We start from the raw sequence: 52,852 nt of genomic DNA, 5'->3' as shown, positions 1-52,852 counted from the left end.
CGACGACACTGGTGAAGCCGGAGGTGCCGGAGGTGCCGGAGACGCCGGTAGGGCGTGGTCGCGACCGCCGTACCGCGTCCGTCCTGGCCCTCGCGGCCTTCGAGACCCGCCAACTGGCGCTGCAGATACCCGTGCTGTTGTTCTTTCTCCTCTATCTCGCCTACACCGGGTACGAGTTGTTCGGCCGGGACGAGGGCATGGACGCGTATCCCGTCCTCCACGACGTCGACCGGGCCACCCAGGGCGCCCCGGTGCCGCTCTGCATCGCCCTGCTGGTGTGCGTGAACCGGGCCACCCTGCTTAACCGGCGGCGCGGTCTTGAGGAGCAGTTCTCGGTGCTGGTCATGTCGCCGCCGCGCCGCACGCTGGCGCACGCCCTGTCGGTGGTGCCGTTCGCCGCCGGCGTGGCTCTGGTGGTGGGCGCCCAGTTCACCTGGGCGGCGCTGCGGCCCGGCGCGGTAGGCCACGGCTCGCTCGCCGAACTGGCCGTCGCCCCGCTGACGGTGCTGCTTTCCGGGGCGGTCGGCGTCCTGCTGGCCCGCGTCCTGCCGTACCCGGCGACCCCGCTGCTGTTCGTGATCGCCCTGGCGGTCGTCTTCAGCCTCCTCGGCGGCATCACCAGCGGCGCGCACGGCGTCCAGTGGCTCTGGCCGACGGTGCCGGAGAACGGCGGCACCCCGGTCCCGGGCGAGTTGCTGGGCCGCCCGGCGGGCTGGCACGCGCTGTACCTGACCGGTCTGACGGCGCTGGTGGCGGGCGCCGCGGTGCTGGTGGCGGGCGGCCGGACGCGCGCGCTGAAGGCGGTGACCGCCCTGGCCCTGGCGGCGACGGTGGCAGGCGCGGCCGGGCAGACGCCGGGCGGGTCCGCCGCGTTGCGGGCCGCGCGCAAGGCGGAGGCGGACAGCCCGCAGAGGTTCCAGGTGTGCGTCGAGCGCGACGGCTCCCGGTACTGCGCGTACCCCGACTGGCAGGGCTGGACGGTCGACTGGGCGGGAGTGGTCCACCGGGTGCGGTCCGAGGCGGGCGGCGAGGCGGCGACAACCCGTCTCACCATCCGCCAGCGCATCGAGGAGATCTCCGACCTGACCACGGACGCCACCCTCCCCGACAGCCGCACCCGGGGCACGGTCACGGTCGGCACCCAGTGGGGTGGCAACCGGGTCCCCGAGTTCGCGGTCGGGGTCGCCAGGGTCCTGGTGGCGGGCAACGAGCAGGCCTCGGTGGAGATGTGCGACGCCCGGGTGGTGACGACGATGTGGCTGGCCCTGGCCACCGACCCCACCCCGGAGGCCACCTTCCGTCACCTCCGCATCGACGACAGCCTCACAGGTCCGGCCGCAGTCCTCACCCCGGACGGCGGCAGCCTCGGGGTCACGGCCCAGCAGACGGAGGTCGTACGAGAACTGCTCCGCGCACCGCACGACACGGTCGCGGCCCGGGTGAAGTCCCACTGGGCGGAACTGACATCGGCGCGGACGACGACCGGGGAGGCGGCGCGGCTGCTGGGGGTGACGGTTCCGAAGGGGGCGGACGACTGCGGGGAGGGCTGACGCGGGCAGGACGGAGGCGACACGTGCCGAGGCGAACGAGGAGCCGGACATGGACAACCCCTTCCGCGACGGAGGGCCGGCCGACCGGGCGACGCCCTGGCTCTCGGCGGCCTTCGTCGTCCTGGTCCTCGTCGCCGCGCTGGTCCGCGATGCCCCGTCCGTCCTCGGGGTGCCCTACCTCGTGCTCGGCGCCATCCTCGTCGGCAGGATCTCCTACGCCGTCATCCGCAGACAGCGCGTCAGACGCCGGGACCGCCTCGGGCGCTGACGGGACGGCGGGACGCGTTCCGCCGCTCGCTCACGTCTCCGTCCGGTACATCAGGTCCGTCTCGTGGGTCACGAAGCCCAGCCGCTCGTACACCGCCACCGCCGCCGTGTTGTCGGCGTCGACGTAGAGCATCGCCGTCGGCAGGCCCCGGTCGGACAGGTGGCGCAGGCCGATGGTGGTGAGGGACTTGCCGAGGCCGCCGCCCTGGGCGGCGGGGGAGACGCCGAGGACGTAGACCTCGCCGAGGCGTTCCTGGTCGTGGACCTTCGTCCAGTGGAAGCCGAGCAGGTCACCGGCTCGCTCCGCCAGGAAGAAGCCGGCCGGGTCGAACCAGGGCTGGGACTTGCGGTCGTCCAGGTCGCGCTGGGTGAGGGAGCCCTGTTCGGGGTGGTGGGCGAAGGCGGCCGCGTTCACGGCGAGCCAGGCCGTGTCGTCCTGGCCGGGGACGAAGGTGCGGACCGTCACCCCCTCGGGGAGTTTCGGGTCGGGCAGGTCCAGGTCCGTCAACGGGCGGCGCATCTGCCTGAGTTCGCGGAACAGGGTGAGGCCGAGGACCTGGGCGAGATGACGGGCCGCCGGGTGGCCGCCGTGGGCCCAGACGCGCAGCCGCTTGCCGGAGGCCGCGAGGAGGGCGGAGCCGAGGGCGCGGCCGTGGCCGTGGCCCCGGTGGGCGGGGTGGACGACGAGTTCGGCGGCCGGCGCCTCCACCGGGTCGGTGTCCTCCAGCTGGGCGTAGCCGACGAGTTCGGCGCCGACGCTGAGCAGCAGATGGGAGACGCCCTCGCGGGCGCCGCCGCGGATCTGGATACGGCCTTGCTCTGACACCGGTTGCTGGCCGTCGGCCCGGGCCGCCTCCGCCAGCAGCCCCAGCACGGCCTCGGCCTGGTCCGGGGTGAGCGCGAAGTAGGTGTCGATGGAGCGGGAGTACATGGGTGGCCGTGCGGTGTCGTCGCTGGTCATGCGTACGAGGGTACGGGGCCGGGCGGACAAAGTGGGCGACTTCTCGACAGGCCCGTCGGGGTTCCATGCGAGCGGAGTCCGGACCTTTTATAAAACCTGTGTGAGGTGCCGTTTGGTTCCCCGTTGCTCCTGAGAATTACTCTCAGCCGCAATTCATCGAGGTCTAAGTGAAAATGGCTTTCTTCGGCTCGCGGATCACGTAATGTTTTCCATGTCGAAAGCGAACGGCGCGGACGACAGAACGAAGGAGAAGAAGATGAGCTTCCACAAGATCGTTCCGGTGAAGAAGGCGGAGAAGCCCGCCCCGAAGCCGGCGCCGAAGAAGAAGACGCCGAAGAAGCCCCAGCCCAAGCGCCCCGTGGGCCACCGGTAAACCGTCAGCGTCAAGGAGAGGAATAACCATGAGCTTCCACAAGATCGCCCCGGTCAGGAAGAACCACAAGCCCGCTCCGGCCCCGAAGAAGCCCGCGCCGAAGAAGCCGGCGCCGAAGCGCCGCCCGGTCGGCGACCAGCACTGACAAAGAATTCACAGAAGTAATTCAAATCAATTCACAGGTCGTTGCAGCAGAGCGGTAGAGGAACTGTTGCAGAACCACGACAGAGGCCACGACAGAGGCCCCGACAGAGAGGTACAGCACCATGAGCTTCCACAAGATCGCCCCGGTCAGGAAGAACCACAAGCCCGCTCCGGCCCCGAAGAAGCCCGCGCCGAAGAAGCCGGCCCCGAAGCGCCGCCCCATCGACAAGGGCTGAGCCACGTGGCGAGGCGGGGTCACCGGTTGAGCGTGGTCGCACCGGTGGCCCCGCCTCGGCATGTCCAGACAGATGAAAGAAGGGAGTTGTCGACCATGAGAGAAGCCCGGGTGGCCTTCCGCCGCTTCTGGCCGCTGACCCGCGGCGACCGCAGGTGGCTCGGCGCGATCATCGCCTGCGTGGTGGTGTCCGCGCTCGCCGAGACCGCCGCGATCCTGCTCTTCGCCAACCTCACCGACAACGCCCTGGCGGCCGGTTCGCTCTCCGCCTTCTGGGGCCCGGCCGCCGCCTGGCTGGGCGTGGCCGCACTCGGCGCGTTCGTCGGCTACTGCGGCAACTCACTGGCCACCTGGACCGCCGAGCGATTCGTGCTGCGGCTGCGCGCCAAGGTCTTCCGGCACGTCCAGGACCTGCCCCCGCACTTCTTCCAGCGGCACCGCCAGGGCGACCTGGTGGAGCGCCTCACCGGTGACGTCGAGGCCATCGAGCAGATGGTCGTCTCGGGTGTCGTCGGCACCGTCGCCGCCGCGTTCTCCGCCGTCTTCTACGCGGCCGCCGCCTTCTGGCTGCGCTGGGACCTGGCGCTGGCCACCTTCGTCCTCGCGCCCCTGTTCCTGCTCGCCGCCCGCCGCTTCTCCGGCCGGATCAAGACGGCCTCCCAGGACGAACGGGTCGCCGACGGCGCGATCACCTCCGTGGTCGAGGAGTCCCTCGGCAACGTCGTCCTCACCCAGGCGTACAACCGCCGCCGGGACGAGGAGAAGCGCCTCGACGTCGAGGCCCGCGCCTGGATGCGGGCGAGCGTGCGCGGGGCACGGCTCAGCGAGATGTACGCGCAGTTCGTCGAGGTCGTCGAAACCCTCTGTGTGCTGTCCGTGATCGGCCTGGGCGTCTGGGAGATCTCCGCCGGCCGGATGACCCTCGGCCAGCTGCTCGCCTTCGCCGCCTTCCTCGGCTACCTCTACCCGCCGATCCGCAACCTCGGCCAGCTCGGCCTCACCCTCACCGCGGCCACCGCGGGCGCGGAGCGCATCGGCGAGATCCTGGACGCCGAGCCCGCCGTCACCGACCCCGACCGGCCGGTCGGCCCCTGGCCGGTGCGCGGCTGGGTCAGCTTCCACAACGTCTCCTTCCGCTACCCCGAGTCCCGCCGGGCCTCCCTGAGAGACGTCGACTTCGCGGCCGGCCCCGGCGAACTGGTCCTGGTCACGGGCAGGAGCGGCGCCGGCAAGTCCACCCTCTCCAAGCTCCTCACCCGCTTCTACGACCCCTCGGCCGGCGTGATCTGCCTGGACGGCGTCCCGCTCACGGACGTACCCCTTGAGTTCCTCCGGGAGAACGTGGCCCTGCTCCCACAGCAGACGCTGATCCTCAACGGCACGGTCCGCGAGAACATCGGGTGCGGACGGCCGGGCGCGACGGACACCGAGATCGAGCAGGCGGCCCGGGACGCCGCCGCCCACGACTTCATCGCCGCCCTCCCCGAGGGCTACGACACCCACATCGCCCCCGGCACGGCAGCCCTCTCCGGCGGTCAGCTCCAGCGGATCGCCATCGCCCGCGCGATGCTGCGTGCCGCCCCGGTCCTCGTCCTCGACGAGCCGACGGCGGGCCTCGACGCGATCGCCGCCCGCCAGGTGGTGGCCCCGCTGCGCAGGCTGATGGCGGGCCGTACGACCATCATGATCACGCACGACCTCACCCTCGCCCCCGACGCCGACCGCATCCTGGTCGTCGACCGCGGCCGCCTGGTCGAGTCCGGCACGCACGCGGAACTGCTCGCCCGCAACGGCGCGTACGCCGGCCTCGCCCACCCCCTCCCGGAGGCGATCGCGGCGGAACCGGCGCCGGTTCCGGACGAGACGATGATCCTCAGGTGGTAGGGGCGCTATGAGCGTGTACCCCGTCCCGCGCACGGTGTGGATGAGCCGCGGTTCGCCGCGGCTCTCCAGTTTCCGCCGCAGGTACATGATGACTGCCCGACTGTTGTCCCGGCTGCTGGTGGTGCGCGGCCCGAACGGGGCAAGGCCGAGTCGTCTTTCGAGCTCCTCCAGCGATCCACCGCAGAGCGCTTTGGGCGTCGATTGCGTCGATTTCCGGAGGACGGGGCCGGTCGCGGGGTGACGCCGATGGTCACAGTTCGCTCCCCGGGATGCGCTCGCCACGGCTGACGGCGACACGGATCGCGTCTCCCAGGGATTCCGTCGCCCGGGTGAGCGCGAAGCGCACGGCCACCTCACCCGCCTTGGGGTCGGCCAGCACGGCCCTCGCTCCCACCAGGACCTGCTCCCCGGAGGAGAGCTGGGCCGCCTCGACGTCGTCGGCGAGTCGGGCGAGCATGCTGTGGTCGCTGTCGGTGCTCAGGTAGCAGGGTTTGCCTTCAGGCGTGGTCCAGGGCAACAGACGGAGGTTGCCGGTCGTCGGCGGCTCGGTCGCGGTCACGCTGAGACCTCCACTCCGTGGAGCCGGCGCAGGTCGGCATCGATGCCGTACACAGCGAGCCGCGGGTCCCGTCGCTGCTGGTGTTGCAGCCTCCGCTCGCGGAGTTCTTCCGGGGTGAGGAGGTACGGACGCACGAGGTGGGTGCGGGGTTCGAAGGGCCATACGTCGACGGGGCGGCCAGGGGATACGGCCGACGAGCTGGCGGAGGAGTGGAGTTGGGAGGGGGCGGTGCCGCCGCGGCCCCGTGAGGGCGACAACGCCCGCGAGACTGCCAGCAGTAGCAACTCGCAGAATCTGGCGATACGTTCGCGCACGTCGGCGCTCCTTCGCAGCGTCGGCCACGCCCCCCGACCGAGCAGCATCGGTCGCGGGGGTCTATCGGGGCAGGGGTCTGACGAGCGGTGATTACCGTTCGTGCCTCGATCGTCACAGGCTCGGCGTACGCTGCGGAAGAGGTTCGGTGTTGTCTGGGGTGCCAGACAACGGGGAGGGGTGACGTGGGCGAACGGGTTGACGCGGAGCCGGTTTCCGGGCGGGCGATGCTGGGGCAGACGCTGAGGGTTCTGCGGGAGAAGGCCGGGAAGTCACTGGGGCAGTTGGCCGAGGACACCGGGTACGAGAAGAGCTATCTGAGCCGGTTGGAGTCCGGGGAGCGGCTGTCCAAGGTGACGGTCATGGAGGACCTGGACGGGTATTACGGCACCGGTGACCTGCTGTTGAGTCACTGGAAGGCGGCGCGGCTGGATGCGTTCAAGGACCAGTACAAGGAGTTCATGGCGCTGGAGGCGACGGCGCGGATCATGTGGCTGTTCTCGCCGGGGATTCCAGGGCTTCTGCAGACCGAGGACTTCGCCCGAGGGGTGTTGTCTGGGGCGCAGACAACGGCTGACGGCGACGAGGCGGTCGAGGAGCAGGTGGCGGCTCGTCTCGGGCGGCAGTACCTCCTGAAGCAGAAGCCCGAGCCCGAAGTCCGGATCATCATGGACGAGTTCGCACTCCGGCGGCCCGCCGCCAGGGGCAAGGCATGGCAGGACCAGTTGCTGCATCTACAGACCGCCGCGCAGTGGCCCAACGTGACGCTCCAGGTGCTGCCGTTCTCGGCGGGAGCGCACCACCATATGACCGGGTCGCTGACGCTGCTCTGGCAGCGGGACGGAAGCGCCGTTGCCTACAAGGAGGGCAATGGTTGCAGCCGTCTGATCGAAGATCCGGACGAGGTCCTGCGGCAACGACTGTCCTACGATCGGCTCCGCGACCTGGCGCTGTCCCCGTCGGACTCGCTCACGTTCACCAGGGACGTACTGGAGGAGCAGAGATCATGACACGAACCCCCGACCTCCGCACCGCAGTCTGGCGCAAGTCGAGCTACAGCGAAGGGGGAGCCAACGACTGCGTCGAGGTCGCCGACGGCCACCCCGGCATAGTCCCCGTCCGGGACAGCAAGAGCCCGGCGGGCCGCCCGTTGCTCATCTCGGCCGCGTCCTGGTCGGTGTTCGTGGAGCAGGTCAAAGGGGAGGCGGGCCTCACGCCCTCGCGTGAGGCCTGAAACCGAACCTCCCGAACTTCCTACACCGCCTCGGGAGGAGCCGTCGGCGCCCCCGGCAGTCGTACCGTCGCCACGGTCCCGCCGCCGTTCGCGCGGGCCAGAGTGACCTCGCCGCCCGCCTGCTGGACCGTGCGGGCCACGATGGACAGGCCCAGCCCCGAGCCCGGCAGGGCCCGCGCGCTCGGGGAGCGCCAGAAGCGGTCGAAGACGTGCGGGAGTTCGTGCTCGGCGATGCCGGGTCCGTGGTCGCGGACCGTCAGGACGCCGCGGTCCAGGGCGACGTCGATCGTGCCGCTCTCCGGGCTGAACTTCACCGCGTTGTCGAGGATGTTGACGATCGCCCGCTCCAGGGCGGAGGGCTCCGCCCGGACGAACCACGGCTGGACGTCCGCCGTGATCGTCAGCTCCGGGCCGCGCAGGCGGGCGCGGCGCAGGGCCGCCTCGACCGTGTCCTGAAGGGCCACCACCTGTACGCGTTCACCGCGCTGGCCCTCCGAGCGGGACAGCTCCTGGAGGTCACCGATCAGCGCCGCCAGCTCCGTCATCTGCGCCTTCACCGAGTCGAGCAGCGCCTTGCGGTCCGCCGGGGGGATCGGTCGGCCCGTCTCTTCACTCCGGGTGAGGAGTTCGACGTTCGTGCGGAGGGAGGTGAGCGGAGTGCGGAGTTCGTGACCGGCGTCGGCGATGAGCTGCTGTTGGAGCTCCCGGGAGTTGGCCAGGGACGTGGTCATGCTGTTGAAGGAGCGGGACAGGCGGGCGATCTCGTCGTCGGCCTCCTCCTCCACCGGGATGCGGATGCTCAGGTCCTCGGTGCGGGCGACATGTTCGACGGCCTCGGTCAGTTCGTCGACGGGGCGCAGGCCGGCCCGGGCGACCGCGAGGCCCGCGACTCCGGCGCCGAGGACTCCGACGCCGGACACGAGGAGGAGGAGCAGGGCCAGTTCGTTGAGGGTCGACTCGGTGCCTTTGAGAGGTATGGCGATCATCAGGGCGGTGTCCTGGACCATTCCCTTGGAGTCGAAGTCACCGGTGTTGATGATGACGGCAGTCGTGAGGATGCGTACGGAGTTGCCGTCTTTGTCGGTGCCGTTGCGCAGAATCGCCTTGTTGGGATCCGGATTCGCCGCGAACGACTTGTCGCTTCCGCTGACCTTCACCAGGGTCGTAGAACCATCCAGCAGACAGGCACTGCCGTCGGACTTGACCAGCTGGGTGTAACCCTTGAAACGCCCGCCGAAGCCGAGGCCTCCGGTCGGAGTCTGGGAGCAACTCGTCAGCGCAGTCTGGACCTGCGCGGCCGGCATCGCCCGGGGGATGCTCGACTTCAGGTCGGCGTTGATCTCGTCGTACAGCTTCCCCTGCACGATGAACCAGCACGTCACCGACACCGCCGCCACCGCGAACGCCACCGCCGCCGCGACCAGCATCGACAGGCGGGCGCGGATCGGGAGGTTGCGGAAGCGGCGGGCGAGCCTGTTCACTCCGCGCCGCCCTGGCGCAGGACGTACCCGACGCCGCGCACGGTGTGGACGAGGCGGGGCTCGCCGCCGGCCTCGGTCTTGCGGCGGAGGTACATGACGTAGACGTCGAGGGAGTTCGAGGAGGGCTCGAAGTCGAAGCCCCAGACCGCCTTGAGGATCTGCTCGCGGGTGAGGACCTGGCGCGGGTGGGCCAGGAACATCTCCAGGAGCGTGAACTCCGTGCGGGTCAGCTCCACCTGCCGGCCGGCCCGGGTGACCTCGCGGGTCGCCAGGTCCATGCGCAGGTCGGCGAAGGTGAGTGCCTCGTCGTCCTGGCCCCCGTCGCCCACCGTGCCCGTGTAGGAGCTGCGGCGCAGCAGGGCACGGATGCGGGCGAAGAGTTCGTCGAGTTCGAAGGGCTTGACCAGGTAGTCGTCCGCCCCGGCGTCGAGGCCGGTGACGCGGTCGCCGACCGTGTCGCGGGCCGTCAGCATCAGGATCGGGGTCGTGTCGCCCGCCCCGCGGATCCGGCGGGCGGCGGTCATGCCGTCCATCCGCGGCATCTGGATGTCGAGGACGATCAGGTCCGGCTTGTAGGCCGTGGCCTTCTCCAGCGCGTCCGCCCCGTCGACGGCGACCTCGGTCTCGTACCCGTCGAAGGCCAGGCTGCGCTGGAGGGCTTCGCGTACGGCCGGCTCGTCGTCGACGATCAGAATGCGCTGGGGGTCACGGTCGCCTTCGGCGGGGCTCATCGCTCGCGGTTCCTCGGGGTGTGATGGATCGGGGTGCGGTGGTTCGTGGATAGGACGCCTCTCAGCCTCGCATGTTTCCGGGCTGTCGGGTATGCACGCCGGTGGGGTGGTAAGCCCCTAGCCGCGCACCAGGGTCATCCGGCTCAGGGGCACCTTGCGCTGGTGCGGGCGGGCCGCGGACATGCGCAGTCCCATCAGCTCCGGGGCCGGCACGATCTCCGGGGCGCGCACGGCCGGGGCCACCGCCGCCTCGGTCGGCGCGTGGAGCTCGTACGCCACGGCAAGGGCCAGGGTGAGGCCGGCCGGACCGTCGGCGGCCGTCGCGTGCGAGACCTTCGAGACCTGCGGGACCTGCTTCATGACCTTGTTCATGACCTTGTTCATGACGTACTCCCTTGCTCTTGGTACCGGTGGTTCAGCTGGTGGAGCCCGCCCGCAGCTTGGCCAGGTCGGACTTGACGGTGTTGATCGGGATGGCGAAGCCGAGGCCGACGCTGCCCGCGTCCGAGGAGGACGACGAGGAGGCCGAACTGGCCGAGTACATCGCCGAGTTGATACCGACGATGTTGCCGCCGGCGTCGATCAGCGCGCCGCCGGAGTTGCCGGGGTTCAGCGAGGCGTCGGTCTGGATCGCCTTGTAGGTCGTGGTCGACGAGCCCGTGTCGCCGTTGAACTGCTGACCGCCGAAGGAGAACGGCCACCGGCCGTTGCCGCCGCCGCCCTGCTGTTGCTGCTGCTGGCCCTCGTCGGTGGAGACGGTGACGTCCCGGTTGAGCGCGGAGACGATGCCGCTGGTGACGGTGCCGGTCAGGCCCTCGGGGGAGCCGATCGCCACGACCGAGTCACCGACCTGGACGCCGTCGGAGTTGCCGAGGGTCGCGGGCTTGAGGCCGGAGGCGTTCTGAAGTTTGAGAAGGGCGAGGTCCTTGGAGCTGTCGGTGCCGACGACCTTCGCGGTGTACGACTTGCCGTTGCTGGTCGTGACCTTGATCGACTGGGCGCCGGAGATCACGTGGTTGTTGGTGACGATCTCGCCGTCGCTGGTGATGACCACACCGGAGCCGGTGGAGGTGCCGCTGCTGAGGGTCGCGTTGACCTCTACGACGCTCGGGCTGACGGCGGCGGCGATCGCGGCGACGTTGCCCTTCTTGCTGGAGGGCACCACGTTGGTGGTGGTGCTGCTGGAGACGACGTCGTACTTGCTGGTCAGCTCCTGGAAGGCGTACGCGGTGCCGCCGCCGACGGCCGCCGCCACGATCGCGACCGCGGCGAGGAGGGCTATCGGGCCCCGGGTGCGCTTCTGCTTCGCGTGGGCCGAGTGCTCCGGGTGCTCCGCCGTGTGCTGCGGCGGCGCCGCCGCGTACTCCGGGAGCAGCGCGGTCTGCGGCTCCACGGTGACCGGCTGAGCGGCCTGCCGCGTCGGCTGGTGGGCCGGCGGGGGCGGCCACTCCGGGTTCACGGGGGCGGAGGCGTGCTGCTGCTGGGGGTACGCGCCCTGGTAGGCGTCACCCTGGGGACCCTGGGGGTTCTCGTACTCGCCGCTGCGGCGGAGGCTCTCGGTCATGACAAGTAGCTTGTCCCGTGACCATGAGAGCTTCCTGAGGGCCCGCTGAGAACGCCGCGAGAAGCGTGTTTGCCCGATATAAGGAACCTTCTCGCAGGCTGAGCGGGGTTCTCAGAAACCGTTCATGAAGGGTTTCCTGTGGGGCCTGTGGGGCCTGTGGGTGCGGCTGCGGGCCGCTGGGGGCTGGTCGCGCAGTTCCCCGCGCCCCTAGAAGCAGGGCGCCACGGCGAGCGCCCTTTCAGGGGCGCAGCCCGCACCCGCGCTCGCAGAGCTACCCGCACCCGCAGGAGCCCCGGACCACCAACCGCGAGGGAAACGTCTTCAACCGCTCCCGCCGCGACCCCGCCACCCGCAGCCCGTCGTCCAGCACCAGGTCCACCGCCGCTCGCGCCATCGCCGGCCGGTCCGATGCGATCGTTGTCAGCGGCGGGTCCGCCAGTGCCGCTTCCTTGATGTCGTCGAAGCCGGCCACCGCCAGCTCCCCCGGCACGTCGATGCGCAGCTCGCGGGCCGCCCGCAGCAGGCCGATCGCCTGGTCGTCGGTGGAGCAGAAGAACGCCGGCGGCCGGTCGGGGCCGGCCAGCACCTCCAGGGCCACCCGGTACGCGTCGTACCGGTTGTACGGCGCCTCGAACAACCGGCCCTCCGTGGTCAGGCCCGCCTCCTCCATGGCCCGCTTCCAGCCCTCGACGTGGTCGGAGACCGGGTCGCCGACGGCCGGGGTGTCCGCCGTACCGCCCATACAGGCCACGTACTCGTAGCCGTGCTCCAGCAGGTGCCGGACGGCGAGCTGGGCGCCGCCCAGGTCGTCCGTCACCACCGCCACGTCGTCGATCGCCTCCGGCCGCTCGTGCAGCAGCACCACCCGGGCGTCCCAGGCGTCGATCTCGGCGGCGGCCAGGTCGTTCAGCGCGTGCGAGACGAGGATGAGGCCCGAGACCCGCATCCCCAGGAACGCGCGCAGGTAGTGGACCTCGCGCTCGCCGACGTAGTCGGTGTTGCCGACCAGCACCATCTTTCCGCGCTCGGACGCGGCCTGTTCCACCGCGTGCGCCATCTCGCCGAAGAAGGGCTGACGGGCGTCCGGGATGATCAGGCCTACGAGGTCCGTGCGCCGGGATGCCATCGCCTGGGCGACCCGGTCGGGCCGGTACCCCAGTTCCTTGATCGCGGCGAGGACACGCTCGCGCGTGGCCGGTGCGACCGGCCGGGGTCCGTTGTTGATGACATAACTGACCACGGCGGTCGAAGTTCCCGCCAGCCGCGCCACATCATCCCGAGTCACCTTGGCCACGCGCGGAGTCTACGCGGATGGACCCGCTCTGGGCAGGGCGTTTCGAAGCTTCGCTTGCGTAAGCAATGCCCTGTCCGGGCGACGGTCATGCCGCGCCCGGACCACCACTACGCCTCCGTCGGTACCTCGACCGCGTCCAGGGCCGCCGAAGCGTCCGCATCCTCCGGCTTTGGACCCTCCGCACGCGCCCTGGCCTCGTCGCTGACCCGCTCGCCCCGCTCGCCCTTCTCAGGGGTAACGAATCGATAACCGACGTTCCGGACGGTCCCGATCAAGGACTCGTGTTCCACGCCGAGCTTGGCGCGCAGCCGCCGTACGTGTACGTCGACGGTCCGGGTGCCGCCGAAGTAGTCGTACCCCCAGACCTCCTGGAGCAGCTGTGCACGAGTGAACACCCGGCCGGGGTGCTGGGCCAGGTACTTGAGGAGCTCGAACTCCTTGAAGGTGAGGTCGAGGACCCGTCCCTTGAGTTTCGCGCTGTACGTCGCCTCGTCGACAGAGAGGTCGCCGTTGCGGATCTCCATGGGGGAGTCGTCGTTGACGATCTGCTGGCGGCCCATGGCGAGCCGCAGCCGTGCCTCGACCTCCGCCGGGCCGGCGGTGTCGAGGAGTACGTCGTCGATGCCCCAGTCGGCGGTGACGGCGGCGAGCCCGCCCTCGGTGACGACCAGGATCAGCGGGCAGCCGGGGCCGGTCGACCGCAGCAGCTGGCAGAGGCTGCGGACCTGCGGGAGGTCGCGGCGGCCGTCGATCAGGATGATGTCGGCACCCGGGGTGTCGACGAGGGCGGGGCCTTCGGCCGGGGCGACCCGCACGTTGTGCAGGAGCAGGCCGAGGGCCGGCAGCACCTCCGTCGACGGCTGGAGGGCGTTGGTCAGGAGCAGCAGAGAACTCATACGTCTGGTTCCTCCTCGGTCCCTGCGAGGACTGTGTGCAATGACACTGCGCTGCGCTCCCGATGCTCCATACACCCGCGGTCACTTGGAGTTTCCCGCTTCGTATACAACGCTTCCGAAAGCACAAAAGGACCCGGTGGCGGCGCTGCCCGAGTCCTCTGCCCAGCAGAATAGCCCACATGAGCATCGGTCCGGCAGGTCATGTGGCACGTTCCGCCGTTCGTCCGACATATGAGACGACCAGAAACGCCTCTATGCGGACGTTTCTGCGCACGGACGACGGGGTTTCCATCGATTCCGTATACGATCCCGCCTCCGTTGTATACGACGGCTCCCGTCCACCCTCCCGTGATCTGGTGTTCGTCATGGCCCACGGTTTCACGGGCGACGTGGACCGGCCACACGTACGACGGGTGGTGACCGCCCTGCGGCGTTACGCGCCGGTGGTCAGCTTCTCCTTCCGGGGCCACGGCCGCTCCGGCGGCCGCACCACCGTCGGCGACCGCGAGGTCCTCGACCTGGTGGCGGCGGTGCGCTGGGCGCGCCACCTCGGGCACTCCCGCGTGGTGACCGTCGGCTTCTCGATGGGCGGCTCGGTGGTGCTGCGGCACGCGGCGCTGAACGCCGGGGTGGACGCGGTGGTCTCCGTGTCGTCCCCCGCCCGCTGGTACTACCGGGGCACCGCACCCATGCGCCGGGTCCACTGGCTGGTCACCAGACCCGAGGGGCGTCTGGTCGGCCGCTACGGCTTCCGCACCCGAATCCACCACCGCGACTGGGACCCGGTGCCGCTGTCCCCGGTGGAGGCGGTGCCGAAGATCGCCCCCACTCCGCTGCTGATCGTGCACGGCGACAGCGACGGCTACTTCCCGGTCGACCACCCCCGGATGCTGGCGGCCGCCGCCGGTGACGCCGCCGAGGTCTGGCTGGAGCCCGGCATGGGCCACGCCGAACACGCGGCGGACGACCGGCTGCTGGCCAGGATCGGCGACTGGGCGGCCTCCCGGGCGGGCTAGCCTGAGCCTGTACAACAGCCACACAGTTACCCAGCCGACCGATTGTTCTTTCTTACTGAGTCTCTTGAGGAACCTGATGCCCAAGGTCACGGTGCGCTACTGGGCCGCCGCGAAGGCCGCGGCCGGGATCGCCGAGGAGCCGTACGACGCGGACACCCTCGCCGAGGCGCTGGACGCGGCACGCATGCGACACCCCGGGGAACTCGCGCGCGTCCTGCGGCGATGCTCCTTCCTCATCGACGGTGACCCCGTGGGGACGCGCGAGCATGAGACGGTACGGCTGGCCGAGGGCGGCACGGTCGAGGTGCTCCCGCCGTTCGCAGGAGGGTGAGCGAGACCTATGACCAACCAGCCGTACGAGGGCTACGACCCGTACCAGCAGCCCCCCGCCCAGCCGCAGTGGGGCTACGAGGAGCAGCAGTACGCCACGCAGCAGTGGCAGGGGCAGACCTGGGAGACGCAGACGCAAGCGCCCGTGCAGGCGGCGCAGCCGCAGGCGCCGGCCGGGGAGACGGCGTACATGCCCCAGCAGCCCCAGCAGCCCCAGCAGCCGCAGCCCCCGCAGCCGTACGCATCGTCACAGCAGCAGCCGATGTACGGACAGCAGCCGCAGCAGGCACCGCAGCCGACGCACACCCCGCCCCCGGCCCCCGCGCCTGCCCCCGGCCCCGCTGAGCCCGGCACCGGCTACGGTCCCGCCACCCTCGCAGGCAACGCGCGCATCACCGACGCGCAGCGGGCCCGCCTCGAAGGCCGCTCGCCGATCATCGAGCCGGGGATGCAGCCGGCCCTGCTGACCGGCCTGCTGGGTCTGCTGCTGGCGGTGGCGGCCCCGGTGTCGTCGTACGCCCTGGTGGTCCCCCTGGTGATCCTCCAGGCGGTGACGGCGGCGGGCTGGTTCCGGCTGAACGGCATGTGGCCCGCCCGGCAGGGCATCGCCCTCGCCTTCCTGGGCGCGCTGGCGGCGGACGCGGCGGTACTGGTGGCGGGCCGCGACCAGGCCCCGGCGGCGATCCTCGGCCCGCTGGGCATCTGGGTCCTGCTGTCCCTGGTCCTCCAGCTCCGCTCGCACGCGGACCCCGACACCCGTATGTACGGCCTGATGGCAACGGTCGCCTCCTCCGCACTGGCGATCATCGCGACGGGCTTCCTGGGCGCGGACCCGGACGCGGCGTCGGTGGGCGCGGCGGCGGTCGCGGTGGCGGTGGTGGCACGGGCGCTGCCCCTGCCGACGGTGGCGTCGGTGATCGTGTCGGTGCTGGCCGCGGCCGGGGCGGGCATCGCGGTGGGCGGTATGACCGGGGTGGGCGCCAAGGGCGCGCTGATCGGAGCGGGGGCCGCGGTGTGCGCGCTGGCCGGGCACCGGGCGGCGAGCTACGACTACCCGTCGAAGTTCGTCCACTTCACGGCGGGCGTGGCGCTGCCGCTGGCCGCGGCGGCACCGGCGGTGTGGATCCTGGGGCGCTGATGCCGGCGCCCCGTCAAGGGCGTGGGCCCGCCACCACTGTCACAGGTGGTCGACAATCCCGGGTGGGACCGCTCCCTCGGGGCTAGCGTGAGATCACCGACGTGCACAGCGTCCACAGCATGCACAGCCGAATCGCCGACCCGTCGACCCGGGGGAACCCATCACATGCGCGCCCTGCGAATATTCCTGATCGTCGTCGTCATCCTCGGCGTGCTCTTCGTGGTCGTCGACCGCGTCGCCGTGCACTTCGCCGAGGGCCAGGCCGCCGACAAGCTGAAGACGACGGAAGACCTCGCGAGCACCCCTGACGTCTCCATCAAGGGCTTCCCGTTCCTCACCCAGGTCGCCGGCGGCACGCTGGACGACGTGGTGGTCGGCGTCAAGGAGTACGACGCCACCACCGGCACCGCCGGCAAGACGATCCGTATCGAGGACCTGAAGGCCGACATGAAGGGCGTCACCTTCACCGGCGGCTACAGCTCCGCCGCCACCGCGCAGACAGCCACCGGCACCGCGCTCGTCTCCTACAGCGAGTTGCTGAAGAACGTGAACGCCCAGCCCACCGACCTCGGCCTCGGCTTCACCGGCAAGGTCGTCGGTCTCGCCGACGGCGGCAACGGCAAGATCAAGGTCACCGTCGACGTCACCGTCCCCGGCGTCAACGCCCACCAGAAGGTCCCCGTTCTCAGCACGGTCACCGTCAAGGACAACACCGTGCAGGTCCACGCCGACAACCTCCCCAAGCTCGCCGGGGTCAACCTCGTCGAGGACCGGTTCCGGGAGGCCGCCGACTTCCAGCAGGCGATCAGCCGGCTCCCCGGCGGTATCCAGCTGGACAAGGTGCAGGCGGCGGCGGACGGTGTGGAGATCGGGGTGAAGGGTTCGAACGTCAGGCTGGCGGGGTAGAAGGCGCCACGGCGGCGGCCGAGGGGACCCGGTCCATCGGGCGAGACGGCCGAGAGGGCCGGTTCCGGCGGCCGGGACGGCCGACGGGCTCCGTCCAGTAGTCGAGACGGCGCCGTCCGTACCGTAGATGCGCCGACGGCCGCAGCGGGGCGGCCGCGGCCCGATCACGCCTCGCGCCCTCACCTCATCCCATAATCCGGACGATCGCGTCTCATCATGCGACATGCCGGTGACATGCCCGGTCATCCGTCCCTACGATCGAGCCCATGAAGCGTCAGGCGGATCTCACGAAGCGGCGGGCAGTCGACCTGTGCCGCGTGGCCGCCATGCTCTGTCGCCCCTTCTGACGGCGGAGGCCCCTGCCTCCGCATCCCCCCTGCCCTCCCACGCCGAGGGCCTCCGTGCGCGCCTGCGCGCACCCATCCGCACTCGCACGCCCCGCCGCAACTGCCCCGGAGGAGAAAGAGCATGAGCCGCAGCGACGTCCTGGTCGACGCCGACTGGGTCCAGGACCACCTGGACGACCCGAACATCGCGATCGTGGAGGTGGACGAGGACACGTCCGCCTACGAGAAGAACCACATCCGCAACGCGATCCGCATCGACTGGACCAAGGACCTGCAGGACCCGGTCCGCCGCGACTTCATCGACCAGGAGGGCTTCGAGAAGCTCCTGTCGGCGAAGGGCATCGCCAACGACACGCTGGTGATCCTGTACGGCGGCAACAACAACTGGTTCGCGTCCTACGCCTACTGGTACTTCAAGCTCTACGGCCACGAGAACGTCAAGCTCCTCGACGGCGGCCGCAAGAAGTGGGAGCTGGACGCCCGCGAGCTGGTCGAGGAGGTCCCGGAGCGCCCCGAGACCACCTACACGGCCAAGCCGCAGAACACCGCCATCCGCGCCTTCCGTGACGACGTCGTCGCCGCGATCGGCGCGCAGAACCTGGTCGACGTGCGTTCGCCCGACGAGTTCTCCGGCAAGCTGCTCGCCCCGGCCCACCTGCCGCAGGAGCAGTCGCAGCGCCCGGGCCACATCCCGACCGCCCGCAACATCCCGTGGTCGAAGAACGCCAACGACGACGGCACCTTCAAGTCGGACGACGAGCTCAAGGAGCTCTACGCCGAGGAGCAGGTGGACCTCGCCAGGGACACCATCGCCTACTGCCGTATCGGCGAGCGCTCGGCGCTGACCTGGTTCGTCCTGCACGAGCTGCTCGGTGTCGAGAACGTCAAGAACTACGACGGCTCGTGGACCGAGTACGGCAGCCTCGTCGGCGTCCCGATCGAGCTCGGCGCCAACAAGTAAGAACAAGCAAGTCCCCAGACCGACCTTTCAAGACCTCAACAGGAGTACGACATGTGTGGAGCGAAGGCCGGCGGCCCGGACGCCTCGACGATCAAGCCCGGTGAGACCACGATCCAGGGTCAGGTGACCCGCGACGGCGAGCCGGTGACGGGCTACGTCCGCCTCCTGGACTCGACCGGCGAGTTCACCGCGGAGGTCCCCACCTCCGCCACCGGACAGTTCCGCTTCTACGCGGCGGAGGGCACCTGGACCGTCCGTGCCCTCGTCCCCGGCGCCACCGCCGACCGCACGGTCGTCGCCCAGCAGGGCGGCCTGGCCGAGGTCGCGATCGCGGTCTGACCGACAGGCAAGCGCAAGGGCCGCACCTCGCGGGTCGAAGACCTGAGGTGCGGCCCTTCGCCGTGTCCGGACACCGGACCTACCCTGGATGCATGCTGGCACGGCGTCGTCGCGTGTACTTCGTCATGATGGGGATCTGCATCGGTCTCTTCGTCCTGGCCTGGGGAGTCGTACGCATCTGGTCCGTCCCCGCCGCCGTGGGGATGTGCGTGGTGGCCATGGTGATCCCGCCCGTGGCGGCGATGGTCGCGAACCGGAGGGGTCCCGACGACCGCTGGTGGGACGACCCCTCCGGCGACCCCAAGTCCGACGAGTGGTGGGACGAGCTGGACGGGAAGAAGCGCCCCCGGTCCTGACCCCTGACGTCCCCGGCTCCTATCGGAACGCCTGGACGTTGCGCCGGGCCCACTCGGCGAAGGTCCGGGGCGGACGCCCGAGAACGCCCTCGATGTCCGGGCTGAGCCGCAGCTCGCCGGCGTTGGGCTCGCCGAGGACGGCTAGCGTCGTCTCCACCACCGGCTCCGGCATGAACGCGGTCATCCGCGCGTACGCCTCGGCCCGGGTCAGCTCCACGAACCGCACCGCCTCGCCGAGGGCCTTGCCGATGGCCGCCGCCTGCTGCCGGGGCGTGACGAGCGCCGGCCCGGTCAACTCGTATACCCGGCCCCTGTGTTCGTCCTTGCGCAGGGCCACGGCGGCGACCTCCGCGATGTCCGCCGGATCGACCACCGGGATCCCGACGTCACCGAACGGCGCGGCGACGATCCGCTCGGCGCGTACCGACTCGGCCCAGGCGTAGGCGTTGGACGCGAAGCCGCCGGCCCTGAGGACCGTCCAGGCCGGCCCCGACCCGCGCACGGCGTCCTCGATCACCCGCATCGCTCCGCCGTGCGAGGGCGACTCCGGCCTGGTCACCACACCCTGCGAGGAGAGCAGCACCACCCGCCCCACCCCGGCGTCCACGGCCACCGCCAGCACGGCCCGCGCGTCGAGCCCGTGTCCGCCCGTGCCGCCGTCGTGCAGGAACAGCGCGTCGGCACCGTCGAGCGCGGGCCGCAGAGTCGCCGGCTCGGCCAGATCGGCGCGCACATGGACGGCACCGCTCGGCAGGTCCACGGGGGCGATCCCCCGCGACACCGCCGTCACACGCTCCCCGGCCTCCGCCAGCGCCGCCACCAGCGACCGGCCCACGTTCCCGGTCGCACCCGTCACCACGATCATGCTCAACTCCCGTATTTTCCGGTGGTCTTCCGCGATGACAGCGACGCTAACAGTGCCGGTATAGTAGGTACCTAGAGGAAAGTGACTACCTCAGAGGGGTGTGGCTCATGGCGACCGAGACATCACGACCGGCGCCCGACGCCCTGTCCGACCCCGAGCTGGCCTGCCCGGTCTCCCCGGTCGTGGACATCGTGTTCAGCCGGTGGACCACACCGGTCCTCTGGTCGCTGCACACCTTCGGCCGCCAGCGGTTCGTCCAGCTGGAGCGCCGTATCAAGGGCATCACGCCGAAGGTGCTCACCCAGCGGCTGCGCCAGCTGGAGCGCGACGGCCTGGTGGTACGCACGTACCACCCCGAGGTGCCGCCGCGCGTCGAGTACGAGATCAGCGACCTCGGCAGCACTCTCGCCCCGCTCTTCGCCCACCTCGCCGAGTGGGCCGACGCCCACCTCGACCACGTCGAGACGGCCCGGCAGTGCTACGACGAGGCGGGATCCCCGCGCCCCTGAGGCGCGGTCTAGTACACGAGCGCCTGCGCCCCGTCCGCCAGCGCCTCCTGCACGAAGACCTGCGCACCCGCGATCCGTACGCCCTCGATGACGTCCTTCTCCGTGATGTCCCGGCGTGCCGCGCACTGCGTACAGAGCGTGAGCGTGCCACCCGCCAGGATCGAGTCGACCAGGTCCGGCAGCGGAGCGGCATGCGGCAACTCGAACTCGGCTGCCCGCCCCGGCAACGCGAACCACGAGGACTCACCGGTCAGCCACATCGACACCTCGACGCCACTGGCCACGGCCACCGCCGCCACCGTGAACGCCTGCGAGCACCGCTCCGGGGCGTCCGCCCCGGCCGTCACCTTGATCACGAGCTTCTTCGCCATGCGTGCAGGGTAATCCCGGCCTGCGCCCGCCTACGCCGGTGTCAGCCCCGCGTAGTCCGAGAATATCCGGCGACACCTCGTGTGCCGGGTCTCACACCTCGTGTGCCGGGTCTCCTGGGTGTGCCCGCACCTCCCTGACACACACCGCGCCGCGTACTCCGGCGGGCGGGTCATGGCTGGTGCTCCGTGCGCTGGTGCAGGCGCAGCAGCACGTTCGCGTCAGTGGCCGCGCTGTGGTCGTGGACGGCCAGGGCCGTCTCACGGCGGTCGCCGAGATCCGCGCACTCGGCGCAGCCGGGGACCGGCCGGGGCGGGCGGCTCAGGTCGTCGGGGGACGGCGGCACGGACCACGTACTGCGGTCGTTCGCGGCGCGTACGCCGGCGCTGATCCGCTCTCTGTCCGTAGCGGGCCGTAGCGCCGCCGGGTCGGCCTGCCACTCCCTGCCGCCGCCGACGGGACGCAGCATCGCGTACCGCCCCGACTGGTCCCGGTACTCGCCGACCTGGTCGGTGGCGGTGTCGTAGAACAAGGTTCCGGGCTCCATGGTATTTGCTCCTTTCGTCCAACATCTATACGAAATGCGTGAGTTGGACTACTCTGGGTATCGAGGCTGCTACGAGCATGGCCCGGAGGTGGCGTCGGCACGCCGATGGCGAGCGGTTCTTCCCCGTCTGGCGGCGCTAATTCCACAAATTCCATGGCGTACCAGGGAGGGGTGCGGTGCCGCAGAGGCGGGTGGTGACGGAGCGTAGTCAGGAGCCCAGGCAACGGTTCGCGGAGGAGTTGCGGTTGTTGAGGGCGGACAAGGGGGTGAGCTTACGGGAGCTGGCGATGGCGGATCCCACGCAGTTCCGGGAACGGTATCGGCACTACATGACGCTGGAGGCCGATGCGGTGAGTATGTGGCAGTACTCGCCGAGCCTCCTTCCGGGCCTGCTGCAAACTCCCGAGTACGCCACGGAGTTGCTCAGGCAGGGCGGGCTCAAGGGCGACGAACTGGGAGCGCAGGTCGAGGCTCGGATGGGGCGACGCGAGGCGCTGCTACGGGACGACTGCCCCCAGTTCCGCGCGCTTCTCTCCGAAGCCGTGCTGCGCACGTCACTCCAGGAACCCGACGAGTGGCAGGGGCAGTTGGAGCACCTGACGCTGATGAGCCATCGCCTCAACGTCACGATCCAGCTGCCGCACTGACGTTCGTCGCCCGGCCGTCGCACAACGCGTGGTCGATCAGCAGGCTCGCCGCGTTCTCCTGGGCCAGGATGTGCTCCGGGGTGTCGCTGCGTGCCTCGGACATGGAGACCACCGCGCTGCGCCTGCCGTCCTCGGTGACGCCGTTGAGGGTGATGTAGCCGCCGTCCCCGCCCTCGTGGCTCCAGTAGCTTCCGCCGCAGCTCAGGGGTCGTTCGACCAGGCCGAGCCCGTACCGGCCGCCGGGCCACAGCTGCTGGACCTCGGCGTTCACGGGGACCGTCCGCTTCATCTCGGCCAGTTGGCGTGCCGGGAGGAGGCGGCCGGAGAGCAGTGCGCGGAGGAGGCGGTTCTCGTCGTGGGTGGTCGTGACCCAGGAGAGGTTCTCGGGGTCCACCGGGATCTGGTCGGTGACGTCCACCCGGGAGCCGGGGCCGAAGTACTGGTAGGCCTGGGCGTGAGGCCTGGGGAGGGTGGGCGAGGTGCCCAGCCAGCGGGTCCGGTCGAGGCCGAGCGGGCGCAGGACGCGGTCCTCGATCTCCTGGTGGGCGGGGTGGCCGGTGGCCTTCTGGATGACCAGGGCGAGCAGGACGTATCCGGTGTTGGAGTACGCCCAGCCCTTGCCGGGCCGGAAGTCCGGTGCGTGGGCCATGGCGCGGGCGACGAGTTGCCCGGGGCCGTAGACGTCGTGGCGCTGCTGGTAGTACTCCTCCGGCGTGGTGTAACCGGGCAGGTCGTCGTGGATGCCGCTGGTGTGCTGGAGCAGCTGGCGGACGGTGATCCGGCGGCCGTCGTTGCCGTTCCCCTGGACGACTCCCGGCAGCCAGTGGTCGACCGTGTCGTCCAGGGACAGCCTGCCCTCGGCCTCCAGCTGGAGGACCACGGTGGCGACCAGCGTCTTGGCCGTGCTGGCCATGCGGAAGTAGCCGTCGGCGGCGACCGGGCGGCCGGTGTCCAGGTCGGCGGTGCCGCTGGTGGCGACCGACTGCCGGCCGTCGGGCGCGATCACGCGGGCCTGCACACCGCTGATACCGAGAGCGTGGATCGCGTCGGTGTCCCGCTGTAACCGCCCCACCGGGGAGGCGGTGGCGGTGGTCGTCGCGGTGGAGAGCAGAGCAGCGACACCGAGTGCCATGGCGAGGTGCTTTCGCGCAGTCGAAATCATGACTGAACGCTAGGTTTGCCCCTCCTGGGGCGCGATCCGGCGCACCCCAGGATCGGAGTGGGGGTTACCCCCCTGGCATCAGCGCCGCATCGAGGTCGCCTCGCTGTCGGCTGATCAGCTCGCTCGCCAGGATCGGAGCCGCTCGGCGATGCCGTACGAATCGAGCCGTAGTGCGCGAATATCATGGATGAGGTCGCGCCACAGTTCGAACTTCGTCTCCACGCGTTTCCCGGAGGCTTCCAGGTAGGCGACTGCGACGCCGTATCCGAACAGCTCGTTGCGGGCGGGAAGCGGGCGCAGCAGAACGATCTCTTCGAGAAACGTCGCGGCCCGCCAGTACGCGTCCGGGTCGGAGTGATCGAGGCGTGGGGTGTTGACACGGTGGCGAGCCGCCATGCCGACGAGGATGGAGAGGTCGTTGACGGTGAGGTCGCGGTGGAGGATGTCTTCCTGGCGATCCAGGAACCACCGGTAGTCGACGTGCAGTTCCAAGGGTCAGGCCACCTGTCCGGTGTCTTCGGTGACGGGCGGGAGCCCGCCGAACTCGGCGTCGAAGGCCTCCTGGATGCCGGGTTCGTTGATCACGCGGCGGAAGGCGGCGGTCGCCGTGGCGAGGGCTCGCTCGCGCTGCTGCTCCACAGCCAACCGGGCGAGGTACTCCTTGATGGAGAGCCCCTGTGTGTCTGCCAGCTCTCGCAGTATGTCTCTGGTGGCGTTGTCGATCTTGACTGTGGTATCCGTCATGCCGCGAGTATGCCGCACGGTATACCATTCTGGCTACCGTCGCTTACGCCGGGACAGGCCCCCTCACGCGGAGCGGTACGCGGCGGTCGCTGTCCGGACGAACGAGCGGAGCAGAGGGCTCGTGTCGCCCTCCCGCCACGCCACCACCACCCGGCTCGGCCGCATGTCCACGACCGGCACCGTCACGAGCCCGGCGCCCGGCTCGTGGTCGGTCATCGTCATGCCCACCGTGCCGTTCCACAGCACCGCCTGCCGGCACTCCTGGACCGCTCGCACCACCGGCCCCTCCCGCACCGTCCCGCCGTTCCAGTACGACTGCCAGCGGCCGTCCGTGCCCTCCGGGAACCGGAACCACCGCCGGTCGGCGAGGTCGGCCAGCGTCAGGCTCTCCCGCCGGGCCAGCGGATCGTCGGCGCGGAGCAGCGCACCCACCGGGTCGGCCCGCAACTCCCTTACCATCAAGCCCGTTTCGTCGAAGGGCGCGCGGGTCAGAGCGATGTCCACGAGCCCGGCGTGCAGTCCGCAGGTGGGGTCGGTGAGGTCGGTCTCGCGGATCCGGATCCCGACGCCGGGGTGGCGTTCGCGATAGGCGCGGGCCAGCCGGCGCACGCCGGGGTCCGTGCTGTCGCCGAGGAGGCCGACGGTGAGCGTGGTGGCACCCGCCGCCGTGGCGACCCGTACGCGCAGCCTGTCGGCCCGGTCGAGGAGCCCGCGGGCCTCGTCGAGAAGCACGGCTCCGCGCTCCTGTTTCCCCAGGCGGACCCGTTGGACGCGCCGGAAACACCGCCAGAGACACCACCCGACAGACCGGGAAGACGCCGCCGTACCGGCGTACTGATCGCCACCGCCGCCGTACTCGGCGTCGTCGCCGGCACCTGCGTCGGCTACCTCGTGCAGGCCGATCGCGAGCCCACCGTCCTGCCGCCCCTCTCCCAGCCGTCCGTCGCGCACAACTGCGCAATCACCAGCCCATGAGCTACTCGTCGCCGGCCTACGCACTGCGCGACGGCGACCAGTACGAACTCGACCGACGGTCACCCTGCAGAGCGAGCCGCTGGCCTGACCCCACCCGGGCACACCTCGCCAAGAGCCCCGGGCCCCGGCCGCGTAAGCTGGGGCCCGGCTCTTGTACGTACGCCAACCCTCGCTCAAGGAGCACCCGTGGAGATCTTCTTCGAAACCCTGCTGGTCCTGGTCTGCGTCGGCGTCATCGCCTTCGCCGGGCTGACCGTGAAGAAGCTTTACCAGGGCCAGCGCTGATCCACACCCTCTAGGAACCGCCGTCATGATCGAGATTCCGTCCGACCTGCACAAGGACCTGGTACCGCTCGCCTTCCTGCTGGGCAGCTGGGCCGGCGCGGGCGTCCACGACTTCCCGGGCTCGGAGAAGTGCAACTTCGGCCAGGAGGTCACCTTCACTCACGACGGGCGTGACTTCCTGGAGTACCACTCCCAGACCTGGGTGCTGGACAACGACGGGAACAAGGTCCGCCCGCTGGAGACCGAGCACGGCTTCTGGCGCATCGACGCCCACCGCAAGGTCGAGGTCACGATGACCCGCGACGACGGCGTGATCGAGATCTGGTACGGCGAGATGGCCGACCAGAAGCCGCAGATCGACCTGGTCACGGACGCCGTGGCCCGCACCGCCTCCTCCGCCCCGTACACCGGTGGCAAGCGCCTGTACGGCTACGTCAAGAGCGACCTGATGTGGGTGGGGGAGAAGCAGACCCCCGAGGTCGAGCTGCGTCCGTACATGTCCGCCCACCTGAAGAAGGTCGTCACCCCGGAGGACGTCGAGCGCTGGGCCAAGGCCCTCCCCGCCGATATGCCGGACGACGGCATCGCCTTCTTCAAGTAGTCGCCGCCGAGTAGTTCTAGACTTTCGGTGTGGTGAGCACCGACTGGAAGAGTGACCTCAGGCAGCGCGGCTACCGGCTGACGCCGCAGCGGCAACTCGTGCTCGAAGCCGTGGACACCCTGGAGCACGCGACCCCCGACGACATCCTCGGTGAGGTGAGGAAGACCGCGTCGGGGGTCAACATCTCGACGGTCTACCGGACCCTGGAGCTCCTGGAGGAGCTGGGGCTGGTCAGCCATGCCCACCTCGGGCACGGGGCGCCGACGTACCACCTCGCCGACCGGCACCACCACATCCACCTGGTCTGCCGCGACTGCGAGAACGTGATCGAGGCGGATGTGGCGGTGGCCGCGGAGTTCACCGCGAAGCTGCGGCGGGAGTTCGGCTTCGAGACCGACATGAAGCACTTCGCGATCTTCGGCCGCTGCGAGGACTGCGCGCGCAAGAGAACCAACGCCGCAGCCGTCCAGACTTCAATTACCGAGTCGTAGGCTTACGCATATGAAGAGCCCCTTGCTGACCCTGCCCGGCGCCGTGCCCGCCGAGGGCGTGGACGAAGGCGTCGCCGCCCACTACGGCGACCTGTTCCGGGAGCAGCGCGCCCTCGCCGACGGCGCCGGTTTCGTGGATCTCTCGCACCGCGGTGTCGTCACCGTCACCGGCGAGGACCGTCTCGGCTGGCTTCACCTCCTGCTCACCCAGCACGTCAGCGAGCTGCCCGTCGGCGAGGCCACCGAAGCGCTGGTCCTCTCCGCGCACGGCCACATCGAGCACGCGCTGTACCTGGTCGACGACGGTACGACGGTCTGGGCCCATGTGGAGCCCGGCACCTCCGAGGCGCTGATCGCCTACCTGGAGTCGATGAAGTTCTTCTACCGGGTGGAAGTCGCCGACCGCACGGGCGACTTCGCGGTCGTGCACCTGCCCGCCGGCTCGATCGCCGAGCCCCCGGACGGTGCCGTCGTACGCGAGACGGCGTACGGCCGTGATCTCTTCCTGCCCCGCGCCGAACTGGAGTCGTACGCGGAGAAGGCGGGCCCCGCCGCCGGGCTCCTGGCGTACGAGGCCCTCCGGGTGGAGCACCACCAACCCCGGCTCGGCTTCGAGACCGACCACCGCACCATCCCGCACGAGCTGGGCTGGATCGGCACGGCGGTGCATCTGCAGAAGGGCTGCTACCGGGGCCAGGAGACCGTGGCCCGGGTGCAGAACCTCGGTAAGCCGCCCCGCCGCCTGGTCTTCCTCCACCTGGACGGCAGCGAGGTGCACCTGCCGCCGCACGGCACGGAGATCCGGCTGGCGGACGACGGCGAGGAAGGCCGCCGGGTCGGCTTCGTGACCACGTCGGCACGCCACCACGAACTGGGTCCGGTGGCCCTGGCACTGGTCAAGCGCAACATCCCGCTGGACGCCCGGCTGGTCGCGGGCGACACGGCGGCGGCACAGGAAGTGATCGTCGAACCGTAGGAACCCGGGATCCCGAGGATCCCGGAAGCACCCTGCGGATATGCCGTTGACACCCCATAATTGGCAACGTCGGGCGACCACTTGAACACGGTGTGCACGTGTTCGACCCGTTGAGCGGCGTGCCCTCGGGGGGAGGCGCCTTGACACCGCAGGAGGAGTTCGCCGAGGCGCTGCGCGTGCGCCGGGAGGCCGCCGAACTCTCCCTCGCCGAGCTGGCCTGCTGGCCGAGCGCTACGACGCCGCGCTGCGGGCCGACGGCGCCCTGCTCGCCCTGCTGCCGCCCGTACCCGAACAGCACGAGACGCGACGGGAGACGGGACAGGGGCGACCAGCCCGTACGGCGGCCGCGCCCGGACCGCCCGGCTCCGCCCGCCCGGCCGAGCCCCAGTGGCTACGGCGCCAGGTTCGACCAGCACATCCGGCGCGGCGACACCCGCCACCTCCTCGGCGAGATGTACGAGGCGGGCCGGCACTACCAGGCCGCCTACGAGGCCGCCGGCGGCGACGAGCAGGCCCGCGCCTACGCCGTCGTCCGGGTCTGCGCCGAACTGGCGGAGCGCACGGACCGCGGTAGCGAACTGTCCGCGTACGTCCCACCGCTGCGCGCCCTCCTCGACGCGCACGGCGACGAACTGGTCCTGGCCGGCCGGCCCACCGTCCTGCTGGGGCCCGCCGCCCGCTTCAGCGCGTTGCTCGCCCTGGTCGTGGGCGAACCGGAGACGGCCCTCGGGCACCTGGGTCGTGCCGTATGCCTCGCGCAGCGCTGTCCGGCCCAGATGGCCCGGCTCCGCCTCGACGAGGCCCGCGCCCGGCTGCGCACCGGCTCCCCGGCCGCCCGCGCCACCGCCCAAGAGCTGGCCAGGACCGCGCTCGGCGCGGCGGAGGAACTCGGCATGGCGGGCCTGGCCCGCGACTGCCGGGAGCTGCTCACATCTCCAGCAGCACGGTGAACGGCCCGTCGTTGGTCAGCGACACGCGCATCTGCGCCCCGAACCGCCCGGTCGCCACGGTCGCCCCCAGGGCCCGCAACTGCGCCACCACCTCGTCCACCAGCGGCTCGGCGACATCGCCGGGCGCCGCCGCGTTCCATGTCGGCCGCCGACCCTTGCGCGCATCGCCGTACAGCGTGAACTGGCTGATCACCAGCAACGGCGCATCGATGTCACTGCACGACCTCTCCTCGGCCAGCATCCGGATCGACCACAGTTTCCGGGCGAGTTGGGCCGCCTTCTCCTTCGTGTCGTCGTGGGTCACGCCCACGAGCACACACAGGCCCTCGCCCTCGATCGCGCCGACCGTCTCGCCGTCCACGACGACACTGGCGCCGTCCACCCGCTGAACCACCGCTCGCATGCGGACCATCATGCCCGGTGCCCCGACCGCCCCCGCAGGGGGTCCATTATTGATCCTTAAGCCCATATCTAGGGCCGTTCGGGGGCACTCGGTCACATTGTGGCCACTTGGGGTGGCACCATGCTTCCACACGCCGGTCGAGGGGACGGTAGAGGCGTATGAGCACACCGAGCACCGGGCGACTGAAGACGCAGGGCACGCAGAGCGCGCAGAGCCTGCCCCGGCCGCCCGCACAACGCGGCGAGGGCATCCCACTGCCCGCGGAGCCGCCTGAGCACGACCTGACCTGCCTGAGCCTGCCCGAACTGCGCGTCCTGCGCCGGGACGCGCAGCGCGACGAGGCCGACCTCAGCTATGTACGACGACTGCTCCAGGGCCGTATCGACATCCTGCGAGCGGAACTGGCCCGCCGCTCCCCGGCAGGCGCGGCCGCCGTCGTGGACCGCCTCCCGGAGATCCTGACCGACGGCCCGGCCCGCCACCGCTCCTCGGCCCGCCATGTCACTCTGGGCACCCCGCACAACGAGGAGTACGGCCGCCTGGCCGCCGACATGCTGGCCGAGGTCGAGCTGTCCGACCTGGAGGCCCGCACGGACACGGAACTTACGACGGCGATGGGCAGGCTGGTGCGGTACGAGCAGGCAGTGTCGCGACGGAGGCAGGGCCTGCAGCGGACGGCGGACGATTCGAGCGGGGAGATCGCCCGCAGATACCGGGAGGGCGAAGCCCAGGTCGACGATCTGCTGACATAAGGCTGAAGCGCCCCTTCAGGGGCGCGGGGCTGTATCGACGTGCGGTCACCGCCGCGTGGGCGCGACCGGCCCCCACGCACCCGCGCCCAAAAATAAATCGGCACCACCCCCGTCAAGCACCTACCGTGCTGTCATGACCGACGCCGTCGAAGTCCGCCCCATAACCGAACCCGAGCTGGCAGACTGGCACCGGGCCCTGGACACCGGTTTCCTGCGACAGCCCACCCTCACGGCAGACCAACTCGAAGCCCGCCGCAGGCAGTTCGTGCCGGGCAGACTCCTCGGCGCCTTCGACGGCCCCCGCTGCGTGGCAACGTTCCGCTCCTTCGCTCAGGAGCTGACCACCGTCGGCGGGGCGAGCGTCCCCGCCGACGCCATCTCCAACGTCACGGTCACCGCCACCCACCGCCGCCGCGGCCTGCTCACCCGCATGATGAGCCAGGACCTCGCCGCGGCGAAGGAGCGCGGAGACGTGGTCGCGACCCTGATCGCCGCCGAGTACCCGATCTACGGCCGCTACGGCTTCGGTCCGGCGACCACGCTGACGGAGTGGACGGTCGAGGTCGGGCGCACGGGTCTGGGCTCCCGCTGGTCGGGCCCCGAGGACGGCGGCCGGATCGACCTCGTCGACGGCGACGACGTCCGCAAGCTCGGCCCCGACCTGCACGAGCGCATCCGCCGCGGCACGCCCGGCGCGGTCAGCCGCAGTGAGCTGTGGTGGCAGCTGCGCACCGGCGCGGTCCGCTTCGAGACCGACTGGAAGGAGCCGTTCCACGCGGTGTACCGGTCGGCGGACGGCGAGGTCGAGGGGCTGGTGGCGTACGAGGTGGACGACACCTGGCACGGTAAGCAGCCGGACGACACGGCCACCGTGAACTGGCTGCTCGGCGCCACGCCGGCGGCCGAGCGCGCCCTGTGGCACTACCTGTGCTCGATCGACTGGATCACCAGGGTGAAGAGCGGCTGGCGGTCGCCGGACGACCTGCTGCCGTACTACCTGCCCGACCCGCGCGCCGCGCGGATCGTCACGCAGGCGGACTGGCTGTGGGTGCGGATCCTGGACGTCGTACGGGCTCTTCAGGCGCGGACGTACGAGACGGCGGGGTCGCTGGTGCTTGAGGTGGTGGACCGGCAGGGGCTGGCCGGCGGGCGGTTCCGGCTGGACACCTCCCCCGCGCAGACGTCCTGCGTCCCGACCACCGACGCCCCTGAAATCACCCTGGACATCGCCGAGTTGGCCAGTGTCTGGCTCGGTGACCAGTCCGTGGCGCGGTTGCACGCCCTCGGCCGGGTCCAGGAAGCGCGAGTGGGCGCCGTCCGGAAGGCCGACGCCCTGTTGCGCACGTCCGGGCGTCCTTGGTGCCCGGACATCTTCTGAGATGGTCTCCCTTCCTTCCGGCGGCGGTGCCTGAATCACCTTGTCCAGATGTGCTCATCCGTAGCGAGCTGTGAAGTTGTGGCTGTGCGGATCTGCCTGTGTTCAGTTGGTGGGTATTCAGTTGTCGGTGTTCAGTTGTGACTGTGCTCAGGTGCTGTGCGGTGGTCGTGCGCGCCTCGGCGGCCGCCCTGGTTGACCGGGCTCCCGGCTCCCCTCCGGAAGGGAACCCTGTCGGCCAACCGCCGGGGAAGTGTGACCATCTTGCAGAAGTTGGTGGCCAACTCCACTCTACTTATCTCCGCTTGGAAGCGACTCATAACCACCTTCCCGTGAACTGCCGAAAGATGGCGGGAAGTTGTACTGTTTGTCCGTGGACGCGGAACACGCCTCCGCCAATGGACGGGAGAGGTCACATCGGCCTCAGGCGTCACACCACGCGGTGGCCGACGCGCTGCGCACCCGGATCAGGTCAGGGGTGCTGCGGCCGGGCCAGCGCATGCCCACACAGGCCAAGCTGGCCGACGAGTTCGGTGTCGAGCGGGGGGCCGTACGGCAGGCGCTGCGCATCCTTCAGTCGGAGCACCTTCTCACCAACGTATCGAAGGGCGCGCCGGCGACGGTCGCCCCTGATCCGGGCCCGTTGCGGCTCGCCGTGGGCCGGGAGGCCGAGCCCCAGCCCACCACGGTGGCCCTCGCCTCACGGATAGAGGTGGCCTTCGCGGCCCCGCAGGTGGAGATCGACGCGCTCTGTCTGACCTCGGTCTCCCTCAACCTCGCGCTCGGCGAACCGCTCCGGCTCATCCACGCGGGGCGCCTGGAACCGGCCAAGATCGACGTCCGGGTGCTGCTGCCGAGCCGGAACATCGACCTCGCGTTCCCGACGGCGCTGGACGCCTCGGCCGAGGACGCGGTGCACAACCGCTGGCTGGCCCAGCGCAACGCCCAGGGCCAGGTGCTCCGGCACAACCTGCTGGCACTGCGCGCCACCCACGGCATCGACGTGCGGGTCACCTTCCGGGCCCTGCCGTTCACCCCGCCGGTCAAGCTGTACCTGCTCAACGGGGTGGAGGCGTTGTTCGCGTACTACACGCTGGGGCGCCACGAGCGGGAGATCGGCCACGAGCACCTGCAGACGTACGACGCCGAGGGCACGCGGTCGATGCTCTTCGCGTTCGAGCAGGGCGCGGGGCTGCGGGACACCACGTTCGTGGAGCAGTCCACGCTGTGGTTCAACGCCCTGTGGGAGACGATCAGTTCGGAGTTGCAGCTGACGGCTTAGTCCTGTTGGTCCTCACCGAGGTGTTCCTCACAGCGCGGGACCGGTGAGCAGCAGGGCGAGCAGGACCGCGCCGACGGAGCTGACCGCCGGGCTCTTGGCCTTGATTCCCACGGTGAGCAGGAGCAGACCGATAATGCCAGTGGCACCGTACCTGGACTGGATGATCTGTTCGAAGCCGAAGACGAAGGCGGCGGAGAGAAGTGCGAGGGCGGCAGGCATGGCGGTTCCCCCATCGTCGGGAAGCAAAGCTTCCACCAACTCAACCAAGTTGGTTACCAACTATGCTTAAGTTGTCCCCAGTTGGTTGAGACTTATAAACAACTTTCAAACAACTCCCGCCAAATAACTTGGAGTTGTAGCGTTTGGTCGTGACTCAGGAGAACGTGGCAGTGAACGGCGCAAGCAGGCTCACGCCCCGGGAGATCGCCGACACCCTGCGGGAACGCATCCGCAAGGGCGACCTCAAGGCGGGCGACCGGCTGCCCACGCAGGCCGAGTTGGCCGAGGAGTTCGGCGTGGAACGGGGTACCGTACGCCAGGCCGTGCGGGCGCTGCAGGACGACGGTCTTCTCAGCAACGTCAGCAAGGGCAGTCCACCCCGCATCGCCGAGCCGGGCCCACGGCCCCATGACGAGCCCCAGCCCACGATGGTCGGCCTCGGCCCCCGTATGACGGAGGCGTTCGCCGCCCCGCACGTCCGTATCGACGCCGCGTGCCTCACCGCCCAGAGCCTGCTGCCGGCGCTCGCCGAGCCTCTGCGCCTGATCCACGAGGGCCGGATCCGCCCCGAGAGCATCGACGTCCGCGTGCTGCTCCCCGGCCGCGACATCAACCTCGCCTTCCCGGTTCCGGTCGAGGGCAACGACGACGTGGTGCACCGCCGCTGGCTCGAGATGCGCAACGCCCAGGGCCAGGTCCTCCGCTACAACCTCCAGTCCCTGCGCTCCACCCACAAGATCGACGTGAGCGTCACCTTCCGGGCCCTGCCGTTCACCCCGCCGGCCAAGCTGTATCTGCTCAACGGCGCGGAGGCGCTGTTCGGGTACTACATGGTCACGCGCCGCGAGGAGCTCACCGACAGCGGACCGCTGGACATGTACGACGCCGTCGGTTCCGAGTCCCTGCTCTTCTCCTTCGAGAAGCGGGCAGGTCACCGGGACGCCGCGTTCGTGGAGCAATCGCAGAAGTGGTTCGACGCCCTCTGGGAAACCATCACCACGGACCTGACACTCTCCTAGTGACTTCTGATACGACGCAGACGGAACCGGTGACGGAAGAGACGGCGCACGAGACCGAGAGGCTACGGGATCTGATCACTCGTGCCCGAGTGGTCCTGTGGGACTTCGACGGACCGATCTGCCGCCTGTTCGCGGGCCACTCGGCGGCGCGGGTGGCCGACGACCTGGTGCAGTGGCTGGCCGGCCGGGGCCTGCGCGGCCTGGTGACCGACACCGAGCGCGACTCCCTCGACCCGCATCTCGTGCTGCGCGCGGTGGACCGTCGGCACCGTGGCAGTGACCTGGTCGCCGAGTTGGAGGAACGTCTCACCAAGGAGGAGCTGAGGGCCACGGCGACCGCGATGCCCACGGCGTACGCGGACATCCTCATACAGACCTGGCGGGCGCGCGGCGCCCGCATGGCGATCACCAGCAACAACTCCCCGCGGGTGGTTCGCGCCTATCTGGAGGAGCGCGAGCTCATCTCCTGCTTCCACCCGCACATCTACGGCCGCACCGAGGAACTCCAGCACCTCAAGCCCGACCCGCACTGCCTCAACCGCGCCCTCAACGCGATGGGCGCCGCCCCCGACGCGGCCCTGATGATCGGCGACTCCCCCTCGGACCTCGAGGCGGCCCGCAGGGCCGGGGTGCCGTTCCTGGGCTACGCGCGTAACGAACGGAAAGCCAAGCTTTTGACCGAGGCCGGGGCGGCGTGCGTCGTGGGCTCGCTGAAGCCTCTGCTGGCGATACTGCGGGACTAGCCGCCCGTTCGCGGGCCTGCTGCCGGCGTCTGCGGATCCATGCAACCAGGGACGCCAGTACACCCGTTGTCCAGAAGGCCAGTTGACTCAGGTCGTCGATCTGTACGGCGATCCCGAGTATCTGGATGGTCATGGCCTTCCACCCCCCTTGGCCCCGCAGCCGTCAGTCAACCTCTCAAGTTGCCGAGTTGACTGAGAAGTTGACTGCTTATTGCAGGGATGCCCAGGCAACTAGATCCAGTAACCCGGAAGGTGACTGGCCGGTTGTATGACTGGAAGTTGTTTGTCGGTGACCCGCACGAGGTACCTACGGCATGTGACCAAGCGGACGAAAGACGGCGGCGCGTTCCAGCGGGTCTCGGAGGAGCTCCGGGTCCGGCTCTCCGACGGCGGCTATCCGCTGGACTCCTTCCTGCCGTCCCAGGAGACGCTCGCGCAGGAGTTCGGCGTCTCCCGTGACACCGTGCAGCGGGCCCTGCGCGAACTGGGCAGCGAGGGATGGATCGAAGGCGGCCGGGGCAAGCGCTCCAAGGTCGTCATGCGGCAGCACATACAGTCCTCGGCACCCCGGGCCAGCCGGTCCCGGCACCACCCGATGACGCTGGGGCCGCTGATCGGCGAGGCATTCGAGCGGGACGACGTCACCCTGGACATCTCCACCCTGACCTCGGAGAGCCTGGACGCCCACATCCGTATCCAGGCCGAGCGGATCCGGGCCGGCGACATCTCGCCCCGGCGGATCCACCTGCGGATGCTGCTACCGGCCGAGACGCAGAACATGCCGTATCCCCGGGCGAAGGACAACAAGGAAGACCCGCGCCTGCCGGCCCGGCTGCGCGCCATCACCGAGGCCCACACCACGTCCCTGCGCACGGTCCTCGACCAGCTCCACACCGAGAACCTGGTGCCGGACGTACGGCTGGAGGTCCGCCGCGCCGACCTCACCCCGACCTTCAAGCTGTATGTCATCAACCACGACGAGGTGCTGCACGGCTTCTACGAGCCGATCCTGCGGACGGTGATCCTGGCGGACGGGACGGAGGTGGAGGCCGTGGACGTCCTGGGCTTCGGCGCCACCCTCACCCACCATGTCAGCGACTCGGACCCGAAGTCACCCGGTTCGGTCTTCGTCGCCAACACGACCAGGTGGTTCAACTCGGTGTGGGACCTGCTCGCCGTCTGACCCCGGGCCGCCGTGCGCTAGCATGCGGCCAACCGTCTGAGCAACAGCTCGGGTTCACGCGTATCAGTGCGCGTGTGTCGAGGTACGGCGAAAGAGCCGGCCTGGGCCGACCGCAGACCGGCAGACGAGTGCCCACCACCCGACGGGGTCACTCGGCCGGGCCTCCAGTCGTGTCGCGCGTCATCTGGCATTACCGTTTCCCTGCCCCATTCCTCGCGATCTCGCGCGCACGACCCCGGAGCGGCCAGTGGGTGTACCGCCTGTCCCCCCTGACCTCGTGAGCGGGGGAGACACCGGCAGACCTCTGCCCGCCGACGAGTACGACGCGTTTCTGCGGGACGCGGCGACCCGGGGGCGGGCGAGCAGCGGCTTCCACAACCAGAACTACGTCCTGCCGCTGACCGAGCCGATGGCCCGGCACCTGGGCCGCGAGCCCGGTACCGCCGTGACCGTCAGAGTCCGCAGGTCCGACGCGCTGCCCGTGGTGATCAGGACCTGGCAGAACGAGGCCGCGATCCTGCGGGCGATCCAGGGCGTGCTGCCCAACGTTCCGGCGTGCCTGTTCGAGGGGAACCGCTTCACCATCCACAGCTATGTGGAAGGAGTTCCGCTCTCCGCCGTCTGCCCGGACGACAAGCCGGTGGATCACCTGCTGCTGAAGGACCTGGTGGAGCTGTTCGCCCAGATGACCCAGGTCCGTGGCGCCGCGCTGCCGCCGCTGCCGTCGATCTGGCCCCGGAACCATGCGGACAGCCAGGGGTTCCTGCGGACCCTGGCCCGGATGGCCGACATCCAGATCCGCGAGGCCAACTGGCCCGCGTTCGGGGGGCTGTTCGCGGCCCTGGGCATTCCCGAGGACGCCCTGCTCCGGTTCGCGGACCGGGTGCCCTGGATGGCCCGGCGTCCGTACAGCCTGCTCCACGCCGATCTGCACCGCGACAACCTGATCATGTCGTACGACGGTCCCGCGCCCCTCATCTGCGTCGACTGGGAGCTGGCGAGCTACGGCGACCCCCTGCACGACCTCGCCACCCACCTGGTCCGGATGCGGTACCCGGACCACCAGTGGGACGAGGCCGTCGACGCGTGGGCCGCGGCCATGCAGGCGGTACGGCCCGCCGCCGTGCACGGGACGGCCAAGGACCTACGGCACTACGTGGACTTCGAGCGGGCGCAGTCCGTCTACCCCGACGTGATGCGGGCCGCGCAGTCCCTGGAGGCGTCACTCGACCAGCAGAGCCTGGACCGGGCGACCGCGGCCGTCCGCCGCGCGCTGACGGCGGGTGCCGAACCGCTGCGGCTGCGCACGGTGCCCGGCGACCGGGAGATCGAGCGGATCCTCGCCCGCTGGGCGACGTCCCCGGCCGCCGACGGTACCCGGCGCGGCCGGATCACCGGTGTCATCGAGTGGAAGCCGGACCGGCGGGTCCCGGAGCACCCCGACTTCCCGTACCACGCGGTGTCCGACGCCCTGCTCCTCGAAGGTGCGGCAACGGCCCGCCAGGTGTTCAAGGGCACCGCGCACCTCAACTCGGTGATCCGGGTGCCGGGCATCGAACGTCCCGTGGTGGTCCGCCGCAAGGTGCCCCACGTGCTGCGCCGTGAGCGCAGCTACCTCAGCGAGCACGCGGTGCTGCGAGCGATCGAGCGTTCCCGCGCGCGGGTGGCCGCGCCCCGGGTCCTGGCCCTCGGGGAGAGCCACTCCCACTACCTCTTCGCGCACTCCCGGGACCGCTTCGCCATCCACACCTACGAGGGTCCGGCCGACATCGACCGCAGACCCGACCACCCCGTGAACGGCCTCCTCCCGCACGAGGCCGACCGGCTCGTCGACCAGCTGGTCGAGCTCACTCAGGTCGACTACACCGAGGTCGACCCGGTCGCGTGTCAGCCGTACTTCTACGAGTGGCTCAGCGACCAGCTCTTCGTCCTCGTCGCCGGACTCCCCAAGGAGTCCCAGCAACTGGCCCGCTTCCTCGGCCTGCCCGACGCCGCCCGGCTGCGCGAGATCCTCGGCCGGCACCGGGTCAGTTCCCGAGCGCCCGCCCTGCTGCACGGCGACCTCAACCCCTGGAACCTGGTCCGCCGCGACGACGCGCTCGCCCTGACCATCATCGACTGGGAGATGGCCCTGGTCGGCGACCCGCTGTACGACCTGGTCCGGCACATGCATCTGACGCCGACCCGGCCGGAGATCCGGGACCGGATGTTCCGCCGCTGGGAGCGCCTGCTGCCCGACAGGTTCACCGTGGACTGGCAGCGTGACTGGCGCGTGTACCGGTGGACCGAGATCGTCCGCTCGGCCTACGTCGACCTGGACCGCCTGGTCACCGGCGCGGGCCTGGACGCGCCGAACGTGCGCCGTGCCGTGGACACGTACACCATGACCCTGGCCGCGGCCACCGCCTCCCTGGGGCTCACGGTCCGCCACCGGGCCAACCCCTACCTCACCCGCGCCCTCGCCTGACGCCCGCTGCGTAGGCTCGGTTCCATGGGTGAGACGGGTCTGCGCGCGCGCAAGAAGCGGCGGATGTACGAGGACGTGTCGGACATCGCCGTACGGCTGTTCCTGGCGAAGGGGTTCGACGCGGTGTCGGTCGCGGAGGTGGCGGCCGCGGCCGGTATCTCCAAGCCGACGCTGTTCCGGTACTTCCCGGTCAAGGAGGACCTGGTCCTGCACCGGATCGCCGACCACGAGACGGAGGCCGCGCGGCTGGTCACCGGGGCGGACTCACCCGTCCGCGTGCTGCGGCAGCACTTCCTCGACGGGCTGCGGCGCAACGACCCGATCACCGGGCTCAACGACCACCCCCAGGTCCTCGCCTTCCACACCCTCCTCAACAGCACCGCCACCCTCGTCGGCCGCCAGCACACCTATCTGGAGCGGTCCGAGGCCGCGCTCGCCGAGGCCCTCGGCGGCACCCTGGACGCCCGGCTGGCCGCCGGCCAGATCATCGCCGTACAGCGAATCCTCGCGCAGGACAACTGGCGGCGGATCGCGGCCGGGGAGCGGGTCGAGGAGGTGCGGGCGGACGCGGTACAGGCGGCTGAGCGGGCCTTCGACCGGCTGGAGCGGGCGCTCGCCGACCTCCCTGGTTAAAAATTTAACTCGGTCACGTTTTTTCGTCTACGCTGCTCCCATGCAGCAGGAACTCGACCGCGAACGCGCCTACCACGACACCTGCCGAGCCGCCCTCGCCCGTATGGTCGAAGGCGCCGCCGAGCATGTCGTCACCGGCGAGGACGTCTCCGCCTCCGGCGCGGACGCCGAAGTCCTCGGCTACCGGCTGCGCAGCCGGGCCAAGGAGATGCGCGAGCTGCCCCGGGGCCCGCTGTTCTTCGGCAAGCTGGACTTCGACTCCGGCGAGCACGCCGGGCAGAGCTACCGCATCGGCCGAATGCGGATCAGCGAGGAGCCGACCGCCCCGCCCCTGGTCGTCGACTGGCGGGCCCCCGTCTCCCGCGCCTTCTACCAGGCTGGGCCCGACGAACCGCAGGGCGTCGCGGTACGGCGCCGGTTCGGCTGGGCCCCGGGCAGCCGCGGCGACTCCGCCGACCTCACCGGCTGGGAGGACGAGCGGCTGACCGCGGGCGAGTCCGGCCCCGGCACCCTCCTCGCCCAGGAGATCGAACGGCCCCGCGTCGGCCCCATGCGGGACATCGCCGCCACCATCCAGCCCGACCAGGACGACCTGGTACGCGCCGACCTCACCGCCTCCGTCTGCGTCCAGGGCGCCCCGGGCACCGGGAAGACCGCCGTCGGCCTGCACCGCGCCGCCTACCTCCTGTACACCCATCCCCAGCGCATCCGCCGCTCCGGCCTGCTGATCCTCGGCCCCAACCGCACCTTCCTCTCCTACGTCTCCGAGGTGCTGCCGGCCCTGGGCGAGACGGGCGTACGTCAGACCACCCTCCACGACGAGATCGCCCGCCACCCGGCCACCGGCACCGACTCCGCCCGGGCCGCCGCGCTCAAGCACGACCCCCGGATGGCCGAGGTCCTGCGCCGCGCCCTGTACGCCCATGTGTCCACCGAGGCCGTCCGCCCCCTGTCCCTCTCCGACGGGACCTACACCTGGCGGGTGTCCGCCGCCGCGCTGACTCGGATCGTCGCGGCGGTACGGCGCGAGGAACCGCCGTACGCCGTCGGGCGCGAACGGGTGCGGGGGCGGGCGATGCGGGCCGTACAGCTCCAGGCGGAACGGCGGGCCGGCCCGCAGCCGGCCGCCTGGACCCGCCGCCTCGAACGGTCGCGGGCGATGAGCGCCTGCCTCGACACCGTCTGGCCGAAGGTGCGCCCCGAGGAGGTGCTGGCCGGACTCCTCACGGACGGCGAGGTGCTGGCGCGCGCGGCCGAGGGGCTCCTCGGCCCCGACGAACAGCAGGCCCTGCGCTGGCCGCGGCCGCCGCGCTCGTACAAGTCCGCCCGCTGGTCACCGGCCGACCTCATCCTCCTCGACGAGATCGCGGGGCTCGTCGAACACCCCGAGGGCTACGGCCATGTCGTCGTCGACGAGGCCCAGGACCTCTCTCCCATGGAGTGCCGGGCGATCGCCCGCCGGGCCGTCTTCGGCTCCCTCACCGTCCTCGGTGACCTGGCCCAGGCCACCACGCCCTGGTCGATGCGGAGCTGGGACGCCGTACTGCGCCACCTGGGCAAGCCGGACGCCACGGTCGTCCCGCTCACCACCGGGTTCCGTGTCCCGGCGGCGGTCGTGGACCTGACGAACCGGCTGCTCGAGCGCCTGGGCACGGACGTGCCGCCGGCCAGGTCCTACCGCGCCGACGGAGACCTGACCATCCGGCCGGCGCAGGACGTGCACGCCGCCACGGTCACCGCGGTACGGCAGGCCCTGGCCCGAGAGGGGTCGGTCGGCGTCGTGGCGGCGGACACGCAGGTGGCCGGCGTACGCGCCGCCCTCACCGCCGCGGGGATCGACCCGGCGGACCCGGACCAGCTCGGCGCGAGGGTGGCCGTGGTCCCGGCGAGCCTGGTCAAGGGCCTGGAGTACGACCATGTGGTCGCGGTGGAACCGGCGGCGGTGGCGGAGGGTGAGGAACGCGGGCTGCACCGGCTGTACGTGGTGCTGACCCGCGCGGTGTCGAGGCTGGACGTGGTGCACACGAGGCCGCTGCCGTTCTGAGGGGTCCTGTCCCCGATGCTCCTCTTCCTGGACTTGAAGTGCTCTCCCGGCTGAAGCCGGGAGATTCCTGCTTACCTTGCGGCAGCGGGTTTGACGCGCTTCGCGCGCCTGACGACTGCCCTCCCGGCAGCCGGGATGGGCGCGAGGCCCATCCGGTACAGGTGTAAGACGTTCCGGGCTGCATTGTGGTCGGCGTTGCCCGACCAGCCGCAGTCCGGGTTCTTGCACACGAACACGGCCTGGCGAACACCCCCTTTCACAAGGCGCGTTGGCCGCAAGCAGGCATCCCGGCCCAAGAGGCGAGAGAGGTCAGGACTGCGCGCTCCGGAACGCGAGATACCGGCTGAAGGCTTCGTGGCTGTCGGGGGTGAAGCGCCACTCCAACATTGCCGAGCCGAGCTCCGGCTCGGTCAGCCAGCCATGCCAGGCGACCTCATCGGGATCGGGGACCACGGCGTCCGGCACCACGGCTTCGTGCACGCCGAGCCAGTGAGGGCTCAAACCGCTGCGGTTGATGAACGTGAACAGCAGGCGCGGCAGCGCATGAATGCCCAGCTCTTCGGCCAGCTCCCGCGCGGCGGCCTGTTCATAGGACTCGCCGACATTTGCGGCGCCACCGACCTCGACCTCATAGAGCCCGGGGAAGCGCGACACCTCCTCCGACCGTCGGTGGACGAGGATCCGGCCACGATCATCACGACACACCGTCACGGCGATCCGATGCAGCCAACCCTCCCGGATGGCCTCCCGACGGCTGACCACCCCCAGCACGCGATCTTGACCGTCGACACGCTCCACCAATTCATCCACGACGCACACCCTGGCGGAGCCCACCGACAACGCTGCTTCTCGGCGACCCGCAGAGGCCGCCCCAAGAGCATCTGCACTGGGAGACCGGACGCGGATGACGACAGTTGTCGTGCAAATACGACACCAATCGTGCTCAGGCTCACTCGGCCGTCCGGGTTTGATGCGAGACACTTTTGCAAGCGGGTGCTTGCAATTGTTAGCGAGGGTGGGGCAGGGTGGAGACATGGCATCGCTCAACGTCGGCAATCTCGGTGAGTATCTGCGCGAACAGCGGCGCAACGCGCAGCTGTCGCTCAGGCAGCTCGCCGATGCCGCCGGGGTGTCCAATCCGTACCTGAGCCAAATCGAGCGCGGGCTGCGCAAGCCGAGCGCGGAGGTGCTCCAGCAGGTCGCCAAGGCCCTGCGGATCTCCGCCGAGACGCTGTACGTCCGCGCCGGCATCCTCGACGCCGAGCGGGATCTGAACGAGGTCGAGACCCGTGGGGTCATCCTCGCCGACCCCACCCTCGACGAGCGGCAGAAGCAGGTGCTGCTCCAGATCTACGAGTCGTTCCGGAAAGAGAACGGCTTCGGGTCGGGCGAGGAGAGCACGAGTGCCACCGGCAGCGAGGCCGGCGGCATGGCGGGCGACGGCAGTGACACCGGCAGCGACGCCGACAGCGAGACCGATCCGCGGCGGACGGCCGGATGAGCCGGCCAAGCGCGCCGACCGCCGCGCCGCGGACCACAAAACCCTCAGCCGAACGTGAATCCGGGAGGACCATCACCATGGCCATCACCGACGACCTGCGCAAGACCCTCAGCGACCCGACTCCGCTCTACTTCGCCGCCGGCACCGCCGACCTCGCCCTCCAGCAGGCCAGGAAGGTCCCCGGCCTGGTCGAGCAGCTGCGCACCGAGGCCCCGGCCCGTATCGAGGCCGTCCGCAAGGCCGACCCGAAGGCCGTGCAGGAGAAGGCCGCCAGCCGCGCCAAGGAGGCCGGCGCCAAGGCCAAGGAGGCCCAGGCCAGCCTCCAGGCCAAGGTAAACGACTTCATCGTCTCCCTCGACGGCGACCTCAAGAAGCTCGGCGAGTCCGCCCAGGACTTCGCCCTGCGCCAGGTCGGCGTGGCCGCCGAGTACGCCGTCAAGGCCCGCGAGACCTACGAGAAGGTCGCCGAGCACGGCGAGCAGGCCGTGAAGACCTGGCGTGGCGAGGCCGCCGACGAGATCGAGGAGCTGGCCATCGCCGTCGAGGGCAAGCCCGAGCCGGTCGAGGTCAAGGGCGAGGAGAAGAAGGCGGAGCAGCCGAAGGCCGCCGAGGCCAAGCCGGCCGCGATGAAGAAGGCCCCGGTCGCCAACGCCAAGGTCGCCAACGCCAAGAAGGCCCCGGCGCCCCGCAAGGCCACACCGGTCAGGAAGACCACCCCGCCGGCCAAGTAACGGGCACCGCGACGGGACACGCGGGCCGGGCACTCCTCGGGTGTCCGGCCCGTTATCGGTGTAGCGGTAACCCCAGCGGGTACGGTGGCCGCGTCGGAACAAGCCGAAACGGGTGGTGGACGTTGTGCTGATGCAGGGCTTCTCGAGTTTCCTGGGCCTGCTCTACCTCGCCATGCTGGTCCTCGCCGTGGTGGCGCTGGTCATGGCCGTGCTCTTCCGGGACGATGCCTACCGGGCCGCCGGCAAGCAGAACAAGGGGTTCTGGCTGATCATCCTCGGCATCACGGTCGTGGTGAACCTCCTGGTGCCCATGCTCTTCCTCCAGCTGGCGGGCCTGGTTGCCACGATCGTCTTCTTCGTCGACGTCCGCCCGGCCCTCAGGCAGGTCTCAGGAGGCCGCTTCGGTCGCCGCGGCGGAGGCAGCAGCAGCGACGGCCCGTACGGCCCGTACAACGGCGGCCGGTGACCTCGCGAGGGCGGCGCGCACCCGCTGAGGGCGCCCGCTGAGGCACTCGCCCAGTGCGACGCGCCCCAAAGGGGCGCGGGGAACTGCGCGACCAGCCACAACGCACCCTTCGACGGCCTACGACAGCACCCCCACCGCGGGCAGCCGATCAGGCCCCCCGCTGCGGGCTGCCGCTCAGGCCCCCCGCTGCGGGCTGCCGCTCAGACCACCCGCTCCCGGTCCAGCAGCACAACCGCCACGTCATCCGTCAGCTCGCCACCATTGAGCTGCCGCACCTCGTTCACCGCCGCCCGCAGCAACGCCTCCCCGCTCAGCCCCTCGGCCAGCTGCCGCCGCACCATCTCGACCATCCCCTCCTGACCGAGCCGCTCCCCGCCCGAGCCCACGCGGCCCTCGATCAGCCCGTCCGTGTAGAGCATCAGGCTCCACTCGGCGCCCAGCTCCACCTGCATCCGCGGCCAGCGGGCACCCCGCAGCAGCCCCAGCGCCGGCCCGTTGTTTTCGTACGGCAGCAGCTCCGCCGGCCGCCCGGGCCGGGCGATCAGCGGTGCCGGATGGCCGGCCAGGCACAGCCCGGCCCGGCGCCCGTCCGGCGCTATGTCGACCGTGCAGAGCGTCGCGAAGATCTCCTCGTCGGACCGCTCGTGCTCCAGCACCTCCTGCAGCGTGCCCAGCAGCTCGTCGCCGCACAGCCCCGCCAGGGTCAGCGCACGCCAGGCTATCCGCAGCTCCACTCCGAGCGCGGCCTCGTCCGGGCCGTGGCCGCAGACGTCGCCGATCATCGCGTGCACGGTCCCGTCGGGCGTGCGCACGGTGTCGTAGAAGTCACCGCCGAGCAGCGCGCGGGAGCGGCCGGGGCGGTAGCGCGCGGCGAAGCGCAACGAGGAGCCGTCCAGGAGCGGCGTGGGCAGCAGGCCCCGCTCGAGGCGGCGGTTCTCCTGCGCCCGCATCCGTCCCTCCGCGAGCTTGCGCTCGACCGTGAGGGAACGCTTGCGCTCGACGGCGTAGCGGATGGCGCGGCTCAGCAGTCGGCCGTCCAGTTCGTCCCGGAAGAGGTAGTCCTGCGCGCCGACGCGCACGGCCTCGGCGCCGCGCTCGGCGTCATCGGAAGCGGTGAGCGCGAGCACGGCGTGCCGGGGCGCGAGCTTGAGCACGTGCTTGAGCACGGCGAGCTCGTCGGCGTCGTCGTCGGCGCGGCCCGGCGCCGGCAGCGCCAGGTCCAGCAGGATGCAGTGGACGTCGTCGGTCAGCAGTCGCTCGGCCTCGGTGAGGTTGCGGGCGGTGCGGACGCGGATCGAGTTGCCGGAGGCGTCCCGCAACTCGGGCAGGACCGGCGAACCGGACGGATCGTCCTCGATCAGCAGCATGGTGAGAGTGGTGCCGCCGCTGTTCGGGGCGACGGCTTCCGTGCGGTTGACCTCTTCCTTGAGGGGGCCGCCGCCCTGTGCGGGCATGGCGACCGGCGCCTGACCACTCTCCACGGCCGGGATCGCTCTCTGCCGCGGTACGGGTACGGGCATCGTGTTGGGTTCCTTCCCTCCCCCCGAGGGCATGGCGGGGCGAGGGACCTCGACCCACCCGACGGGGACCATAGCGGTACTGGCCACCGCAGCGGAATGGTGTGAGCCGCGTCGCTCTGGCTCGAGCCGTTGGCATATGCCGCGCGCCGTAACGCAGTTGGACAGAACGGCCGTCCGGCGGGGATGACGAAGGTCACGTGGTGCCCGGGTTTCAGCGGGCGTTGGCGTGCACTGGGTCACATGACGCAGCTCACGAAAGGGACATCACAGGCAAAGGGGGCGCTCGGAGGGAATGGTCAGGCGTCCGGCCGTACCACGCCGAGAATCGGCATCGTCCCGGCGCCGCCGATCGACACCGTCCGCCCCGGGCGCGGGGCTTGGATGATCGCGCCGTCGCCGATGTACATGGCGACATGGCTGGCGTCGTCGAAATAGATGATCAGGTCGCCGGGGCGCATGTCCTTGACGTCGATGTGCCTGAGCTGTTTCCACTGCTCCTGCGAGGTGCGCGGGATCGGCTGCCCCGCGCTCGCCCAGGCCTGCGAGGTCAGTCCGGAGCAGTCGTACGAGTCCGGGCCCTCCGCGCCCCACACGTACGGCTTGCCGATCTGGGCGGTGGCGAAGGCGACCGCCTTCTTGCCCGCCGCGGACGCCTTGCCGTGGATCTCGTCGAGTATCCCGGTGCCCAGCCAGGCGGTCTGCGCCTGGTAGGCGGCCTCCCGCTCCAGCTCGGCGAGCCGCTCCTTCTGCTTCTTCTCCAGCGTCGACTGGAGCTTCTCGGCGGCGGCGATCCGCTGCGTGATCTTCTTCTTCGCGGCGGCCTTCGCCCTGCGGCCGGCCTCCAGTCTGTTCCACTGGTCGGCCGCGTCCGCCGCGTACTGCTTCAAGTCCTGCTGGGTCCGGGTCAGTTCCCTGATCAGGCCCTTGGTGGCCCGCTCGCCCTGGAGCACCCGCCCGGCCCCGTCCAGGAACTGCGAGGGGTTGTCGCTCAGCAGCAGCTTGGCGCTGTCCGGCAGCCCGCCGGTGCGGTACTGGGCGGCTGCCGCCCGGCCCGCCCGCGCCTTCAGCCCGTCGAGCTTCTGCTGCCCCCTGACGATCTTCTTGGCCAGGTCGACGATCTCGGCGGACTGTTTCGCGGCGGCTTCCTCGGCGGCGTTGTACGCGTCGGTGGCGACGGCCGCATCATGGTAGAGATCGTCCAGTTTCTCCCGTACGGCCTCAAGGTCCTTGTCCGGCGGGAGAGTCACGGAGGCGCTGGGGGACCCGCTCGGGGAGGGTGTGGGGCTCGGTGCCGCGAACGCCGTGCCGGGCGCGGCCAGTACGGTCACGGCGACAGTCACCGCGCAGACCACGGTCACGGCCGCTGTCAGGATCCCGCGACGCCCGCCCGGCCGGACGCCGTACTTGTCCGGTCCCATGACCCGCCCCCCAAACTGATTAACCGTCAGCAACCTGCAACTCGGGGTGGATCGTGCCATGTCACGCCGCAAACCGACAGAGGTAACGGCAGGTGGATTCCTCCCCGGTTTCCCCCCGAGCATGACGATCTCCCCGCCTTTGTGACGAACGACTCACCGGGATCGTTCCCGGACCCGCCGCCCTCAGGCCGAGGGCGCCAACGCCTCCCAGGTCACCGTCACTTCCCCCTGCCGCCAGCGCGCCACCGAGTCCGTCACCGGCCAGTCGCCGGTCAGATCCCGCACCGCCCGGATCCACCGCTGCCGGGCGCCGTACGAGGCGTAGGGCACGGCGGCCGCCCAGGCGCGGTCGAAGTCCCGCAGGAACGCGTGCACCGGCTCGCCCGGCACATTGCGGTGGATCAGCGCCTTGGGCAGCCGTTCGGCGAGGTCCGACGGCCGTTCCAGGGAGCCGAGCCGGGTCGCGAACGTCACCGTCCGGGGCCCCTCGGGCCCGAGCGCGACCCACACATGCCGCCGCCCGATCTCGTCGCAGGTCCCCTCGACCAGCAGCCCTCCGGGCGCGAGCCGTGCACACAGCCGCGCCCAGACGGCGGCGACCTCGCTCTCGTCGTACTGCCGCAGCACATTGGCCGCGCGAATGAGCAACGGCCGCCCGGGGAGCGGGATCTCGAACCCGCCGTGCCGGAAGGCGAGCCCTGCGCGCTCGTACGGCTTCGCGGCGGCGACCCGGTCGGGCTCGATCTCGATCCCGACGACACGCGCGCGCGGCGCGACGGTACGCAGCCGCCCGAGCAGTTCGACGGCGGTCCAGGGAGCGGCGCCGTAACCCAGGTCGACAGCCACGGGGTCAACGGTGCGACGCAGCGCGGCACCGTGCGTGGCGGCGATCCACCGGTCCATGCGGCGCAGCCGGTTGGGGTTGGTGGTCCCGCGCGTCACCGTTCCCACGGGGCGGGCAGCGGCGCGGGCATTCATGCCTACGAGAGTAAAGCGCCTCGTGAGGGGCAGGCGCGGGACTGTGTCCACCAGCGGACCACCCCACGCCTCTCCCTCCCGAACGGTTGAGCGACCACAGGTAATGCTCCGGTAAAAACCCCACCCCCCGGAATGGGAATCCACCCCTCCGCGTTGCACTCCCAGAGGGAACCGCACGCCCTCCCACCGGCATGCCCGCACCAAGGAGGACCGCCACGTGAGCCAGTACGTCAGCAGGCTCGGGCGCCGCTCCCCGTCGGCTGCTGCCCGGCTTCTCCGCAGCCGCCGCCCGCGCCGCGTCGCCATGCTCTCCGTGCACACCTCACCGCTCCACCAGCCCGGCACCGGCGATGCCGGCGGCATGAACGTCTACATCGTCGAGCTGGCGCAGCGCCTCGCCGCGATCAACATCGACGTCGAGATCTTCACCCGGGCCACCTCCGGCGGCCTCCCGCCAACCGTCGAACTCGCCCCCGGTGTCCTCGTCCGGCACGTCGACGCCGGCCCCTACGAGGGCCTCGCCAAGGAGGACCTCCCGGCCCAGCTGTGCGCCTTCACGCACGGTGTGATGCAGGCCTGGGCCGGCCACCGCCCCGGCTACTACGACCTCGTCCACTCGCACTACTGGCTCTCCGGCCACGTCGGCTGGCTCGCCGCCCAGCGCTGGGGCGTCCCCCTCGTGCACGCGATGCACACCATGGCCAAGGTCAAGAACGCCAGCTTGGCCGACGGCGACACCCCCGAGCCCGCCGCCCGGGTGATCGGCGAGACCCAGATCGTGTCCGCGGCCGACCGCCTCATCGCGAACACCTCCGAAGAGGCCGACGAACTCGTACGCCACTACTGCGCCGACCCCGCCAAGGTCGCCGTCGTCCACCCCGGTGTGAACCTCGAACGCTTCCGCCCCGCCGACGGCCGCGCGGCCGCCCGCGCCCGCCTGGACCTCCCGCAGGACGCGCTGATCCCGCTCTTCGCCGGCCGCATCCAGCCCCTGAAGGCCCCCGACGTACTGCTCAGGGCCGTGGCCGTCCTCCTCGACGAGCGGCCCGAGCTGCGCTCGCGGATCGTCGTACCGATCGTCGGCGGCCCCAGCGGCAGCGGCCTCGCCAAGCCGGAGGGGCTGCAGAAGCTGGCCGCGCGGCTCGGTGTGGCGGACGTCGTCCGGTTCCGGCCGCCGGTCGGCCAGGAGCAGCTGGCGGACTGGTTCCGGGCGGCCTCCGTGCTGGTCATGCCGTCCTACAGCGAGTCCTTCGGCCTGGTGGCGGTAGAGGCACAGGCGGCCGGCACCCCCGTACTCGCCGCCTCGGTCGGAGGTCTGCCCGTGGCCGTACGGGACGGCGAGACGGGCTTCCTGGTGCGGGGTCACGATCCCGCCGACTACGCGCGCGTGCTGGGCCGTTTCGCCGACGACCCCTCGCTGGTGGACCGTTTCGGCAACGCCGCCGCCCGGCACGCCCGGTCGTTCGGCTGGGACACCGCGGCCGCCGCCACCGCCGACGTCTACATGGCCGCGACCCAGTCCCACCGCCGTCGCGTACGCTCGGCCCATGGGTGATGTGGACAAGGCCGCACAGGTCATCGTAGGTGCCCTGAAGGACGCCGACGTGGAGTGGGAGAGCCCCGGGCCCGGCAACTACGTCGTACAGCTCCCCGGAACCCGCAAGCTGAAGACGACGGTCTCCCTCCTCGTCGGCCGCCACTCCCTCTCGCTCAACGCCTTCGTCATCCGGCACCCCGACGAGAACGAACCGGCCGTCCACCGCTGGCTCCTTGAGCGCAACCTGAAGCTGTACAGCGTGAGTTACGCCGTCGACCGCCTCGGCGACGTCTACGTCACCGCCAGGCTCCCGCTCGCCTCCGTCACCCCCGCCGAGATCGACCGCCTGCTCGGCCAGGTCCTGGAGGCCGCGGACGGCGCCTTCAACACCCTGCTGGAGCTGGGCTTCGCCGCCGCGATCCGCAAGGAGTACGCGTGGCGGGTGTCCCGGGGCGAGTCGACCCGAAATCTGGACGCGTTCACCCATCTGATCGAACGCTCTGCTGACTGACTCCAGGCCCAGACCTGATTGACCCCTGCACGACTCTTACGACGTGACTGGGTGTCGTGGCATGCTCACGGCCGACGCACATATGAACGTCGTTCACAACCATGAAAATCCGCCATGGGAAGGACGTACGGAATGAGCACCGCGCACCACGGCATGACAAGACGGAGCCTCCTCGCCGGCGCCACGGCGGTCGCCGCGACCGCCGTGGCGGGCCCCACCGCCCACGCAGCGGGCTCCACCGCCCAGCCATCGGGCGCACCGGGCGCGGAAGTCCCGTCTCTGTGGCGGGAGTTCGTCCGCACCCCCTTCACCCACCCGCTGATCCCGTACGTCGGCCGGGCCGGAGCGGCGCGGATCCGCCGCCTTCCCGTGGTGGCCGACGTCCGCGCGTACGGCGCGGTGGCCGACGGCGTCACCGACTGCGCCCCCGCGATCAACCGTGCCATCGCCGCTGCCGCCAGGGCCGGCGGTGGCACGGTCGCCATCCCGCCCGGCACCTTCCGCATCGACGGCCTGGTCCATCTCGCCTACGACAACGTGGTGCTGCGCGGCGCCGGCAGCGGCCGTACCACGCTGTACGCGACGAAGAACCTCACCGAGCTGATCGGTCCGTACGGCTCCCGTTACGGCGGCACGAAGTCGGCGTGGTCCTGGGCGGGCGGCCTGATCTGGCTGGCGCCGAAGGCCCGTTGGGACTCCCTGGTCGCCGCGATCGAGGCGCGGGACTGGCCGTTCGAGGGCTGGACCGGCAACAAACGTGACGAGTGGGAGCAGTTGACCCCCGTCGCATCCGCCCGCCGGGGCGACTGGACGGTCACCGTCACCGACCCCTCCCGGCTGCGCCCCGGCCGCCTGGTCCTCCTGCGCGTCTGCGACGACACCGCCCACACCCTCCTCCAGCACATGTCGGGCGGCGGCCCCGGCCCGGCCGCGTACTACTGGGAGGACAAGACCAAGCTGCTGTCCTACGTCCCCTACGAATGGCCGGTCCGCATCACGGCCGTGCACGGCCGGCGGGTGACGCTGGAGCGCCCGCTCCCGGTCGACCTGCGCCCCGAATGGAACCCGCTGTTCACCACTCACGTCCGTGAACTGACCGGCTCCGGAGTCGAGGGGCTCACCCTGGACGTGGTCGAGACCCCGCAGTCCACGCACCTCCTCGACAAGGGCTACAACGGGGTCGTCCTGCAGTGCGCGTACGACTGCTGGGTGGACGACGTCACGGTCCGCAACGTCGACAACGGCTTCGGCCTGGTCGCCGCCTCCGCCTGCACCCTGCGCCGCACCCGGGTCGGCGGCCGGGGCGAGCACCACCCCTACTTCTGCCGCGAGGGCTCGCACGACAACCTGATCGAGGACTTCACCGTCGAACAGCGCACGGTCCCGGCCCCGTCCGACACCCAGCTCCACGGCATCAACGTCGAGGGTCTGTCGTCGTACAACGTGTGGTCGCGCGGCGAGATGCAGATGGGCACCTTCGACTCCCACCGCGGTCTGCCCTTCGGCAACGTCCGCACCGACATCACGGTGAACAACAACGGCCGCCACGGCGGCGACGCCAACGCGGGGCCGCTGTTCGGGGCACGCTTCACGCACTGGAACGTGCGCGTCACCAACGGCCGCGCGGGCCTGATGAGGCTGGACGGCCTCGCCCCCTGGTCCGCGACGGTCGGACTGAACGAGGTGACCGACTTCGACCAGGTCGACGTACCGGACTTCACCGGCGACCTGCACTCCCGCCTTGAGCTGTACGGCACATGGGACGCGGTGCGGCCCCGGAACCTGTACGAGGCTCAGCGCGCGCTGCCCCGGTAACGCCCGGGGGTCACCCCCACGAGCTTCTTGAAGTGCCGGGTGAGATGGGCCTGGTCGTAGAAGCCGGTGACGGTGGCCGTCTCGCCGGGCGGGACACCGTCGAGCAGCAGCCGGCGGGCGCGGCCCACCCGGCGGGACATCAGGTACTGGTGCGGGGCGATGCCGTAAGCGCCGCTGAACGCGCGTACCAGGTGGGCGGGGTGTGCGTGCAGCAGCCGTGCGGCCTCGTCCAGGGCGAGCCCCTCGCCGACCCGCTCGTCGAGGAGCTCGCGCAGGGCGCCGGCGAGGACCGGATCGGGGGGCCTCGGTGCTGCCACGAGCCGGGGGCGGAGCAGGCCGCGCAGCCGCTCGCCGATGAGGGTGAGCCGGCTCTCGGCCTCCAGTTCGTCGCCGGGGCGGGCGAGGGAGGCGTGCAGCCGGCCGACGCGCCGCCGCAGCAGCGGATCCCGCAGGTCGGGTCCTTCGACGGCCGCGCCGATGAGCTCGTCCCCGAGGAGCGTCTCGTCCAGGTACACCACACGCTTGCGGAAGCCGTCAGCGGTGGCGGGGGAGCCGTTGTGCGGCACATGCGGCGGCAGCAGCGACACGGTGTCGCCCGGCGTGCCGTGCTCATGCCGTTCGAGGTCGTACCGTACGGCGCCGTCGTCCACGATGAGCAGCGTCCAGGCGTCATGGACGTGCATCGGATAGGCGTACTCGGTGAAGTGCGCGTGGAAGACCTCGGTGACGCCCGGGACACGGGGGCGCCAGGCGGTGACTTCCTCCGTGAGGTGCTGCCGGGCGGCCATGCAAAGAACGTACAAGACGAGGCCGTACGACGATCGGCAGTCTCACGGCATGAGCACTGAACCCATCCCTTCCGACGTCCGCCCCGATGTCCGCTTCGACACCAAGATCGCCGTACTGCTCCGGGACGACCTGGAGCCCTGGCAGCGCCTCAATGTCACCGCGTTCCTGGTCAGCGGCCTGGGCGCGACGGTCCCCGAGGTGGTCGGAGAGCCGTACGAGGACGCCGACGGGGTGGCGTACCTGCCGATGTTCCGGCAGCCGGTGCTGGTCTTCGAGGGGACGAAGGAGACGTTGAAGGCGGCACACGAGCGGGCGCTGAGCCGGGCCCTGCCCCGGGCGGTCTTCACGGCGGATCTGTTCTCGACCGGCAACGACCGCGACAACCGCGCGGCGGTGCGTGCCGTGCCGACGGCGGAGCTGGACCTGGTGGGGCTTTCGGTGTACGGGCCGCGGAACGGGGTGGACAAGGTGCTGAAGGGGGCGCGGATGCATCCGTGAGGACCGATCCGTGCGGACCGGCGGAGGATCGGCGGACTGGGCCGGTAGGGCGACCGGCGGACTGGGCCGCTAGGAGGAATCGCGTGGCGTGACCGGGTGATCCGATCATCCCGCCCGCCCCATTGCCTGGCGAACGAAGCATCTGACTGTCATGCGACTCATCAGATTCAGCAGCATGGCAGCGGTGGCGGCGGTCGTCGTCACGGGTGTGGCGGGCGGACCGGCGAGCGCTGGGGGCCAGGATGACGTGACCCAGGTTCCCTGCAGCACGACGGCGCTGACCACTGCCGTCAGCGCGGCGTCACCGGGCGAGACACTCTCCCTCTCCCGTGACTGTACGTACCATCTGACCTCTGCCCTCGGCAGCGGTGAGGGTCTGCCGACCATCGACCAGAGCCTCAAGATCCGGGGCAACGGCGCGACGATCGTTCGTGACGGGATCGGGACCGCCCTGTTCCGGATCTTCCATGTCAACTCGGGCGGTAACCTCCGCCTGGAGGACCTCACCGTCCGTGGTGGGAACACCAGCGGCGACGGCGGGGGCATTCTGGTCGACTCCGGCGGCAGGCTCACGCTGGTCGGCGTCGACGTGATCGACAACACCTCCTCGAACAGCGGTGGCGGTGTGGCGGTGTCACCGGGCGCCACGGCGGTCGTACGACGCGGCTGGCTGGCGTTCAACAACGCCGCCAACGGCGGTGGGTTGTACAGCGGGGGAACGCTGAGCGTGGACGACTCCGAGTTCAGCCGCAACCACGCCCGGGCCGCCGGCGGTGCTCTCTACCAGGACGCCGGCAACGCCTTCGTGCACGCGAGCGTGATCAGGCGCAACACGTCGGCCAGCAGAGGTGGTGGCGTCACCGGCAGCGGCACCGCATCGCTGGAATTCAGCGAAAGCAAGATCACGAACAACACGACCGCCGGCGTCCAGGGCGGCGGGATCCAGAACCTGTCGAGCCTGAGGCTGGA

At 70.6% G+C, this 52,852-nt stretch carries 60 protein-coding genes and 3 pseudogenes (2 of these 63 cut by a window edge); 38 read left to right on the top strand and 25 right to left on the bottom strand.

What is annotated here, in order from left to right:
- Together ACZ7OO_RS20950 and ACZ7OO_RS20945 are read left to right on the top strand one after the other, a co-directional pair.
- Nucleotides 1–1,550, top strand: the 3' portion of a protein-coding gene (locus ACZ7OO_RS20950; protein WP_471506408.1) for an ABC transporter permease. Its footprint begins 4 nt before the window's first position; only the last 1,550 of its 1,554 coding nucleotides appear in the window; its start codon lies beyond the left edge, outside the window; the stop codon is at nt 1,548–1,550.
- 49 nt (nt 1,551–1,599) lie between these two features.
- Entirely contained in the window at nt 1,600–1,818 is a 219-nt protein-coding gene (locus ACZ7OO_RS20945; RefSeq protein ID WP_471506406.1) for a hypothetical protein, read from the top strand.
- A gap of 30 nt (nt 1,819–1,848) precedes the next feature.
- Here ACZ7OO_RS20945 and mshD read toward each other — a convergent pair whose 3' ends face one another.
- Nucleotides 1,849–2,778 carry a mycothiol synthase gene (gene mshD / locus ACZ7OO_RS20940; RefSeq protein WP_471506404.1) on the bottom strand — a complete coding sequence of 310 codons (930 nt, stop codon included), beginning with the start codon at nt 2,776–2,778 and terminating at the stop codon, nt 1,849–1,851.
- Between the two features lie 211 nt (nt 2,779–2,989).
- Here mshD and ACZ7OO_RS20935 point away from each other — a divergent pair, with 211 nt between their 5' ends.
- Nucleotides 2,990–3,151, top strand: a complete 162-nt coding sequence (locus ACZ7OO_RS20935) for a hypothetical protein (protein WP_471506402.1) — start codon at nt 2,990–2,992, stop codon at nt 3,149–3,151.
- Between the two features lie 475 nt (nt 3,152–3,626).
- The gene (locus ACZ7OO_RS20930) at nt 3,627–5,414 is read left to right on the top strand and encodes an ABC transporter ATP-binding protein (protein ID WP_471506400.1); all 1,788 of its coding nucleotides are present in this window, start codon (nt 3,627–3,629) and stop codon (nt 5,412–5,414) included.
- A gap of 3 nt (nt 5,415–5,417) precedes the next feature.
- On the opposite strand, the pseudogene ACZ7OO_RS20925 reads toward ACZ7OO_RS20930, so the two are convergent.
- From ACZ7OO_RS20925 to ACZ7OO_RS20915, 3 genes and pseudogenes are all read right to left on the bottom strand, one after another.
- A pseudogene (locus tag ACZ7OO_RS20925) lies at nt 5,418–5,504 on the bottom strand (winged helix-turn-helix domain-containing protein); the annotation flags it as partial.
- Between the two features lie 160 nt (nt 5,505–5,664).
- A complete protein-coding gene (locus ACZ7OO_RS20920; RefSeq protein ID WP_471506398.1) occupies nt 5,665–5,973 on the bottom strand; it encodes a hypothetical protein in 309 nt (102 codons plus the stop codon).
- Nucleotides 5,970–6,287 carry a hypothetical protein gene (locus ACZ7OO_RS20915; protein WP_471506396.1) on the bottom strand — a complete coding sequence of 106 codons (318 nt, stop codon included), beginning with the start codon at nt 6,285–6,287 and terminating at the stop codon, nt 5,970–5,972. The genes ACZ7OO_RS20920 and ACZ7OO_RS20915 overlap by 4 nt, the downstream gene beginning before the upstream one ends.
- Nucleotides 6,288–6,470: 183 nt before the next feature.
- Between ACZ7OO_RS20915 and ACZ7OO_RS20910 the strand changes: the two genes are divergently transcribed.
- Both ACZ7OO_RS20910 and ACZ7OO_RS20905 read left to right on the top strand, forming a co-directional pair.
- Nucleotides 6,471–7,295 (top strand): helix-turn-helix domain-containing protein, encoded by an 825-nt coding sequence (locus ACZ7OO_RS20910; protein WP_471506394.1) that lies wholly within the window; start codon nt 6,471–6,473, stop codon nt 7,293–7,295.
- Nucleotides 7,292–7,519: a DUF397 domain-containing protein gene (locus ACZ7OO_RS20905; protein ID WP_471506392.1), complete on the top strand. Its 228-nt coding sequence runs from the start codon at nt 7,292–7,294 to the stop codon at nt 7,517–7,519. The genes ACZ7OO_RS20910 and ACZ7OO_RS20905 overlap by 4 nt, the downstream gene beginning before the upstream one ends.
- A 20-nt stretch (nt 7,520–7,539) precedes the next feature.
- Here the strand turns inward: ACZ7OO_RS20905 and ACZ7OO_RS20900 are convergent, their stop codons facing one another.
- The 6 genes from ACZ7OO_RS20900 to ACZ7OO_RS20875 all read right to left on the bottom strand — a co-directional run bounded on the left by ACZ7OO_RS20900 (nt 7,540) and on the right by ACZ7OO_RS20875 (nt 13,485).
- Nucleotides 7,540–9,000, bottom strand: coding sequence for a HAMP domain-containing sensor histidine kinase (locus ACZ7OO_RS20900; protein WP_471506390.1), 1,461 nt, complete (start codon nt 8,998–9,000; stop codon nt 7,540–7,542).
- Nucleotides 8,997–9,731, bottom strand: a complete 735-nt coding sequence (locus ACZ7OO_RS20895; RefSeq protein WP_471506388.1) for a response regulator transcription factor — start codon at nt 9,729–9,731, stop codon at nt 8,997–8,999. Before ACZ7OO_RS20895 ends, ACZ7OO_RS20900 begins: the two co-directional genes overlap by 4 nt.
- A 117-nt stretch (nt 9,732–9,848) precedes the next feature.
- On the bottom strand, nt 9,849–10,115 hold the full coding sequence (locus tag ACZ7OO_RS20890) for a hypothetical protein (protein ID WP_471506386.1): 267 nt from the start codon (nt 10,113–10,115) through the stop codon (nt 9,849–9,851).
- Between the two features lie 31 nt (nt 10,116–10,146).
- The gene (locus tag ACZ7OO_RS20885; protein WP_471506384.1) at nt 10,147–11,295 is read right to left on the bottom strand and encodes a S1C family serine protease; all 1,149 of its coding nucleotides are present in this window, start codon (nt 11,293–11,295) and stop codon (nt 10,147–10,149) included.
- A 271-nt stretch (nt 11,296–11,566) separates the two neighbouring features.
- On the bottom strand, nt 11,567–12,589 hold the full coding sequence (locus ACZ7OO_RS20880) for a LacI family DNA-binding transcriptional regulator (protein ID WP_471506382.1): 1,023 nt from the start codon (nt 12,587–12,589) through the stop codon (nt 11,567–11,569).
- 107 nt (nt 12,590–12,696) lie between these two features.
- Nucleotides 12,697–13,485, bottom strand: coding sequence for a response regulator transcription factor (locus ACZ7OO_RS20875; protein ID WP_471506380.1), 789 nt, complete (start codon nt 13,483–13,485; stop codon nt 12,697–12,699).
- 179 nt (nt 13,486–13,664) lie between these two features.
- On the opposite strand from ACZ7OO_RS20875, the gene ACZ7OO_RS20870 reads away from it, so the two are divergent.
- The 8 genes from ACZ7OO_RS20870 (at nt 13,665) to ACZ7OO_RS20835 (ending at nt 18,878) form a co-directional block, all read left to right on the top strand.
- The gene (locus tag ACZ7OO_RS20870; RefSeq protein WP_471506378.1) at nt 13,665–14,501 is read left to right on the top strand and encodes an alpha/beta hydrolase; all 837 of its coding nucleotides are present in this window, start codon (nt 13,665–13,667) and stop codon (nt 14,499–14,501) included.
- Nucleotides 14,502–14,577: 76 nt separating this feature from the next.
- Nucleotides 14,578–14,832, top strand: coding sequence for a MoaD/ThiS family protein (locus ACZ7OO_RS20865; RefSeq protein WP_471506376.1), 255 nt, complete (start codon nt 14,578–14,580; stop codon nt 14,830–14,832).
- Nucleotides 14,833–14,841: 9 nt separating this feature from the next.
- A complete protein-coding gene (locus ACZ7OO_RS20860) occupies nt 14,842–15,969 on the top strand; it encodes a hypothetical protein (protein ID WP_471506374.1) in 1,128 nt (375 codons plus the stop codon).
- A gap of 165 nt (nt 15,970–16,134) precedes the next feature.
- Nucleotides 16,135–16,875 carry an LmeA family phospholipid-binding protein gene (locus ACZ7OO_RS20855; protein WP_471506372.1) on the top strand — a complete coding sequence of 247 codons (741 nt, stop codon included), beginning with the start codon at nt 16,135–16,137 and terminating at the stop codon, nt 16,873–16,875.
- A 266-nt stretch (nt 16,876–17,141) separates the two neighbouring features.
- Complete coding sequence (locus ACZ7OO_RS20850) at nt 17,142–17,222, top strand: Ms5788A family Cys-rich leader peptide (protein WP_350751515.1); 81 nt, start codon at nt 17,142–17,144, stop codon at nt 17,220–17,222.
- Nucleotides 17,223–17,343: 121 nt separating this feature from the next.
- Entirely contained in the window at nt 17,344–18,183 is an 840-nt protein-coding gene (locus tag ACZ7OO_RS20845; protein WP_471506370.1) for a sulfurtransferase, read from the top strand.
- Nucleotides 18,184–18,234: 51 nt separating this feature from the next.
- Entirely contained in the window at nt 18,235–18,522 is a 288-nt protein-coding gene (locus ACZ7OO_RS20840; RefSeq protein WP_010351646.1) for a DUF1416 domain-containing protein, read from the top strand.
- A gap of 92 nt (nt 18,523–18,614) precedes the next feature.
- A complete protein-coding gene (locus tag ACZ7OO_RS20835) occupies nt 18,615–18,878 on the top strand; it encodes a DUF3099 domain-containing protein (protein ID WP_351328377.1) in 264 nt (87 codons plus the stop codon).
- A 19-nt stretch (nt 18,879–18,897) separates the two neighbouring features.
- Here ACZ7OO_RS20835 and ACZ7OO_RS20830 read toward each other — a convergent pair whose 3' ends face one another.
- Nucleotides 18,898–19,743 carry an NAD(P)H-binding protein gene (locus ACZ7OO_RS20830; RefSeq protein WP_471506368.1) on the bottom strand — a complete coding sequence of 282 codons (846 nt, stop codon included), beginning with the start codon at nt 19,741–19,743 and terminating at the stop codon, nt 18,898–18,900.
- 107 nt (nt 19,744–19,850) lie between these two features.
- Between ACZ7OO_RS20830 and ACZ7OO_RS20825 the strand changes: the two genes are divergently transcribed.
- On the top strand, nt 19,851–20,252 hold the full coding sequence (locus ACZ7OO_RS20825; protein ID WP_471506366.1) for a winged helix-turn-helix transcriptional regulator: 402 nt from the start codon (nt 19,851–19,853) through the stop codon (nt 20,250–20,252).
- 8 nt (nt 20,253–20,260) lie between these two features.
- Here ACZ7OO_RS20825 and ACZ7OO_RS20820 read toward each other — a convergent pair whose 3' ends face one another.
- Both ACZ7OO_RS20820 and ACZ7OO_RS20815 read right to left on the bottom strand, forming a co-directional pair.
- Nucleotides 20,261–20,623 (bottom strand): DsrE family protein, encoded by a 363-nt coding sequence (locus ACZ7OO_RS20820; RefSeq protein WP_471506364.1) that lies wholly within the window; start codon nt 20,621–20,623, stop codon nt 20,261–20,263.
- 170 nt (nt 20,624–20,793) lie between these two features.
- Entirely contained in the window at nt 20,794–21,168 is a 375-nt protein-coding gene (locus ACZ7OO_RS20815; protein WP_471506362.1) for a hypothetical protein, read from the bottom strand.
- 287 nt (nt 21,169–21,455) lie between these two features.
- Between ACZ7OO_RS20815 and ACZ7OO_RS20810 the strand changes: the two genes are divergently transcribed.
- Nucleotides 21,456–21,815 carry a DUF5753 domain-containing protein gene (locus tag ACZ7OO_RS20810; protein ID WP_471506360.1) on the top strand — a complete coding sequence of 120 codons (360 nt, stop codon included), beginning with the start codon at nt 21,456–21,458 and terminating at the stop codon, nt 21,813–21,815.
- Here ACZ7OO_RS20810 and ACZ7OO_RS20805 read toward each other — a convergent pair.
- The 4 genes and pseudogenes from ACZ7OO_RS20805 to ACZ7OO_RS20790 form a co-directional block, all read right to left on the bottom strand.
- Nucleotides 21,793–22,977: a serine hydrolase domain-containing protein gene (locus tag ACZ7OO_RS20805; protein WP_471506358.1), complete on the bottom strand. Its 1,185-nt coding sequence runs from the start codon at nt 22,975–22,977 to the stop codon at nt 21,793–21,795. The genes ACZ7OO_RS20810 and ACZ7OO_RS20805 overlap by 23 nt on opposite strands.
- A 114-nt stretch (nt 22,978–23,091) precedes the next feature.
- The gene (locus tag ACZ7OO_RS20800) at nt 23,092–23,469 is read right to left on the bottom strand and encodes a toxin Doc (RefSeq protein WP_471506356.1); all 378 of its coding nucleotides are present in this window, start codon (nt 23,467–23,469) and stop codon (nt 23,092–23,094) included.
- A 3-nt stretch (nt 23,470–23,472) separates the two neighbouring features.
- Complete coding sequence (locus tag ACZ7OO_RS20795) at nt 23,473–23,721, bottom strand: antitoxin MazE7 (protein ID WP_471506354.1); 249 nt, start codon at nt 23,719–23,721, stop codon at nt 23,473–23,475.
- A gap of 63 nt (nt 23,722–23,784) precedes the next feature.
- A pseudogene (locus ACZ7OO_RS20790) lies at nt 23,785–24,459 on the bottom strand (LysR family substrate-binding domain-containing protein); the annotation flags it as partial.
- A 27-nt stretch (nt 24,460–24,486) separates the two neighbouring features.
- Here ACZ7OO_RS20790 and ACZ7OO_RS20785 point away from each other — a divergent pair.
- From ACZ7OO_RS20785 to ACZ7OO_RS20765, 5 genes are all read left to right on the top strand, one after another.
- On the top strand, nt 24,487–24,696 hold the full coding sequence (locus ACZ7OO_RS20785; RefSeq protein WP_471506494.1) for a hypothetical protein: 210 nt from the start codon (nt 24,487–24,489) through the stop codon (nt 24,694–24,696).
- 310 nt (nt 24,697–25,006) lie between these two features.
- The gene (locus ACZ7OO_RS20780; protein WP_471506352.1) at nt 25,007–25,582 is read left to right on the top strand and encodes a heme-binding beta-barrel domain-containing protein; all 576 of its coding nucleotides are present in this window, start codon (nt 25,007–25,009) and stop codon (nt 25,580–25,582) included.
- 29 nt (nt 25,583–25,611) lie between these two features.
- Nucleotides 25,612–26,073, top strand: a complete 462-nt coding sequence (locus tag ACZ7OO_RS20775; RefSeq protein WP_471506350.1) for a Fur family transcriptional regulator — start codon at nt 25,612–25,614, stop codon at nt 26,071–26,073.
- A gap of 10 nt (nt 26,074–26,083) precedes the next feature.
- Nucleotides 26,084–27,049, top strand: coding sequence for a CAF17-like 4Fe-4S cluster assembly/insertion protein YgfZ (ygfZ, locus tag ACZ7OO_RS20770; RefSeq protein WP_471506348.1), 966 nt, complete (start codon nt 26,084–26,086; stop codon nt 27,047–27,049).
- Between the two features lie 140 nt (nt 27,050–27,189).
- Nucleotides 27,190–27,999: a hypothetical protein gene (locus ACZ7OO_RS20765; RefSeq protein ID WP_471506346.1), complete on the top strand. Its 810-nt coding sequence runs from the start codon at nt 27,190–27,192 to the stop codon at nt 27,997–27,999.
- Here ACZ7OO_RS20765 and dtd read toward each other — a convergent pair.
- A complete protein-coding gene (dtd, locus tag ACZ7OO_RS20760) occupies nt 27,977–28,402 on the bottom strand; it encodes a D-aminoacyl-tRNA deacylase (protein WP_358918613.1) in 426 nt (141 codons plus the stop codon). The genes ACZ7OO_RS20765 and dtd overlap by 23 nt on opposite strands.
- 158 nt (nt 28,403–28,560) lie before the next feature.
- Between dtd and ACZ7OO_RS20755 the strand changes: the two genes are divergently transcribed.
- From ACZ7OO_RS20755 to ACZ7OO_RS20745, 3 genes are all read left to right on the top strand, one after another.
- Nucleotides 28,561–29,154, top strand: a complete 594-nt coding sequence (locus tag ACZ7OO_RS20755; protein WP_471506344.1) for an RsiG family protein — start codon at nt 28,561–28,563, stop codon at nt 29,152–29,154.
- Between the two features lie 133 nt (nt 29,155–29,287).
- Complete coding sequence (locus ACZ7OO_RS20750) at nt 29,288–30,532, top strand: GNAT family N-acetyltransferase (protein WP_471506342.1); 1,245 nt, start codon at nt 29,288–29,290, stop codon at nt 30,530–30,532.
- Between the two features lie 364 nt (nt 30,533–30,896).
- The gene (locus tag ACZ7OO_RS20745) at nt 30,897–31,811 is read left to right on the top strand and encodes a winged helix-turn-helix domain-containing protein (RefSeq protein WP_471506340.1); all 915 of its coding nucleotides are present in this window, start codon (nt 30,897–30,899) and stop codon (nt 31,809–31,811) included.
- A 27-nt stretch (nt 31,812–31,838) separates the two neighbouring features.
- On the opposite strand, the gene ACZ7OO_RS20740 is transcribed toward ACZ7OO_RS20745, so the two are convergent.
- The gene (locus ACZ7OO_RS20740) at nt 31,839–32,030 is read right to left on the bottom strand and encodes a hypothetical protein (protein ID WP_471506338.1); all 192 of its coding nucleotides are present in this window, start codon (nt 32,028–32,030) and stop codon (nt 31,839–31,841) included.
- Nucleotides 32,031–32,173: 143 nt separating this feature from the next.
- Here ACZ7OO_RS20740 and ACZ7OO_RS20735 point away from each other — a divergent pair, with 143 nt between their 5' ends.
- From ACZ7OO_RS20735 to ACZ7OO_RS20710, 6 genes are all read left to right on the top strand, one after another.
- Nucleotides 32,174–33,049 (top strand): GntR family transcriptional regulator, encoded by an 876-nt coding sequence (locus ACZ7OO_RS20735; RefSeq protein WP_471506336.1) that lies wholly within the window; start codon nt 32,174–32,176, stop codon nt 33,047–33,049.
- Between the two features lie 29 nt (nt 33,050–33,078).
- On the top strand, nt 33,079–33,792 hold the full coding sequence (locus tag ACZ7OO_RS20730; protein WP_471506334.1) for an HAD family hydrolase: 714 nt from the start codon (nt 33,079–33,081) through the stop codon (nt 33,790–33,792).
- Nucleotides 33,793–34,108: 316 nt separating this feature from the next.
- Nucleotides 34,109–34,975, top strand: coding sequence for a winged helix-turn-helix domain-containing protein (locus tag ACZ7OO_RS20725; RefSeq protein WP_471506332.1), 867 nt, complete (start codon nt 34,109–34,111; stop codon nt 34,973–34,975).
- Between the two features lie 247 nt (nt 34,976–35,222).
- Complete coding sequence (locus ACZ7OO_RS20720) at nt 35,223–37,442, top strand: phosphotransferase (RefSeq protein WP_471506330.1); 2,220 nt, start codon at nt 35,223–35,225, stop codon at nt 37,440–37,442.
- Nucleotides 37,443–37,466: 24 nt separating this feature from the next.
- Nucleotides 37,467–38,075 (top strand): TetR family transcriptional regulator, encoded by a 609-nt coding sequence (locus ACZ7OO_RS20715; protein WP_471506328.1) that lies wholly within the window; start codon nt 37,467–37,469, stop codon nt 38,073–38,075.
- A 40-nt stretch (nt 38,076–38,115) separates the two neighbouring features.
- Nucleotides 38,116–40,119 carry a HelD family protein gene (locus ACZ7OO_RS20710; RefSeq protein WP_471506326.1) on the top strand — a complete coding sequence of 668 codons (2,004 nt, stop codon included), beginning with the start codon at nt 38,116–38,118 and terminating at the stop codon, nt 40,117–40,119.
- A gap of 71 nt (nt 40,120–40,190) precedes the next feature.
- On the opposite strand, the pseudogene ACZ7OO_RS20705 reads toward ACZ7OO_RS20710, so the two are convergent.
- Both ACZ7OO_RS20705 and ACZ7OO_RS20700 read right to left on the bottom strand, forming a co-directional pair.
- Nucleotides 40,191–40,361: pseudogene (locus tag ACZ7OO_RS20705) on the bottom strand (RNA-guided endonuclease TnpB family protein); the annotation flags it as partial.
- A 67-nt stretch (nt 40,362–40,428) separates the two neighbouring features.
- On the bottom strand, nt 40,429–40,929 hold the full coding sequence (locus ACZ7OO_RS20700) for an NUDIX hydrolase (RefSeq protein WP_471506324.1): 501 nt from the start codon (nt 40,927–40,929) through the stop codon (nt 40,429–40,431).
- Between the two features lie 223 nt (nt 40,930–41,152).
- On the opposite strand from ACZ7OO_RS20700, the gene ACZ7OO_RS20695 reads away from it, so the two are divergent.
- The 3 genes from ACZ7OO_RS20695 (at nt 41,153) to ACZ7OO_RS20685 (ending at nt 42,817) form a co-directional block, all read left to right on the top strand.
- Nucleotides 41,153–41,620, top strand: a complete 468-nt coding sequence (locus ACZ7OO_RS20695) for a helix-turn-helix domain-containing protein (protein WP_471506322.1) — start codon at nt 41,153–41,155, stop codon at nt 41,618–41,620.
- A gap of 77 nt (nt 41,621–41,697) precedes the next feature.
- Nucleotides 41,698–42,351: a hypothetical protein gene (locus ACZ7OO_RS20690; protein WP_471506320.1), complete on the top strand. Its 654-nt coding sequence runs from the start codon at nt 41,698–41,700 to the stop codon at nt 42,349–42,351.
- 130 nt (nt 42,352–42,481) lie between these two features.
- A complete protein-coding gene (locus ACZ7OO_RS20685) occupies nt 42,482–42,817 on the top strand; it encodes a DUF2516 family protein (protein WP_471506318.1) in 336 nt (111 codons plus the stop codon).
- A 200-nt stretch (nt 42,818–43,017) separates the two neighbouring features.
- On the opposite strand, the gene ACZ7OO_RS20680 is transcribed toward ACZ7OO_RS20685, so the two are convergent.
- The 3 genes from ACZ7OO_RS20680 to ACZ7OO_RS20670 all read right to left on the bottom strand — a co-directional run bounded on the left by ACZ7OO_RS20680 (nt 43,018) and on the right by ACZ7OO_RS20670 (nt 46,733).
- A complete protein-coding gene (locus tag ACZ7OO_RS20680) occupies nt 43,018–44,337 on the bottom strand; it encodes a PP2C family protein-serine/threonine phosphatase (protein WP_471506316.1) in 1,320 nt (439 codons plus the stop codon).
- A 296-nt stretch (nt 44,338–44,633) separates the two neighbouring features.
- Entirely contained in the window at nt 44,634–45,755 is a 1,122-nt protein-coding gene (locus ACZ7OO_RS20675) for a C40 family peptidase (RefSeq protein WP_471506314.1), read from the bottom strand.
- A gap of 183 nt (nt 45,756–45,938) precedes the next feature.
- Nucleotides 45,939–46,733, bottom strand: coding sequence for a class I SAM-dependent methyltransferase (locus tag ACZ7OO_RS20670; protein WP_471506312.1), 795 nt, complete (start codon nt 46,731–46,733; stop codon nt 45,939–45,941).
- 217 nt (nt 46,734–46,950) lie between these two features.
- Between ACZ7OO_RS20670 and mshA the strand changes: the two genes are divergently transcribed.
- The 3 genes from mshA to ACZ7OO_RS20655 all read left to right on the top strand — a co-directional run bounded on the left by mshA (nt 46,951) and on the right by ACZ7OO_RS20655 (nt 50,596).
- Nucleotides 46,951–48,288: a D-inositol-3-phosphate glycosyltransferase gene (gene mshA, locus ACZ7OO_RS20665; RefSeq protein ID WP_471506310.1), complete on the top strand. Its 1,338-nt coding sequence runs from the start codon at nt 46,951–46,953 to the stop codon at nt 48,286–48,288.
- On the top strand, nt 48,281–48,781 hold the full coding sequence (locus ACZ7OO_RS20660) for a type III secretion system chaperone family protein (RefSeq protein WP_471506308.1): 501 nt from the start codon (nt 48,281–48,283) through the stop codon (nt 48,779–48,781). The genes mshA and ACZ7OO_RS20660 overlap by 8 nt, the downstream gene beginning before the upstream one ends.
- A 132-nt stretch (nt 48,782–48,913) precedes the next feature.
- Nucleotides 48,914–50,596: a glycosyl hydrolase family 28-related protein gene (locus tag ACZ7OO_RS20655; RefSeq protein WP_471506306.1), complete on the top strand. Its 1,683-nt coding sequence runs from the start codon at nt 48,914–48,916 to the stop codon at nt 50,594–50,596.
- On the opposite strand, the gene ACZ7OO_RS20650 is transcribed toward ACZ7OO_RS20655, so the two are convergent.
- Nucleotides 50,575–51,384, bottom strand: coding sequence for a helix-turn-helix transcriptional regulator (locus tag ACZ7OO_RS20650; protein WP_471506304.1), 810 nt, complete (start codon nt 51,382–51,384; stop codon nt 50,575–50,577). The genes ACZ7OO_RS20655 and ACZ7OO_RS20650 overlap by 22 nt on opposite strands.
- Before the next feature lie 49 nt (nt 51,385–51,433).
- On the opposite strand from ACZ7OO_RS20650, the gene ACZ7OO_RS20645 reads away from it, so the two are divergent.
- Both ACZ7OO_RS20645 and ACZ7OO_RS20640 read left to right on the top strand, forming a co-directional pair.
- Nucleotides 51,434–51,883: a DUF2000 family protein gene (locus ACZ7OO_RS20645; RefSeq protein WP_471506303.1), complete on the top strand. Its 450-nt coding sequence runs from the start codon at nt 51,434–51,436 to the stop codon at nt 51,881–51,883.
- Nucleotides 51,884–52,034: 151 nt separating this feature from the next.
- Nucleotides 52,035–52,852: the 5' portion of a hypothetical protein gene (locus ACZ7OO_RS20640; protein ID WP_471506301.1), read on the top strand. Its footprint extends 334 nt past the window's final position; the window shows 818 of its 1,152 coding nt (coding positions 1–818); its start codon is at nt 52,035–52,037; its stop codon lies beyond the right edge, outside the window.

The sequence above is a fragment of the Streptomyces sp. NPDC111744 genome (assembly GCF_055634995.1).
This window is presented reverse-complemented; position numbering and strand designations above follow the sequence as displayed.

What these genes read in the sequence shown, in the direction of transcription:
- ACZ7OO_RS20650 (WP_471506304.1), bottom strand. Translation starts at nt 51,384, where the DNA reads ATGGCCGCCCGGCAGCACCTCACGGAGGAAGTCACCGCCTGGCGCCCC.
- ACZ7OO_RS20870 (WP_471506378.1), top strand. Translation starts at nt 13,665, where the DNA reads ATGAGCATCGGTCCGGCAGGTCATGTGGCACGTTCCGCCGTTCGTCCG.
- ACZ7OO_RS20755 (WP_471506344.1), top strand. Translation starts at nt 28,561, where the DNA reads ATGAGCACACCGAGCACCGGGCGACTGAAGACGCAGGGCACGCAGAGC.
- ACZ7OO_RS20820 (WP_471506364.1), bottom strand. Translation starts at nt 20,623, where the DNA reads ATGGCGAAGAAGCTCGTGATCAAGGTGACGGCCGGGGCGGACGCCCCG.
- ACZ7OO_RS20740 (WP_471506338.1), bottom strand. Translation starts at nt 32,030, where the DNA reads ATGCCTGCCGCCCTCGCACTTCTCTCCGCCGCCTTCGTCTTCGGCTTC.
- ACZ7OO_RS20675 (WP_471506314.1), bottom strand. Translation starts at nt 45,755, where the DNA reads ATGGGACCGGACAAGTACGGCGTCCGGCCGGGCGGGCGTCGCGGGATC.
- ACZ7OO_RS20945 (WP_471506406.1), top strand. Translation starts at nt 1,600, where the DNA reads ATGGACAACCCCTTCCGCGACGGAGGGCCGGCCGACCGGGCGACGCCC.
- ACZ7OO_RS20885 (WP_471506384.1), bottom strand. Translation starts at nt 11,295, where the DNA reads ATGACCGAGAGCCTCCGCCGCAGCGGCGAGTACGAGAACCCCCAGGGT.
- ACZ7OO_RS20780 (WP_471506352.1), top strand. Translation starts at nt 25,007, where the DNA reads ATGATCGAGATTCCGTCCGACCTGCACAAGGACCTGGTACCGCTCGCC.
- ACZ7OO_RS20795 (WP_471506354.1), bottom strand. Translation starts at nt 23,721, where the DNA reads ATGACGGATACCACAGTCAAGATCGACAACGCCACCAGAGACATACTG.
- ACZ7OO_RS20890 (WP_471506386.1), bottom strand. Translation starts at nt 10,115, where the DNA reads ATGAACAAGGTCATGAACAAGGTCATGAAGCAGGTCCCGCAGGTCTCG.
- ACZ7OO_RS20690 (WP_471506320.1), top strand. Translation starts at nt 41,698, where the DNA reads ATGGCCATCACCGACGACCTGCGCAAGACCCTCAGCGACCCGACTCCG.
- ACZ7OO_RS20865 (WP_471506376.1), top strand. Translation starts at nt 14,578, where the DNA reads ATGCCCAAGGTCACGGTGCGCTACTGGGCCGCCGCGAAGGCCGCGGCC.
- ACZ7OO_RS20825 (WP_471506366.1), top strand. Translation starts at nt 19,851, where the DNA reads ATGGCGACCGAGACATCACGACCGGCGCCCGACGCCCTGTCCGACCCC.
- ACZ7OO_RS20710 (WP_471506326.1), top strand. Translation starts at nt 38,116, where the DNA reads ATGCAGCAGGAACTCGACCGCGAACGCGCCTACCACGACACCTGCCGA.
- ACZ7OO_RS20810 (WP_471506360.1), top strand. Translation starts at nt 21,456, where the DNA reads ATGGCGGATCCCACGCAGTTCCGGGAACGGTATCGGCACTACATGACG.
- ACZ7OO_RS20840 (WP_010351646.1), top strand. Translation starts at nt 18,235, where the DNA reads ATGTGTGGAGCGAAGGCCGGCGGCCCGGACGCCTCGACGATCAAGCCC.
- ACZ7OO_RS20855 (WP_471506372.1), top strand. Translation starts at nt 16,135, where the DNA reads ATGCGCGCCCTGCGAATATTCCTGATCGTCGTCGTCATCCTCGGCGTG.
- ACZ7OO_RS20655 (WP_471506306.1), top strand. Translation starts at nt 48,914, where the DNA reads ATGAGCACCGCGCACCACGGCATGACAAGACGGAGCCTCCTCGCCGGC.
- ACZ7OO_RS20680 (WP_471506316.1), bottom strand. Translation starts at nt 44,337, where the DNA reads ATGCCCGTACCCGTACCGCGGCAGAGAGCGATCCCGGCCGTGGAGAGT.
- ACZ7OO_RS20905 (WP_471506392.1), top strand. Translation starts at nt 7,292, where the DNA reads ATGACACGAACCCCCGACCTCCGCACCGCAGTCTGGCGCAAGTCGAGC.
- ACZ7OO_RS20660 (WP_471506308.1), top strand. Translation starts at nt 48,281, where the DNA reads ATGGGTGATGTGGACAAGGCCGCACAGGTCATCGTAGGTGCCCTGAAG.
- ACZ7OO_RS20860 (WP_471506374.1), top strand. Translation starts at nt 14,842, where the DNA reads ATGACCAACCAGCCGTACGAGGGCTACGACCCGTACCAGCAGCCCCCC.
- ACZ7OO_RS20695 (WP_471506322.1), top strand. Translation starts at nt 41,153, where the DNA reads ATGGCATCGCTCAACGTCGGCAATCTCGGTGAGTATCTGCGCGAACAG.
- mshD (WP_471506404.1), bottom strand. Translation starts at nt 2,778, where the DNA reads ATGACCAGCGACGACACCGCACGGCCACCCATGTACTCCCGCTCCATC.
- ACZ7OO_RS20670 (WP_471506312.1), bottom strand. Translation starts at nt 46,733, where the DNA reads ATGAATGCCCGCGCCGCTGCCCGCCCCGTGGGAACGGTGACGCGCGGG.
- ygfZ (WP_471506348.1), top strand. Translation starts at nt 26,084, where the DNA reads ATGAAGAGCCCCTTGCTGACCCTGCCCGGCGCCGTGCCCGCCGAGGGC.
- ACZ7OO_RS20715 (WP_471506328.1), top strand. Translation starts at nt 37,467, where the DNA reads ATGGGTGAGACGGGTCTGCGCGCGCGCAAGAAGCGGCGGATGTACGAG.
- ACZ7OO_RS20875 (WP_471506380.1), bottom strand. Translation starts at nt 13,485, where the DNA reads ATGAGTTCTCTGCTGCTCCTGACCAACGCCCTCCAGCCGTCGACGGAG.
- ACZ7OO_RS20835 (WP_351328377.1), top strand. Translation starts at nt 18,615, where the DNA reads ATGCTGGCACGGCGTCGTCGCGTGTACTTCGTCATGATGGGGATCTGC.
- ACZ7OO_RS20815 (WP_471506362.1), bottom strand. Translation starts at nt 21,168, where the DNA reads ATGGAGCCCGGAACCTTGTTCTACGACACCGCCACCGACCAGGTCGGC.
- ACZ7OO_RS20805 (WP_471506358.1), bottom strand. Translation starts at nt 22,977, where the DNA reads ATGATTTCGACTGCGCGAAAGCACCTCGCCATGGCACTCGGTGTCGCT.
- ACZ7OO_RS20645 (WP_471506303.1), top strand. Translation starts at nt 51,434, where the DNA reads ATGAGCACTGAACCCATCCCTTCCGACGTCCGCCCCGATGTCCGCTTC.
- ACZ7OO_RS20930 (WP_471506400.1), top strand. Translation starts at nt 3,627, where the DNA reads ATGAGAGAAGCCCGGGTGGCCTTCCGCCGCTTCTGGCCGCTGACCCGC.
- ACZ7OO_RS20830 (WP_471506368.1), bottom strand. Translation starts at nt 19,743, where the DNA reads ATGATCGTGGTGACGGGTGCGACCGGGAACGTGGGCCGGTCGCTGGTG.
- ACZ7OO_RS20845 (WP_471506370.1), top strand. Translation starts at nt 17,344, where the DNA reads ATGAGCCGCAGCGACGTCCTGGTCGACGCCGACTGGGTCCAGGACCAC.
- ACZ7OO_RS20850 (WP_350751515.1), top strand. Translation starts at nt 17,142, where the DNA reads ATGAAGCGTCAGGCGGATCTCACGAAGCGGCGGGCAGTCGACCTGTGC.
- ACZ7OO_RS20750 (WP_471506342.1), top strand. Translation starts at nt 29,288, where the DNA reads ATGACCGACGCCGTCGAAGTCCGCCCCATAACCGAACCCGAGCTGGCA.
- ACZ7OO_RS20685 (WP_471506318.1), top strand. Translation starts at nt 42,482, where the DNA reads ATGCAGGGCTTCTCGAGTTTCCTGGGCCTGCTCTACCTCGCCATGCTG.
- dtd (WP_358918613.1), bottom strand. Translation starts at nt 28,402, where the DNA reads ATGCGAGCGGTGGTTCAGCGGGTGGACGGCGCCAGTGTCGTCGTGGAC.
- ACZ7OO_RS20895 (WP_471506388.1), bottom strand. Translation starts at nt 9,731, where the DNA reads ATGAGCCCCGCCGAAGGCGACCGTGACCCCCAGCGCATTCTGATCGTC.
- ACZ7OO_RS20935 (WP_471506402.1), top strand. Translation starts at nt 2,990, where the DNA reads ATGTCGAAAGCGAACGGCGCGGACGACAGAACGAAGGAGAAGAAGATG.